Here is a 54,632-nt window from a genome sequence, read left to right as displayed (position 1 = left end):
ATTTTTTCATTTAACTATTGACATTTATTAGCTGGACTTCTATGTTATATACATACCGGCCCGGTCAGGGGACGGATAAATCATACACTTTTCTTTATTATACAATACTATTTGACATAACGTCAATGCGGGCGGCAGCTGTAGTGAACATTTCGTTATCCAGACTGTCCTCATTTAATAGGAAATCATAATCCAAAAGCTGTACCCCGTCCAGATTGATTTTACAGCTTCTGATAAAAATTTTTACGAGTAATCTATCTTTGTGAATTATGTCTAAAAAACGCAGTTCATTCTTGTCTGCATTTTACAAAATTAATTGTTATTGCCGGAAATGCTTGATTTTTACAGAGGGATTATATATAATGACAACGTAGGACAAAGGAAGTGAAAAAGACTATGAAAAAGGCAACAATTATTGATGTAGCTGAGGCAAGCGGGGTTTCGATCAAAACAGTTTCCAGAGTGATGAATAATAACCCTCATGTCAGTGAAGAGACAAAAGAAAAAGTTTATGCTGCCATGAAAAAGACAGGATATCAGGTTAATATGCTGGCTAAAGGACTTAAGGGGAACAGGACCAACATCATCGTAGTCTTTGCAGACCGACATCATGAAGAACATCTCAGCATATGGCATAACATTATATTAAAATATTTGTTCCAGTATGCAAAGCAGAAGAATATGAAGGTTGTCCTCTCACCGTCTAACAGTGAACGATTTGAGGAGGATGAGACAGACGGATTTTATCTCATCTCCAGTGGACTGGCTGACGGTGCAATACTTTTGGAGAACATTCTAAATGACCCCAGGGTTGAATACTTTGAGAAGCATAATATACCATATGTACTTTTCGGAGAATCAGAGAATCAGGATGTTCCATCAGTCAGCCTGGATAATTTCGATGTAGGCTATAACGGCGGGAAGTACCTGATTGAGCAGGGATACCGCAAGATCGCACTGTTTATAGGTGAAAAGAAGTTTTTGTCCACACAGCTGCGTATCGAAGGGTTTGAAAGAATCATGCAAAGCATGGATGCCGAATATCACATATTTGACGGACTTGACACGGTGGAGAAGGCTTACCATAAGTCGAAAGAAGTGTTGGAAACTTATGATATAGAGGCGTTCTTTGTATCTGGTGACGAACGTGCATTGGGCGTTTATCGCGGAATCTACGAAAAAGGACTGGAGATTCCGGGAGATGTGGCGGTTCTTGGGATTGATAACATTCCTCTGGGAGAGTTCTATTATCCGCCTATTTCTACAGTGGCACAGGATTTTGACATCCTTGCAAAGTGCTGTATGGATTATGTTGTAGAAGAGATTGAGAATGGGAAAGATTCTAATAAAAAGAAGAGGTTCAAGTTCCCGACGAAAATTATAGAAAGAAAATCTACCTGATAAGTAGATTTTTTTACCAAACTTTGACAACGTTGTCATATAAATGCTTATGGAAGCCTTTAGAATGGGAAAACGTTGGAAAAATACAGAGAACAGGAGAAATCAATGGAAGGAATTGAGAGACGGCTGAAGTTTATATATGGTACAGAGGAAAAGGCTGCCAGTGCAAAGCAGAAAATTGAAAAACAATTGGAAAAATATGAAAAGACCGGGTTAAAGGCACGAAAGTTATCACAGGCGGATACGATGCTGATTACATATGGCGATTCTATCGTGAATGGGGATGCCCCGGCATTGGAAGTCCTGAGTGAATTTCTGGATGCCTATGTAAAAGATGCAGTAGGCAATGTACATCTTCTGCCTATGTATCCTTACACATCAGATGATGGTTTTTCAGTGGTGGATTATAAAGAGATTAATCCGTCATTGGGAAACTGGGGGCATATTGGAATGCTGGCGAAGCGATACGGGTTAATGTTTGATGCAGTAATCAACCATATTTCTAAAAGCAGTGATTGGTTCCAAAAATATCTGGAGTGTGAACAGCCATACACAGACTACTTTATTACCTGCGATCCAGATGTCGACTACAGTAAGGTGACAAGGCCAAGGGCACTGCCGCTTCTGACAGAGTTTCAGACGGCAGAAGGAACAAAGTTTGTATGGACAACGTTCAGTGAGGACCAGATTGACCTGAATTTTAACAGTCCTGACGTTCTGGCGGAGGTTCTGGATCTTCTAGTAATGTACGGAAGGATGGGGGCAAAGTTCATCCGGCTGGATGCGATTGGTTTTATGTGGAAAGAGGCGGGGACAACATGTATGCATCTTCCGCAGACACATGAATTAATCAAGCTTATGAAGGATGTCCTGAGCGTATATTCCCCGGGAACCAAGCTGATTACAGAAACAAATGTACCCCACAAAGATAATATCAGCTATTTTGGGGACGGAAAAGATGAGGCTGATCTGGTGTATCAATTTCCGCTGCCTCCACTTGTTATGTACTCTCTTCTGACAGGGGATGCTTCCATACTAAGTCAATGGATGGCAGGGCTTGAGCTGCCGGGGGAGGATGTTACATTTTTTAACTTCCTGAGTTCTCATGATGGAATTGGAGTCAGACCCACGGAGGGGATTTTGGACGATGCACAAAGAGAATTTCTAGTGAAAGCAACGCTGGAACACGGCGGAAGGGTTTCCTATAAAGATAACGGGGATGGGACAAAAAGTCCATATGAATTAAATATCAACTATCAGGATGCACTGGCAGGTCCGGAAGATTCCGATGAAACAAGGATAGGGCGATTTCTGGCAGCAGAGACGATTTTATTGTCTATGCAGGGTGTCCCGGGGATTTATATACACAGTCTTTTAGGCTCCAGAAATGATTACTATGGAATGACAGTTTCCGGCATACCAAGGCGTATCAACCGGGAACAGCTGGATTACGGCTTTTTGAAAGAGCAGCTGGATGGAGATACAAACAGAAGCAGAATATTCAAAGAAATGATCAGGAGGCTGAATATCCGGAAGAAGGAGGAAGCGTTTGCACCTCAGGCTGTGCAGGAAGTGCTAAATGTTGACGGCAGGGTGCTTGCTGTCAGGAGGATTGCGAAAGAGTCGGGTGAATGTATTGAGGCATTCATCAATGTATCCGGTGAAACGGTGCCCATCGGGCGGGACGGGCTTTCAGGCACCAACCTTCTGAATGGAGAGGAAATAAAAGATAAGATAGTACTTGGGCCATACGAAGCGGCCTGGATAAAAAAACAGTAGATTGTTGCAAAGGGGAAGGACTCTTTGACACAAATAAAAAACAATTTATTAAGAAAAGGAGAAGAAGATTATGAAAAAGAAAGTATTAAGCGTGCTGTTAATTACAGCAATGGCAGCTACTCTTGCAGCAGGATGCGCAGGGAAAGAAAAAGATACTGAGGGCGGCTCTGATAAGGGAGGCACTGTCAAGATACAGTTCATGCATCAGCAGGTAGAGCAGGAGAGACAGGATGTGGTACAGGAACTGATAGACGGATTCGAGGCAGAGAATGAGGGGATTACAGTAGAATCTATTCCTGTGAACGAAGATGATTATGACTCTAAAATCGTAGCTCTTGGAGGAAGCGGGGAGCTTCCGGCGATTATTGAATACAGCCAGGACCAGGCGAAGACAAGTGTTGCGAATCAGTTTACCAGCTTAGATGCTGTTCAGGCAGTTGTGGATGAAGTTGGAGAAGATGCATTCTATGAAGGCGCGCTTGAAGTAACGAAGACAGAAGACGGAAGCGGCTATGTAGGTGTTCCGCTGTGCAGCTGGGTACAGGGAATCTGGGTGAACACTGCAATGCTGCAGGAAAAAGGATTTGATGTTCCTGAGAACTGGGATGATGTTCTTGAAATTGCAAAGGCATTCAATGACCCGGCTAATAAAAAATATGGTATTGCAATGCCGACATCTGAATCTGCGTTTACAGAGCAGGTATTCTCCCAGTTTGCGCTTTCAAACGGGGCCAATGTATTTGACAGTGACAAAAATGTTACCGTGAATACACCGGAGATGAAAGAGGCAGTGGAATATTATAAAGAGCTTGCGTCTTACTCTATGCCGGGATCTACAGAGGTTGCTGACGTAAAAGATGCTTTCGTAGGAAAGAATGCGCCGATGGCGATGTATTCCACTTACATTTTAGGTGCAGTGAATGAAGCCGGGTTTGCAGGTGATTTAGCACTTGTTCTGCCGAACCAGAAGGAACAGGTTGCATATGGAACAATTACCGTGCTTGGCATTGCAGAAGGTATGGATGAGGCACAGACAGATGCAGCTAAAAAATTTGTAAGCTACCTGTTGGAAAAAGATAATAACATTACGTGGCTGAATATGGCACCTGGCGGAATACAGCCGGTATTGAAGGCGGTCAGCGAAGACCCGGCTTTCACGGACATGGATGAGCGTAAGGTATACGAGAACCTGAATGATGATATTGCAGTAGCAGTTGAGAACCTGCAGCTTTTTGGAACAGTCGGCGGCAAGAACTTTACAGAAATGGGTGATGTCACCAACACTGGCGCTATCAGTAAGCTGATTAATAACGTTGTTGTACAGAATGCAGATGTGGACAAAGAACTTGAGACAGCACAGTCAGCAGTGGAAGGCCTGATAAAGTAGGAAGGCAGCTGCTTATTGGATCTGAGAGCACATTAACCTATAAGGACCGGCCAGCGAGGCGGCCGGTCCCGATTAAAAGAGAGAAAGGGGAAAGGAATGAAGCCGAAGAACAGAAAACTGGGTGGAAGTGATACGCGGTTTGCATATGCACTTTTGGCTCCCAGCCTGATTTTATTAGCGCTTTTAATTGGCTATCCGATGATTTATAACATCTTAATCAGTTTTCAGGATGTGCCGGTAAATCCCAAAATGGCCTCTGAGTTTGTAGGCCTTAGTAATTACATAGCGGTATTCCAGGACAAAGGGTTCTATCACTCCGTGTTCATCACCCTGGTATTTACTGTTCTGGTTACGGTAATCAGTACTGCGTTTGGTCTGGCGATTGCAGTTTTTATGAACAGGGATTTTGTCGGGAAAAAAATGGTGAATTCGATTATTATCCTGTCTTATGTTGTACCGGCAGTGTGTCTTATCTTTGCATGGCGGTATATGTTCAATAATATTTATGGAATCATCAACTATATTATTGTGGATGTCCTGCATCTTGCAAAAGAGGTTCCGCTTTGGTTTGACCAGCCGGCCAGTGCGTTTATATTAGTTACAATCTTTGCTATATGGAAATTTTTCCCGTATGCCTACATGTCATTTGTTGCAATTCTCCAGTCTATCGACAAGAGTCTGTACGAGGCGGCGGATATGGATGGGGCAAATAGCTGGCAGAAATTTATGACCGTTACTTATCCGGCCATAAAGCCAACCCTTGTTACGGTTGTGAGCCTGCGTACCATATGGGTATTCTACATTTACACAGAGGTTTACCTGCTGACGAAACAGGTCGATGTACTTGGCGTTTACCTGTATGACATGGCATTTGCGACACATGACTTTGGAAAGGCGGCAGCAATTTCCATCATACTGTTTGTTGTGATATTCAGTCTGGTTATGCTGATTAGAAAGAAGGTGCTGAGAGTTGAAGAAGATGAATAAAAAAACAGGGAAATTAGTATTTTTTTATGTAAGGGTTGTCCTGCTGGTATTGGTTCTGCTCTTCCCCTTTATTATCATGCTCAGCGTATCTTTGAAGGCGACATCGGAAGCAATCGCATTTCCCCCGACGATTATACCGAAGGCATGGACATTCCAGCATTTTATAGACATATTTAACCCGAAAATCTTTCCATTTATTAAATATTTTGGCAACAGCCTTTATATTGCCCTGACTGTTTCCGTTGTTGCAGTATTCCTTGGTATTCTGGGCGGATATGCACTTTCCAAACTGAAGTTCAAAGGGAAAAAGGGTATCAGCGAGATGTTTTTCCTCGTCTATATGTTCTCCGGAATCCTTCTGATTGTACCGTTATTCCGCATGCTGTCAGCAGTAGGGCTGAAAAACAGCAGGGAGGCAGTCATCATCTGTATGATTATACAAACACTGCCCACGGCGATTTATATGACAAGAAGTTATTTCGATACGATTCCCAAGGAACTGGAAGAAGCAGGAAGGGTAGACGGATTAAGTAAGATGGGGATTATTTTCAGGATTGTTGTTCCATTGTCCATATCGGGATTGATTTCCGTATTTGTATATGCATTTATGATTGCATGGAATGATGTACTGTTTGCTTCTATTTTCATAGATTCTCCGGATATGATGACGATTCCGATTGGCCTGAACTCGTTGTTTAATACACCGGACTATGTATGGGGCAGAATGATGGCGGCTTCACTGATTACATCATTACCTGTAATCATTATGTATGGATTTAGCCAGCGGCTCATTAAGAGCGGCAGCACAGACGGCGGCGTAAAAGGATAGACGACAGGAAAGGAAGGATTGGATAAAGATGAAAAAATTAGTAGCAGTTGCACCGAGGGAAGCAGCGTTAAAGGAATATGAAGACAGGGAAATATTAAGCAATGAAGTAAAAGTACAGGTGGAATTTGCGGCGCCAAAGCATGGCACGGAGCTTGCGGATTTCAGGGGTACCACTCCTTTTATTGATGGAAAATTTGATGAAGAATGGCGTGTGTTTGCCAAACGGGATGAAGAGGAACCGAGGGGGATTGAATTTGGAGACCTTCCTCTTGGAAATATGTTTGTCGGAACCATTACGGAAAAAGGGGCAGACGTTACGGAATATGAGATCGGAGACAGGGTATGTTCTTATGGACCGATTAAGGAGACACAGATTGTAAATGCAGTAGACAACTATAAATTGCGCAAAATGAGCAAAGATGCATCTGCTAAAAATGCAGTATGCTACGATCCGGCACAGTTCGCTTTAAGTGGAATCCGTGATGGAGGAGTACGCCCGGGAGACCGTGTAGTAGTCATTGGACTGGGTGCAATCGGACAGATAGCCCTCCAGTTTGCAGTAAAGATTGGTGCTGTAACAGTCATCGGAATTGACCCTATTGCAAAAAGGCGGGAAATTGCTGAGAAACATGGTGCCCATTATACGTTGGATTCCACTGCCTGTGATGCAGGGATGGAGATTAAAAGGCTGACAGGGAAGATGGGAGCCGATGTGATCATTGAAACAAGCGGGAATGTCCATGCGCTGCAGTCTTCTTTGAAGGGGCTTGGCTATAATGGGACTATCGCATATGTTGCATTTGCAAAGCCGTTTCCGGCAGGACTGTGGCTTGGACAGGAAGCCCATTTTAATTACGGGAAGATTATCTTCTCCCGTGCGTGCAGTGAGCCGAATCCGGAATATCCGAGATGGGACAGGCACCGCATTGAGGATGTGTGCTGGGAACTGCTGATGAACGGGTATCTGGACTGTGAGGATATTATTTATCCGGTGGTCCCATTCGAAGAGTGTGCGGAAGGTTTTTGTAATTATGTAGACCAGCATCCGGAAGAGAGTATCAAATTGGGAATCGATTTCATGGGGAGGGATTAAAATGCGTTTAGGAACTCAGGACAAAGAATTCTTTCCGCAGGATTTAGTGGAAAAGTTTAAATTTGTGAAAGCAATGGGATTTGAATGTTTTGAAATTGACGGAAAAGTGTTAACCGATCATGTTGATATGGTAAAAAAGGCGATTGAAGAGTCAGGACTGCCTGTATCGAGTGCGTGTGGCGGATATAGGGGATGGATTGGCGATTTTATTGAGGAGCGCAGAGAAAATGGCGTGGAAGACCTGAAGGAAATCATACGTGCGCTGAAAGAGGTAGGCGGAAAGGGTGTCGTAGTGCCTGCCGCATGGGGGATGTTTACATTCCGCCTTCCGCCTATGACACCACCGCGAAGCCATGAAGGAGATGTGAAAGCAATTCTGGCATCTTTAAAAGAACTGGATGCTGTGGCAGAGGAAAACGGCATATATCTGTATCTGGAACCACTCAACCGCTATCAGGACCATATGCTCAATACGCTTCAAGATGCAATGGATATCATAGAGATGGGACAGTTTAAGATGGTGAAAATCACCGCCGACTTCTATCACATGGCGATAGAAGAAGACGATATCTCAGAGTCGCTGATGAAGTTCCGGGATGCAGTCGGGCATGTCCACATTGCTGAAAACCACAGGTATCAGCCGGGTACAGGTTCCATTGACTGGAAACGCCATATACAGACATTGAAGGATATTGGATATGAAGGCGATGTTGTGAATGAAGGACGGATCCGCGGTGAGAATCCTCTGGAGGTTTATCAGAAGTCCGTTGATTTCATGAAACAGTTTTTGTAGGGACGGCAAAAGAAAATGCCCCGCAGCCCGTAACGCAGGCAGGTTAGATGCTTAGTGGCGTGCTGCGGGGCTTTGGAATATGAGGAGGTTGTAAGATGAAACGATTGAGAATGGCTGTCATTGGCGCCGGACAGATAGCCAAAGTGACCCATCTTCCGAACTTTAGAGAGATGGATCAGGCAGAAGTAGTCGGTATATGCGATGTGAATCTGGATGCCGCAAAAGCACTTGCAGAGCAGTTTGGAATACAGAATTTTTATCAGGACCATAAGAAGATGCTTTCAGAATTAAAGCCGGATGCAGTTACGATATGTGTGCCAAATAAGTTCCACTGCCGGATGACCCTGGATGCCTTGGAATGCGGCTGCCATGTACTCTGCGAAAAACCTCCGGCAATAACGGTCCGGGAGGCTTGGCAGATGGAAGAGGAAGCCCGAAAGAGGAATCTGGTCCTGTCCTATGGTTTTCATTTCCGTCACAGTGAACATGTGGCATTGATGAAGGAGAAGGTGCGTAATGGGGAATTCGGTACGATTTACCATGCGAAAGCGCAGTGGCATAGAAGAAGGGGAATTCCCGGCTGGGGAAATTTTACGAATAAAGAAATGCAGGGCGGCGGGCCATTGATTGATATTGGTGCACATATGCTGGATGCGGCATTATACCTGTTGGAATACCCGGAAATCACCTATGTATGCGCCACGTCCAGTGACAGGATCGGCAAAAGGGGCGGCTGTTCTCTGATGGGGAGCTGGAACCCGGACTGCTTTCAGGTAGAGGATGGCGTATTCGGGTTCCTTAGATTTGAGAATGGAACAAGCCTTTTGATTGAGACGTCTTTCGCCATCAACCAGAAGGAAAAAGACTTGAGGAATATTACGCTGTATGGAGAGAAACTTGGCGCAAGCCTTTTTCCTCTGGAGGTTTATGGGGAGAAGGATGGACAGCTCACAGACAGTACATACCCGTTCATGGAAATGAGGGACTGGCATATGGACAGTGACAAAAATTTTGTAAATGCCTGTCTGGGGCAGGAAGAACTTCTGGTGACAGCCGCACAGGGGACCTATGTCCAGAAAGTGATTGAGGCTCTATACAAGTCAGCAGACAGCGGAAGGCCGGTGATAATGGAATGATTTATTATGATATAGAAAAAAAGGAAGATGGAATCTGGCTCGCGCAGCGGGAATATCAACCACGGTTCCACTTGAAAACAGAATCTGTGTTTGCACAGTGCAATGGCTACTTTGGTGTAAGGGGGGCAGGGGGACTCCCATCACTGAATGGGAAAAGGGGGATGTTCGTTGCTGGTTTGTTTAACTGTGCCTACGAGGACGAAGTGACTGAACTGGTAAACTGTCCTGATGTAACTGAATTCAGACTGATTTTGGATGGGGAAGAGATATGCCCTGACCGTACAATGATAAAGGGGTACGAGCGGAAATTCAATATATATACAGGAGAATTAGTGATATCAGTCAGTTTCGAATTAAAGTCAGGTACAGAAATTGAAGTCGTTGAGCGGCGTTTTGCATCTATGGAAAACAGACATCTGTTTGTACAGAGCATTAGGATCTCTGTCTGCCGCGGTGCAGGCACCAGTGGAAAGCTGATTAGCGGCATTGACGGACAGCAGACGAACAGCGGTGTTTCACATTTCCAGAAGATTAACTGCAGGGTATATGACCGGAAAATAATGCAGATGAAAGGATATCTGACGGAGGATACATTAAGCATTCTGGCGGAGAGTTCTTGTGAAAGCGGGACCCCTGTCTTTACACTGAAAAGACGCAGTGTCGAGGCATCATACGATGTTACAGTACCGGAAGGCGGAAGCTGGGAGTTTGAAAAATATGTTTATATCCATAAGCAGGAAGATATGGCAGAGCTGGACAGACAGAAAGAGATTCTAAAGGATTGTATTTCCAAGGGATATGCTTCGGTAATTTCGGCCCATAAAGAGAAGATGTCTAAGCTTTGGCAGCAGGCTGCAATCAGGATAAAAGGGGCTACTCTGGAGGAAGAGGCATCTATCGCATTTGCTCAATATCATTTGATTGGTATGATGCCCTGGGGCAGTTCTTCAAGCAGTATTGCTGCAAAAGGGCTGACGGGAGAAGGATACAAAGGACATGTTTTTTGGGATACTGAGATTTTTGTACTTCCCTTTTTCTTATATAATTTTCCAGAAGCGGCAAGACAACTTTTAGAGTTCAGGTATAAAGGACTGGATGGTGCAAGGGAGAAGGCTGCGGCTTATGGCTATGAAGGTGCCATGTACCCCTGGGAGGCGGCGGTCAGCGGAAAGGAAGAGACACCTTTGTACGCTGCACTGAATATTTATACAGGCAAAGCCAATAAAGTTTGGTCAGGGATAAAAGAGCACCATGTGACGGCAGATATCGTCTATGCTGTCTGGCAATACTACAGCATGACCGGTGACGACAGGTTCATGGAAAAGTTTGGGTATGAAATCATATTTGAGGCAGCGTCTTTCTGGGTATCACGAGCAGAATGGGACGGGGTTAGGAAGGCTTATGTTATACGGGATATCATCGGACCGGATGAATATACAGAGCATATTGATAACAATGCTTATAGCAATTATATGGCGAGATACTGCGTATCGTTAGCCGCATCGCTGGCAGGAAAGGCAGAAAAAGTGACCCCTGGCCTTTACCATAGGCTCAAGGTAGGGAAAAGGAGAAAATCATGGGAGGAATTCTCAGAGAAGATTTATCTTCCGGAACCTAATGAACAGCAGATAATTCCTCAGGATGATACATTCCTTACAAAAAAATGTCTTACAGATATCGAAAAGTATAAAGAATCAGAAGTGAAACAGGCAGTGCTGCAGGACTATTCGAGAGATGAAATTGTAGATATGCAGGTGCTCAAACAGGCTGACACGGTAATGCTTCTAAATCTGTTTCCCCAGATGTTTTCTCCGGAAGTTGTCCGGAAGAATGTATTATATTATGAGTCGAGGACCATACACGATTCATCCCTAAGCTACTGTGCCCATGCCCAGGCATGTGCGGCAATAGGGGCGATGGATCTGGCATGGAAGTTTTTTGAGAAATGTATGGTGATTGATCTGGACGGGAATCCGAATGATACGACAGACGGAATTCATGCGGCTTCGCTTGGGGGGATCTGGACCTGCATTGTATTTGGATTTGCAGGGGTAAACTATGAAGGGGAAGTTCTGCACCTTACGCCCCGGCTTCCTGAACATTGGGAGGAAATACATTTTCACATAAAAGTGAGGGGGAAGGATATTGAACTAACTCTGAGCAATACGAAGGTCTGCTTAAAGGACACAGGGACCGGGAGAACGCCGCCGCCAAAAGAAAGCCCCCTTAAGGTAGCGGTTGGAGGAGAAGTATATGAACTGAAAGATTCCCTTCAAGTATTTATAATAGAAAGAAAAGAAGGAAAGAGTGCATGAAAGCAATCATTTTTGATTTAGACGGTGTTGTAGTAGATACTGCAAAATACCATTATCTGGCGTGGCGGAAGCTGGCAGAAGAACTGGGATTTGCATTTGAAGAGGAACATAATGAGAGGCTGAAGGGCGTAAGCAGGATGCGCTCGCTGGAAATTGTTCTGGAAGTCGGCGGGCTGACAGGGATGAGTGAGGTACAAAAACAGAAACTGGCGGAACGAAAAAATGGTTATTATCTGAATATGATTTCAGGTATTGACCAGTCAGAGATTCTTCCCGGTATCTCTCAATTTATAAGCAGGCAAAAAAGGGCCGGCTATAAGATTGCGCTGGGGTCTGCAAGCAAAAGTGGGCGGATGATATTAGAAAAACTAGGACTTGCGGACCAATTTGACGCGATTGTTGACGGGAATCTGGCAGAACGTGCAAAACCTGACCCGCAGGTATTTATAAAGGCGGCCGAACTGCTTGGTGTCCCATGCAGCGAATGTATTGTAATAGAAGACGCGGCCGCCGGAATTGATGCGGCATTAGCAGGCGGGATGAAATGTATCGGGGTCGGCGACAAAGCTATTTTAGGAAAAGCGGATATTGTTGTTCCCGATACGGAAGCATTGTCAGGCATAGAAATGTTATAGCCGGGGAGATGGACAATGAAAGAAAAATACATAGAACAGATTTATGCCGGCTGGCTGGCGAAGATAATCGGTATCCGTCTGGGAGCTCCCATTGAAGGCTGGACTTATGAAAAAATTAGAGAACTGTATGGAGAACCAGACGGGTATCTGATAGATTATCAGGATTTCGCAGCAGATGATGACAGTAATGGACCACTTTTTTTCCTGAGGGCATTGGAAGACAGCCGCAGCGGATATTCCATTCAGGCACAGGATGTTGCAGAAGCATTGCTTAACTATGCCCCCTATGAACACGGATTCTTCTGGTGGGGCGGGTATGGGACGGCCACAGAACACACTGCATATCTGAACCTCAGGAATTCAATCCCCGCACCGCTTAGCGGCAGCATTGCGCAGAATGGGAGTACGATGGCAGAGCAGATCGGAGGACAGATTTTTATTGACACATGGGGGCTTGTCACTCCGGGAAATCCGGATTTGGCAGCCCAATATGCACAGAAAGCAGCCAGTGTTACTCACGGGGGAAATGGGATCTATGGAGGGATATTCATTGCTGTATGTATCAGCTATGCTTTTGTAGAAAATGAGATAGAGAAAATCATTGAGAAAGGGTTGTCTTATATCCCGGAAGACTGTGAATATGCACGGGCGGTGCGCGCAGTTAAGCGGTTTTACCATGCCCATCCCGGTGACTGGAGAGTGTGTTTCCAATATGTACATGATAATTGGGGATACAGCAAATATCCCGGAAACTGCCATATCATCCCGAATGCGGCGGTGATTATTCTGGCATTACTTTATGGAGAAGGTGATTTTTCAGATACGTTAAATATTTGCAATATGTGTGGCTGGGATACGGATTGTAATGTGGGAAACCTTGCTACAATTATGGGAGTACGGGGCGGCCTGGCAGCAATAAACTATCAGAAATGGAGAAGACCGATTAACGATTTTCTGGCATGTTCCAGCGTAATTGGCTCTCTGAATATTCAGGATATCCCTTATGGAGCGTTATATATAGCAAAATTAGCATATGCCGTTGCGGGAGAAGAAATGCCGGAACCGTGGAAACATATAGCAGATGGGCGTATAGACAGCTGCCATTTTGAATTTCGGGGTTCCACCCATGCGATCCGTGTACGGAAAGAGAGACCCGGCAGCACTCACGTTGAGAATACGGATGAGACAGCTTTTGATGGCTTCAGAAGCCTTAAGATAGTCGGGAACCATGCCGGAACAGGTGAACATATATATGTGTATAAGAAAACATATTATTGTCCCGATGATTTTCATGACAGCCGCTATGACCCAAGTTTTTCACCAATTGTGTATCCGGGCCAGACGATACATGGAAGTGTATTTATACCGGAATATGGATGTAACACACAAGTCTGTCTTTATGCAAAAGAACAGAATACCGGAGAGATATTGCTTGGAGAAAGTGTAAATCCGGAAAAAGGGAAGTGGATAGAGATGGGCTGGAAAATCCCGGAGATGGAAGGAGGCCTGATAGCAGAAATTGGTTTTTGCTTCTGTATAAAAGAAGAAAATAGCTGGGATGGAAGCTTTGTAGGGATGATAGATGACCTCTACACGGAGGGCAGGGCAGACTATACGATTCTCTTTGAGGAAGAAGAGGAAGAAGTCTGGCCGGGGCTCCACCGCGAAGTCAGGCAGTTTACCAGACTGAAGGGAATGCTATATCTGGAAGGCGGTCAGATGCACCTGTCCTGTGCGGACTATGCGGAGGCGTACACCGGAAGATATGACTGGAGAGACTATACGGCTGCCTTTACGTGCACTCCTCTTAATACAGGAACACATATGCAGAATGTACGGGTTCAGGGGGCAGTGCGTTCTTATGCGGCAGGGTTCCTGCCGGGCGGCAAATTTGCAATTCTGAAAAATGAGAACGGTTACCGTGTACTTACAGAAGCAGAGTATCAATGGGAGCCCGGAAATGAGTATGTGATAAGCATCAAAGTCAGCGGAAACCGGATAGAAGCTAGTGTTCAGGATGGAGTGTCGCTGACAGCGGTGGATGAAGAACACCCCTATCTAATTGGCAGTATTGGAGTATCCGTATCGAAAGGCGGACATACGAAATATAAGAAGATTGAGGTCAAAACCAGCTAAAGTCGGGAACCTTATGGGTGCCGTATGGCAGGCATATGATATTGCAAAGGATATTTGATGAAAATGCCCCGGTTATGATACCGGGGCATTTTCACGTTCGGGGATACGGACTCTGTGTGCCTGACGGACCTTATTCCGGAATTTCGCCAGCAGTTCAGAACTGCCTTCCCATTTTTCCAGACATGCATTAGCAGACAATTTCTCTTCAAGCAGATGTGCCTGAATAACAAGATTATAATACAGCTGTGCATCTGCCGATACGGACTGGCATATTTTGGTCAGCAGCTCTGTGACGGTTATGTATCTCTTCCAGAGCTGTCTTGTCGCCTTGGCCCGGCTGTAGGGGAATATCAGGCAGTTAGCCAGATAACCGATAAGGGCCCCGGCCAGTACATAGCAGATACGGACTACGAACATACTGCCTACAGCCTGAAAACCAAAACTACTCATAAATACAGCCCCGCCCAGTGCGCCGATTGTGGAACATGCGAAGGTTTCCGTATAATCAGAAAAATAGAAGGAAATATAGCCGGACAGCATCATGGCGGCTGTACGTCCCGCAGGGGAGGGGATCAGGGAATATATGATGACGGAGATGGTGCCTCCGATCAAGGTTGCGAGGATACGTTTCTTTATTTTTACCGGAACATCATCTGCGTAAGGCAGGGATACAGAAGCAAGTGTAAACAGAAGCCATTTCCCGTGAGGGAGTCCAAGGAACTGGACAAGTGCTGTTGCGCAGGAGAGGAGCAGTGCGGTACGAACGGCGTAAACGGCTCGTACCGGGCTGTAGTCCAAAGCCGCGTAAAGCTGTGTTTTCAGGGAGAGGGCGGTCCTGCGGTAGTGGATTCTTCGTTTGGGATCGGTCATGTGCAGGAGCTTATTACGTGTATATGAAAGCGTCTGGTAAAATGTAAGGGCAGTTTTTGTATCTTCAGTATCCGCGGTGTCACAAGTAGATGATTCAGACAGCCCTTCCTGAGTCAGTTCCGGCATGGTTTTGTTTTCAGAACTGAGAAAGGCGCGGAAAATATCCAGCCAGGACTTCGTATGGATCAGGAGGGTTCTGTTCCCGGAAGAAAGTTCCTGGGGCATCTCACTGATGAGAAGGAGCAGGTTTTCCAGACCCCGCCCGGCATCAATCATGGAAAAGCTGGCATCGGAGACACAGAGTATCTTCTTCCTCCGATCATATACGGTCTGGCTCAGGCGGCACAGCCTTCGTCTGGTCTCGGAAAAATCCGGCTGCTCCCCGGACTGGTCCAGCCGGAATGAAATCATCATTCCGACATCGTCGATCATTTCATTTAGTACATCATTTGCAGTTTCGGCCACCCGTTTCCTTCCCATAAAGAGCTGATACAGGATGATAGACAGTGCCCCTGTCAGCATGCCGTAAAGCCGCATGGGCAGAAGGCTTAACTCAACCGGTGAGATAAATACAAGGAAGAGGTAGGATAAAATATACGGAAAATATAAATGACTGGAATATTCATATGTAAATGCATACAAAATGAGTGCTATTGTGATAAAATTGACAGCAAAACCCGGTATAGCAGGGAGAACAGTCACCAGACATGCTGCTATTGCCATCCAAACAAGAACCGCCGACTGGACAATAAAATGCCGAATCGGTGTGGCAGTGAGGTCCCGCACCATTGAGGCGGACATCATGATCGTGAAGATTACACCGACGATGGAGTTTTCAGGCCCGAAAACAAATTGAAAGATATTGACATAGGCAATGATAAAAAGGAAGCTAAGAGTACTGAAGCGGAAGTTATCCTTTATCACTGCTGGAATTTTGAATTTTTTGCTCATGAATGATTCACTCTCCTGTTTGAATTAATTTTGAAAGAAGATCAGGCTTTCTATGGATTAAATAGAGGCGCGCTTGAATTTTAGTGGTTTCTATTATATAATCAGTAAAAGTTAACCTACAATGATAGTCATATTTTATTTATTAATTAAAAAGCATAACACTTCCCCACATGTTTGTCAAGATACCGAAATGGTAACAAAAGGAGAGCTTATGAAAACGAAGAAATTGTCTGAAGAACTTGTCCGGAGTCTTCTGAGAGTATTTCCGGCTTGGAATTCGAAACTGGTACGGCCGTTCAGGGAGTCACTGAATAAGGAGATGAGTCTGGAAACCTACTACTGTCTGGAGACTGTCAGAAAGTATGAGAGCACCACAATGACAGAACTTGCACAGCAGTTAAAGGTTCCCAAACAGCAGGTGACGAAGCTGATCGATAAGTTGTGTGATCATCAGTTTGTGGAACGTGTCCATGACGAGAAAGACCGCAGATCCGTCCGGATATGCCTGACACCACAGGCAGTGGAATATCTGGATGAATATTACCTAAAAAATACAGGATTTATCCAAAAGCTCGAGGAAAAACTGACAGAGGAAGAACTGCGGAGATTGAACGAGGCAATGAAAGTGCTGGAAGAAATACTGCCCGGGCTGGATTAGGCCGGGAACAGTCAGGGAAAAATGTAAAAGATGGAGTCTGGAAAAACATGGATGGAGGTGCTATACTGGACAGTGCGTGAAATTGTATTACATAAGAGTAAAGGATGGAATGAGAGATGAACTCGAAATTAAAAAATGATGCACTGTTAGTATTGACCGCATTGATCTGGGGAAGTGCGTTTGTGGCTCAGAGTGTTGGAATGGATTATATGGGGCCGTTTACATTTAATTCCCTGAGATGTCTGATGGGAGGTCTGGTACTCCTGCCTGTTATATGGATCATGGGAAGAAAGGACCCCAAAGACCCGGCATACCGGCCGGATTCACGAAGTATAGAGGAAGGCCAGAAGAAGCGTGGAGATAAGAAGATACTCTTAACCGGCGGCCTTTGCTGTGGTATTGCCCTTGCAGCTGCAAGCTCCCTTCAGCAGATCGGGCTTGTCTATACCAGTGCGGGAAAGGCCGGGTTTATTACGGCGTTATATATTCTGATCGTGCCTGTGCTCGGGCTGTTTCTTGGAAAAAAGGTCGGGCTTAAGACATGGATCGGCGTGGGACTGGCCATTATCGGGATGTACTTTTTATGTATAAAGGAAGGGTTTTTTATTTCTTATGGGGACTTTCTGGTTATGATCTGTGCATTCATTTTTTCATTACATATTTTAATTATTGATTACTTCTCGCCAAAGGTGGACGGTGTGAAGCTTTCCTGTATTCAGTTCTGGGTAGCCGGAATTTTGTGCGCTGTGCCCATGATTATAAGTGAGAAACCGACTTTTGAGGCAGTGGCGGCTGCATGGCTTCCTCTGCTCTATGCGGGGGTTCTCTCCTGCGGGGTTGCCTATACGCTGCAGATTATTGCACAAAAAAATACGGACCCCACGGTGGCTTCTCTGATCTTAAGCATGGAATCCGTATTTGCGGCGCTTGCCGGCTGGGTACTGATAAATGAAACTTTGTCACCGAAGGAAATTTTCGGCTGTGTGCTTGTATTTACGGCGATTATTCTGGCACAGCTCCCTCAAAAGCGGCCTGCATAGTGCCGTCATTCCGGTATATTGTACAGCAGTTTTTCCCGCTGTGTTTTGACTCATAAAGGGCCTGCCCTGCGTGGGTGAATAATTCACTGTAGGAGGTACCGTCCTTCGGATAAGCCGCCGCCCCGATACTGATGGTATATTCCGTCCCCTGATAACACTGCTTTAGGGCAATGGAAAGCATGCGGCAGTACATTAGCATAAATTCTTCAGATACGACCTCATGCAGGTATACCATGAATTCGTTGCCGCCTACACGGGCGGCAATATCCATTTTACGGATATTATTTTCGGCCAGTCTGGCTACATGTTTCAAAATCTGATCCCCGAACAGATGTCCGTTATTTTCATTCAGCTCCCTGAAATTATCCAGATCGAATAAAATCATTAAGCCCGGCGCCTGATTTCGGGTCTCCAGAATATGGCCGACAACTTTTTGGGCAGCATCTCTGTTAAAGAGATTCGTCAGCGAATCTTTCTGTGCCAGTTCTTCGAGGCGTCTGCCTTCGATTGTCTGCCGGTGTATATTTGCAATTCTGCCTACACAGCTGTACAACTGTTCATTCTGATCGTCATTGGACCATAAAGTCCGCCCGACGATTTCATACCACTCTTCGGAACCGTCCGATGTCGTCATGATAAGCTGTGTGTGGAAGGTCGGGGATGCAGGACTTGCTGAATAAACAAGTTCTGTGAGTTTCTGGAAATCTTCCTCACTAATGATTCCACGCAGATTGTTGTGAGAAAATAATTCGGTGACAATAGTCGGAATATTAAATTCGTCCCGGCACCTGTCTGAAAAAGTTATGGTGTCTGTACTGAAGTCATATTCAAATAATACTTCATCCGTAATGGAGGTAAGAAACTGATATTTTGTCCGTTCCTGTTCTAACAGGAAAAGTGTCCGGTCGGACAGCTTGACACCTTTTTTCTGAACAATTTCCCGTGAGAGCTGGTTAACATCGAAAAGATGGCCGGGGTCCTTGCTCCTGAGCTTAACTGCCTGCTCCAGATGGCCGCTGACTTCTTTCAGGCATGCGATAAGCTTTGGGTTGAACATGCCGCATTCACCGTTCAGAATCATCTGTATCGCCTGCTCATGTGTATAAGGCGGCTTATAGACACGCTCACTCACGAGGGCATCGTACACATCTGCAAGGGAAACAATCTGGGCCGCGATAGGGATATCATCTCCTTTGAGATGGTCCGGATAGCCGTTGCCATCCCAGCGCTCATGGTGCCAGCGGCAGATCTGCCGTGCATATTTCACGAGTTCTTCATCGTTGCCGAACCTTAAGTTTTCAAGCATTTCCGCACCGCATGCAGAATGCGTCTTCATAATCTCGAATTCTTCATATGTCAGTTTTCCGGGCTTGTTAAGGATTTCTTCTGGAATCTCGATTTTACCGATATCGTGCAGGGCAGCTGCATTGGAAATCAGGGCGATATGGGATTCATCCATACTATATTCCTGATAACGTTTCCTGAGTGCCTCCATCAGAATCTCTGTGATGATCCGGATCCTGATGACGTGCAGGCCGGATTCACCGTTTCGGAATTCAACGATCGTACTTAAAATATTGATCATGAGGGCATTATTCCGCTCTTTTTCGATGACCTGCTCCTTAATCAGCGACTCCAGTTCCTTCTGTTTTGAATACAGGATAATTGTATTCTTCACACGCTGGGTTACAATACTTGGGTCGAAGGGTCTGCTAATGTAGTCCACGACACCATATTCGTAGCTTTTTTCTATATATTCAGCAGAATTTTCAGAAGAAATAATCACGACAGGGATTGTTTCATGCCAGTGGTTTTTCTGCATGAGGGCAAGGACATCGAACCCGGTCATTTCAGGCATGATCAGATCCAGCAGGATCAGGGATATGGATGCATCATTATGCTTTAGAATCTCAATAGCTTCTTTCCCGTTACATGCTTCGACGATATTGTAATCGTCCTGGAGTATATCTGACAGTAAACAGCGGTTGAGTTCTGCATCATCTACGATTAGAATCGTTTTCTTTTGTACAGTGCTTTTCATTGACGCGCTCCTTTAAGATATCAGATTTTTGATGGTTTCGTATTCGGTCTTAACTTTCTCGTATTTTTTTTCCACTTCATCAGGGTCTAGTGCCTCAGCAGTCAGGGGTCTTAGATAGTCGGACAATTCTGCGGCAGCTTCTGCAAGAGGGGTCAGCTCCAAATTCAAAGAGAGTCCTTTGAGCGTGTGGGCAGCTTTGAAGGCTTCCTCATAATCTCGTGCTTCCAGTGCTTTTCCCAGGCGGTCAAAATTGTTATCCTTTAAGAATAAGTGCAGATATTTATCAATCAAATGTTCACGCAGAAGTCTTCTAAGTACAAGATTATAATCAACACCGATTGTTTCATAAAATTTTTGAATGTCCATATTCAGATGCCTCATGTTTCTTTCATAAATTTTTCAATTACATATAAAATTCCGTCTTCATCATTCGAGCGAGTGATAAAATCGGCGCTGTCTTTTACGATCGGCTGTGCATTTTCCATAGCAACTCCGAGTCCCGCATATTCGATCATGGACAGGTCATTGTAGCCGTCCCCGCAGCAGATCATCTGGTCCGCAGTCAGGCCCAGACTGCTTAAGAGTTTCTGGAGAGAGTAGGCTTTATCTATGTTCTGTGGCATAATTTCAAGGAAATAAGGCTCAGAACGGTAGATATTCAGCAGCTTGTGAAAACGTTTTTTCAAATCTTCCATTGCTTCTTCTATCACGGCCGGGTTGCCGGTGATCAAGAGTTTATTTACAGGAAAGGTAAGGTGTCCTGTGAAATCATCCATATGTACGACAGGCATCTTATTTATATAAGATTCCTTTTCGGTATACTCGTTGCAGGCAATGCCTGAAATGATATCAGGCCCTTCATAGGTGATGATATCCAGTCCGGGATAGGAACAGGTAATGTCATAAACCGGTTTCAGTACATCCCGGGGCAGTGTGCGGTTATAGAGGAGCTGGCCGTCGGAACATCTGGTGATACGTGCCCCGTTAAAGGACAGGATGTAGCTTCCGTACTTTTTAAGCTCCAGTTCTTCGGCGAGCGGCAGCACACCGTTGATGGGGCGTCCGCTTGCCAGTACTACTTTTTTTCCTTCTTCCTGAATCTCGATCAGAGCTTTTTGGGTAGGCGGTGTGATTTTCTTTTCAGAGTTGGTCAGCGTGCCGTCCAGATCCAGTACCAGCATTTGATATTCCATAATTACCTCGTTTTAAGCGCTTCTACCAGCTCGGGAAATTCCATCCCATGAGAAGCTTTTATCAGAATTGTATCGTTATCTTTGATGACAGAATCCATGCTGTTCAGGAATTCTGCTTTGGTGTCATAGTGGTAAATCTCTATATTATCTGTTTCCAGAGAAGCGGCGCCGCGGGCGATCTCCCGGGCCAGATCACCGATACAGACAAGCATGTGGATTCCGGCTTTTGCAGCATATTGGCCGATCTCATTGTGCATCTCACATTCTTTCGGCCCCAACTCGAACATATCGCCAAGTATGGCAACAGTCCGTCCGTCTGCCTTTGAAAGGACATCAAGGGAAGCCTTCATAGAAGCTGGATTTGCATTGTAGCAGTCATCAATGATCATCAGGTGTCCGGTTTCAATCAGGTTGCTGCGTCCGGCCAGAGGGACTAAAGCCTCAATGCCTTTTTTAATTCCGGCATCATCCATTCCCAGAACCCGTCCGACTGCAATCGCGGCGAGTGCATTGTATACCATATGTGAGCCGGGGATGGAAATATGTGCGGTAAACTCGGAATCCGGAGTGCAGAACAAGGCTGTGGTTCCTTTTAAACCGAGATTTTCAATGTTTTCTGCATAGTATCTGCATCCGGGGTCCAGGCCAAAGAAGATCGGGTCGATCCGGTTGGCAGGAGTTACGGTGGAAAGCATATCATCGTCACCGTTTAAGATAATACTTCCGTTTGGATTCATATACAGGAACATTTCAGTCTTGGCCTTTAGTATTCCTTCACGGGACTTCAATTGTTCAAGGTGTGCGCATCCAATATTCGTAATTACACAGATATCAGGACGGGCAATCTTGGCGAGCCGTTCCATTTCACCGAAATCGCTGATTCCCATTTCTAAGACAGCCACCTCATGATCCTCGCGAATCTTGAAAACGGTCAGCGGCAGCCCGATTTCATTATTAAAGTTGCCCTCTGTTTTCAGGACTTTAAATTTCTGGCCGAGAACAGATGCAATCATTTCCTTTGTGCTCGTCTTTCCCACACTTCCGGATATTCCTATGACCTTGACATGAAGAGAACGGCGGTAATGTTCCGCAATGTCTTTCAAAGCCTGCACGCAGGAATTTACCATAATATAAGGATATGAGGCACCCTCGATCCGTTTTTCAGACAGGGCACACAGGGCTCCGTCACGGATGGACTGGGGGATAAACATATGGCCGTCAACGCGTGCACCTCTGATGGCAACGAACAGACAATCCTTTTCAATCTTACGGCTGTCGATGGTGACACTGCTGACTTCCTTATAATAGCAGTCTTCATCTCCGTAATAAATTCCGCCGCATGCAACGGCGATTTCTTTTAACGTCATATTTTTCATAGCGTACTCCTATTTCTGGTATCTTTCTTCCAAAGACTTCTGGATGATCAGTTCGCACAGATCACCATATTCAATCCCCATTGCTTTTGCTTCTTTCGGCAGGAGGCTTGCCGCTGTCATTCCCGGAAGGGTATTCATCTCCAGACAGTAGAGGTTACCTGCATCATCAAGCAGGAAATCCGCCCTGCTGTAGACATTTAGTTTCAAAGCATGATAAGCCTTTACAGTAAGTTCCATCATCCGGTCAGAGATGTCGCTGCTGATGTCGGCGGGACAGACCTCGTTGGTTGCACCATCCTGGTATTTATTAGCATAATCGAAGAAACCGGTCTTCGGGATAATCTCAATAGGAAGAAGCGCTTTGCCGCCGATCACCCCACAGGCGAACTCGCGCCCTTTGATATACTCCTCGATTACGACTTCATCTTCATATTTAAAAGACTTCTTCAGGGCATCCTCATATTCTTCTTCGGAATTCACAATATAAACGCCGATGCTGGACCCTCCTGAACAAGGTTTCACAACAACCGGCAGGGTAAGTCCGAGCGCTTCAAGGGAGTTTTCCTTCACCTTCTTATGAAGGCTGACGCCTGCCGGTGTATCAATTCCTGTCTGCAGGAACACCTGCTTCGTAAAGCCCTTATCCATAGCCACGGCGCAGCCGAGAGAATCCGGTCCCGTATACTTAATGCCAAGCAGGTCAAAAGTAGCCTGAAGCTTGCCGTTCTCGCCTTCACCTCCGTGGAGCCCGAGAAACGTAATATCAGCCATACGGCAGAGCTCGATCACATTCGGCCCGAGGAAACAGTCCGACTGGTCCGGGCGCGAAGCCTTAACAGCTTCAATATCTGGCTCCGTAGTACCTACATTTTTCGCAATCTCAAGACCGTGTCCCGGAAGCGTAAACACCTCTTCCAGTTTATCCACATCATACGGGAAACCAAGAAACACATCCAGCAGAAAAACATCATGCCCCTTTGCCAGCAGCGTCTTGCAGATCTCCGCGCTGGAAGAAAGAGACACATCACGTTCCGTGCTGAGTCCTCCGGCTAAAACTATAATCTTCATAAATAAATCTCCTTTTTCATAGGGGGCTGACCCCTTTGCTCTCCGTTTTCAGAATATTCTAATGTTATTAATCGTATGTTAAATTCACGCAATTCACAGGGCCGGTTTACCGGCTCAGGTCATCTAGCAATGCTGCTTTTGTGTCATACAGTTTTTGTGATAAATCAACATATACGCGGTGCGGGTAGAAGAGACGTTTTGTCTCGTCCCACAATGTTTCCTTTTCGTGTCTGCAGTACTCTGCAATTTCCATGACAGACGGGGAGGTGTAAATGCATTCTCCGTGTATAAATATTGGCTTTAATATCTCACGCATCGTGTAAGTCCCGCCCGCAAGCCGTGTCTTCTTCCAGGTTGCATTCGGATCGAACAGCAGCAGTTCTTTGGATGTGTCATATGTCTCATCCGCGAAACAGATTAAGTCGGCGCGGATTTTGCCAGTCTCTTTATCATATACACGGTAGATTGTCTTGTTGCCCGGATTCGTGATCTTTTCTGTATTTTCAGAAATCTTGATCTTAGGTATGAATTCACCCTCTGCGTTCTGGATGGCAGCCAGCTTGTACACCCCGCCGAAAGACGGGCAGTCTTTCGAAGTGATCAGGTTCGTGCCAACGCCCCAGGAAGTGATGGCTGCGCCCTGCATCTTCAGATCGTGGATCAGCATTTCATCCAGATCGTTTGAAGCTGCGATGACTGCATCCGTAAATCCGGCCTCATCCAGCATCCTGCGGGCCTGCTTGGACAGATAGGCAAGGTCCCCGCTGTCCAGACGGATACCGTAATGCTTGGAAATAATTCCTTCTTCCCTCATCTCCCGGAAAACCCGGATCGCATTCGGCACACCGGACTTCAGTGTGTCGTAAGTGTCCACAAGAAGAGTACATGCATCAGGATATAACTTTGCGTATTCCTTAAATGCGGTATATTCGTCTTTAAAACTCATGATCCAGCTGTGCGCATGGGTTCCCATAACCGGAACGTCAAAAAGCTTCCCGGCCAGAACGTTGGAGGTGCCGACACATCCGCCAATCATGGCAGCCCTCGCACCGTAAAGTCCCGCGTCCGGTCCCTGAGCGCGCCGAAGCCCGAATTCCATGATGCCGTCCCCCTGTGCTGCAAACACAACGCGGGAAGTCTTGGTTGCGATCAGGCTCTGGTGGTTAATGATATTTAAAATCGCAGTTTCGACAAGCTGTGCTTCCATAATAGGTGCAATCACTTTCACAAGCGGTTCCTTCGGGAAAATCACAGTCCCCTCAGGAATTGCATAAATACTTCCACTGAAATGGAAGCCGCTTAAGTAGTGCAGGAAGTCTTCACTGAAAATGCCAAGGCCTCTCAAATAGTCTACGTCTTCATATGAAAAATGGAGGTTCTTGATGTAGTCGATTACCTGTTCTACCCCTGCCATAATGGAGTATCCGCTCTTATTCGGATTCTCGCGGAAAAACACATCGAATACAACCGTTTCATTCTCCTGAGTTTCAAAGTAGCCCTGCATCATCGTCAGCTCATACAGGTCTGTCAGCAATGTAAGATTCTGCGTACTCATAATATTCTCCTTTTTACCTTATTCTGCAGCAAACGCCGCAGATTCATCCACCTGCGCGGCAAATATTGCAGGATGCCGGAGGGGAAATGTGCAGTATATGCACGGGAACAGTATACCATGAACACTAGATTCGAAAGAACCTCATCAAGTGTTCAGGTATGCATTTTCACTAAGCTCGATAAAACCTCGCTAAGTGTAAATAGTATACCACAAATACAAAAATCGTGAAAGTGCAAATACTTTGGTTACTGTTGTGGTTTACGCTCCCAATTTATATAAAGCAAGTGACTTTATCTGTTCATAGTGATAAAATGTGAATAACAAGATGCCCATGTTTGCAGGAAGAAAAGGAGGACGAGGATGATTACAGTATTTAACCGCAAAGAATTGGTAAGTACATACAATATGGAGGAACAGTCGGAAATACGAAACATTTTGTCGCAAAATAAGATTGACTATGATATTAAGACTATAAACAGAAAAAGCCCCTCCCCGATGGCGGCAGGCTCAAGGGCTCATACGGGGACGTTTGGTGAGAAGCTGGAATTGGAGTATGAGTACACGATTTATGTAAAGAAAGAGGATTATGATGAGGCATCATATTTAATAAGAGATGTAAAACCACGCTAAAGGCGGCAAATAAGGAGGGAGATACGAGATATGATTCAAAATGAAAATATAGATCACGGTAAGGCTTTCGATTGGGGGCGCACGTCATCTGATTATGCAAAATACAGGGACATCTATCCTCAGGAGTTTTATCAGAATCTGGTCGACATGGGCTTGTGCGTGAAAGGCCAGAAGGTACTGGATATTGGAACGGGAACAGGGGTGATTCCGCGCAACATGTATCGGTATGGAGCCGATTTTACAGGAATCGATATCTCGGAAAATCAGATCAGCCAGGCTGCGGCTCTTGCGAAAGAATGCGGCATGGACATAGAGTTTCACTGTACGCCTGCCGAAAAATGTGGTTTTCCGGATGGGACGTTTGATGTGATCACTGCCTGTCAGTGTTTTACTTATTTCAATCATGAAGAACTTGCTCCCCTCATCTGGAGAATGCTGAAATCCGGCGGAAGGTTCGTTGTTCTGTACATGGCGTGGCTTCCATTTGAAGACATGATTGCCGGGGAAAGTGAGGACCTGATTTTAAAATACAACCCCGCGTGGACGGGGTGCAAAGAGCGGAGGCATCCAATTTCCATACCAGATGTATACGGAACATATTTTACAATGGAAAGTGAGAAGGTTTTTGATATACAGGTGCCTTTCACAAGGGAAAGCTGGAACGGGCGGATGAAGGCGTGCCGCGGCATCGGGGCCTCTTTGTCAGAAGAAGAGGTTGAGAGCTTCGAAACGGAGCACAGGGCCCTGCTAAAGGAAATTGCACCTGAGGAGTTTAATATCCTTCATTACACGGCAATGACTGTTTTAAAGAAAAACGTCTAGTATTTCCAAAGTGGGGCTCTGGCGATGAAGGACAACTTATATGATTGTGCACCGTGCACAAAAAGAGCACTGAGATTTGTCAGTCATGAATAAGGACTTTCGCTATTTAAAATGATATACTGAACCTAAGGCGCCAATGCAGGGCATTACCGGATGTGGGGAAACGACCGCACATTCCGGTGGCCTGCATTGGCTTTTTGTTTTAACGGAATTCTAAATTTTAGAAGAGATGAAAAAGGAGGAACAGGAAATGTTAATGAAACAGATTATCGATGCGTATGAGGTATTGGACAGCAGCTTTGTAACGGGAAAAAAGGTGGAGGAATATCTCCGTGCTATCCAGCCGGATGCGGACATTACCGTTTACGAGCTAAAAGGACCGAAAGGAACTACAGACATGCTGAAGGTGAGAATCCCCGGCAGCAATGGCAAGGCAAAGGGGGGGACGGCTCCGACGATCGGACTTCTCGGTAGGCTTGGCGGAATTGGTGCACGCCCGGAAAGGATCGGATTCGTATCCGACGGGGACGGCGCACTGGCAGCTGTAGCGCTGGCGGCAAAGCTTCTGGATATGCAGAACAAGGGGGACGTACTGGAAGGAGATGTATTTATCTCTACACATATCTGTCCGCATGCACCGACGGCGCCGCATGATCCAGTACCGTTCATGGGATCTCCTGTAGAGATGTCCCAGGTAAATAAAGAGGAAGTTTCCGATGACCTTGATGCAATCCTTTCCGTGGATACGACCAAAGGAAACCGCGTTATCAACACGAGGGGATTCGCGATTTCCCCGACTGTAAAAGAAGGATACATCCTGCGCACATCCGATGACCTGCTGGACCTGATGCAGATAACGACAGGAAAACTGCCATATGTATTCCCACTGGCAATTCAGGATATCACTCCATATGGAAATGACCTGCACCACTTAAACAGTGTGCTCCAGCCATGTACGGCAACCAATGCGCCTGTAGTCGGTGTTGCAATTACGGCAGAAACAATGGTGCCGGGATGTGCAACCGGGGCAAGCCATGCGGCAGACATAGAGGAAGCGGCACGCTTCATGCTGGAAGTTGCAAAAGCATTTGGCAGGGGGCAGTGCAGGTTCTATGATGAAGAGGAATTTGAAAGAATGCAGAAACTTTATGGAACAATGAAACATTTCCAGACACTTGGAAAAGAATAATGTTTCAGTATGAAGAACCCAAAGTGATAAAATGCAGGAGGGATTCGGTATGAAGATAGGTGCAATTACAATCGGGCAGTCACCCCGGGTGGATGTGACTGCAGATATTATGGATATATTTGGCGGCAGGATCGAACTTGTTCAGGCAGGCGGGTTGGATGGCCTGACAAGGGAACAGATTGCCAGGTTTGCTCCAGGGGAAGGGGACTATGTGCTTGTATCAAGGCTGAATGACGGGAGTTCCGTGACATTTGCCGAGCGCCATATCCTCCCGCGCCTTCAGGAAGCGATCGACAGGATGGAGGAGGACGGATGCCGGCTGATCATGGTGTTCTGCACCGGCAGCTTTCCAGAGACACTATCGGCAAAGAACATCCCGCTTATCTATCCGTGCGAAATACTGGACCGGCTTGTTCCGCTGATGAGCAAGAAATCCAATATCATCTGTATGACCCCGTCCCCGCTTCAACTGGAGCAGACAGAGAATAAATGGAAAAATTATGTCAAGCAGGTAAAATCCATAGCCGCCTCCCCGTACGGAGACTGGGAGACTTTGGAGAAAGCGGCAGATGAGGCAAAAGAAATGGATGCCGATCTGATCGTTTTGGATTGTATTGGGTATACTCAAAAGATGAAGGATATGTTCGCAGAGAAGACAGGGAAAATGGTTGTCCTGCCGAGGACGCTTCTTGCGAGAGTTGTATCTGAACTGACGGATGTGAAATAACATGAAAGAGGAGTTAGACATGAATGAACTGGTAAATATTGCAGAAGGCATCCTGAAATCGTGTCTGGATGCGAAAGAGGGGGAATCTGTGCTTGTTGTAACAGACGACAGCAGGAGGGAAATCGGCGAAGCATTTTACGATGCCTCGAAGAATCTTGGATGTGAAGGCATGATCCTGATTATGAAAGAGAGGACCGTGAATGGCGAAGAGCCTCCTAAGGCCGTTGCGGAAGCGATGAAGGGCGCCGACATCGTGATAGCGCCTTCAGCAAAGTCGCTGACCCATACAAATGCAAGAATACAGGCGGCTGCGGCCGGGGCAAGGGTGGCAACCATGCCGGGGATCACGAAGGAAATGTTCAGCCAGGGCGCAATGACGGCCGATTATAATGAAGTGGAAAAACTCACGGACAGGATCACTGCAATGCTGACGACAGCAGAGACGGCACGTATTGAAAAAGCAGGGAAGGCGTTGAATCTTTCCTTAAAAGGCCGGAACGGGGTGCCGAGTCCCGGAGTTTACAAGTGTCCCGGAAAATGCGGCAACCTTCCGTCGGGAGAAGCGTATATTGCCCCGCTGGAAGACGGCTCGGATGGGGAAATGATCATAGACGGTTCTATGGTCGGCATCGGAAAACTGGATACCCCGCTGGAGGTAGTGGTTTCCGGGGGAAAGTTAAGGTCTGTGACAGGCAAAAAGAGTGAGAATCTGGACATACTGCTGAAATCGGAAGAAAACGCCACACTCTGCGAACTGGGAATCGGAACGAATGAAGCTGCTGTCTTAAACGGCATTATTCTGGAAGACGAAAAAGTATATGGGACCGTCCATATAGCATTTGGGACAAACACTTCATTTGGAGGGACCAACAAGGCAGAGTGCCACATGGATGGGATCATTTTGGAACCGACACTCTATCTGGATGATATTCTTGTTATAAAAGACGGAAAGTTCATGGTATAGCAAAAGCAGGAGTTACTGTGCACACCAGAAGGGTGTGCACAGTAACAGGGCCGGAAACATAATACGGCCGGGAGGGAATATATGGAGACATTTAAAGTAGGGTTAATCCGGGTACTGACAACGGATGATCAGGAAGTACTTCTGGCACACGGGAAAACGATTATGGAAACATTTCCCGGAATTGGGGTAGAGACGAAATGTATACCTGATCAGTATGAGGGAATACACAGCGAAGAACTGTGCCGGACAGCCATTCCTAAAATTGTTGAGACGGCAAAGACATTTCAGGATGCAGATATGCTGATCGTGAGCTGCGCGGATGACCCCGGTGTAGAAGAAATCAGAAAAGAGATACCGGGCATTCCGGTAACGGGCGGCGGAGAGACAACGGCCGCACTGGCGCTTAAGTACGGAGAAAAAATCGGGGTTCTGGGAATTACGGACTATGCCCCTGCCGCATACAGGCGTCTGCTTCATGGGAGAATGATCTTAGGGAAGCCGGAAGGGGTAGACAGTACTCTGGACCTGCTGACCCCGGAGGGAAGAGCCAGTACACTAAAGAAAGGCATGGAGCTGAAAGATCAGGGCGCGCAGGTAATCGCACTGGCCTGCACGGGACTGGGGACGATCGGAATTGCCGGCGAACTGGAAGAAACAACGGGGCTGCCTGTCATTGATCCGGTTATAGCAGAAGGCTTATTCGCGTATTTCGAAAAGGTACGCAGGACTTCACATCGCAGCGGCCAGCGTCAGTAATGGCTACTGAGAGGGAATAGTCACTGAACAGAAACGGGGGCAGTGAACAGGCGGTACATTGCCTCCAGACAGATTCTTGAGTGCTTTAAGTAATGCCCCAGTTCGATATGTTCATTGGGACCATGTGCATTGCTGGGCGGCTCGTCCGGAAAGACAGGCCCGAATGCGGCAACGGTATTGCGGGCATGTCTTGCATAGGTTCCGCCGCCAGTGGAATAGATATTACAGTTTTCTCCGGTAACGGCCCTATAGGCGTCAGACATTGCCGAAATCATGAAGGATTCCGCGGGGATATGAAGCGGTGCCATATGCTTTATTTCTGTAACGGTTACCTGATATGCAGTGGCATTTTGCCTAAGCTGATTTATAATCATTTCTTTTGAAGCAGTGACGGGATAGCGGATATCAGCTGATATAAGCTCCGTGCCATCCTGCACAGCAACTATCCCGGCATTTAAAGTCAGGGGGCCGGATTCCTTGTCGGCCATTCGGATTCCCAGTGAGGAACCATCATATTCCACCCCAATTTTTTCAGCGGCAAATGTCAGTAACAGTCCTAATTCATCCCGCGTAAATACCTCATATAACAGATGTATGAGTTTCGATGCTGCATTTTCTCCCAGTTCAGGTTCTGCACCGTGTGCGGCTTTCCCGACAGCGTTAAGGAAGGCGATATTTCCCTCTTTTCGGATGGAAAAACCGGAATTTCCCTGAATGGCGGCCTTTAACTTGTCATACTGTATATTAGAACAAAAAATTTCTGCATGTGCCCTGTCCGGAACTGCATTTACAGCAAGTCCTGCATGGAAAGACTTGACAACGCTGCATCTGCTGTGTGGGACAGAGAAGTCTGCACACAGGATTCCTTTCTCGCTGCCGCAGATTCCATAAGAACAGTCCGGAGTAAATCCCATTACGGGATATCCACGTTTGCGGTAATACACATCCAAATCGTTGCTTCCAATCTCTTCACCACAGCCAAATACCGTGCGGAGGCAGTAATTGCCTGTAACATGTGCGTCCTTCAGTGCCTTGAGTGCATAGAGAGAAGCTATGGCGGCACCTTTGTCATCTGCCGTACCCCGTCCATATAAAAAGCTTCCTTTTTTCACCATTTCATAGGGGTCTGTATTCCATCCGTCCCCCGCGGGAACGACATCGACGTGGGTTAAAATATCTATGTATGAATTTCCGGTACCATAGCTTGCCTCTCCTGCATAATAATTCACATTTGCAGTCGTAAGCCCAAGCCTCCCGGCCAGATTCAGAATGTAATCGAGTGCCTCCCTGCATGGCTGGCCAAATGGTTTTTGCCTGGAGGAGGTATCACATACAGAAGGGATAGAAACTAATGCGCCAAGGTCTGCCAGCATATCGTCAAAATATTGATCTATCTTATGACCAAATAACATCTGATTTTTCATAAAAAAATTCCTTTTGTCAAAATGAAAAAATGTTTAATAGTACCGTTGTAATAGAAACTTAAAAAAATGTTGACAAAATAGCAAACAATGTTCATGATTAGTACAAAACAATATAAAAATATAGTATCATAGGGAAGAAACTCGTGCAATTCATAATTTTGTATAATGAGATTCTAAAAAAGGATGTCTAAGTGCTGAATTGGCAGTAGGAAGAAAAGTAAGTGGGAGAAGAGTACAATGGCGGTAACATTACAGCAGATTGCCGATAAAGCGGGTGTGTCCCGGGGGACTGTAGACCGTGCTTTGAAAGAGCGCGGGCGGATCAATCCGGAGGTGGCTGCAAAGATCAGGAAAATTGCAGATGAGATGGGATACCAGCCGAACAGAGCGGGAAGAGCGCTGGCGATGGCAAAGCACTCGATCAAGATCGGGATCATCATACAGTCTATGGAAACCCCGTTTATGCAGGGGGTGCTGGAAGGGGCAAAGGACGCGAAGCAGGAAGTTGAGCGCCTCGGTGCCACGGTAACTATCAGGAAGATATCAGAGCTTGATTCTGACAAGGTTATAGCGGCAATGCATAAGATGAAGGGGGCCGGTTACAACGGGATCGGCCTCGTCGCGTCAGATGAAGAAAAGCTGGCCGATACGATCGACCAGTTTACAGAAGAGGGGATCTCTGTTGTTACATTCAACTCCGATGCAGCAGGAACAAAGCGAATGTGTTTCATCGGGCAGAATGCGGGACAGAGCGGAAGAACGGCGGCCGGCCTTATGGCGGAAATTTTGCCGGATAATGCAGTTGTCCAGGTGATTTCAGGCTATGCGTCCAATCAGTCCCACAAGGAGCGTGCGGAGGGGTTTATCAATGAACTGAACCATTGCAGGCCGGATGTTAAGCTGCTTGGAATCCGGTATGCTTATGATAATGACAGGGCGGCGGCAGAGATTACACAGGAAGTTCTAAAAGAACATAAAGAATTAAACGGAATCTATCTGGCAGCCTCCGGTGCGAAGGGCGTCTGCCAGGTGATTGTGGAGAAGGGACTTAAAGGAAGTGTAAAAGTGATTTCCAATGACATCACGGATTCCAACATCGAGTCACTTAAGAACGGGACGATTCAGTTTATTCTGGGACAGGATGCTCACTCACAGGGCTACAGGCCGGTCATGGTGCTGTTTGACAAACTGTTTGACGGAAAGGACCCGGAGGAAGAATACCAGTATACAGAGATTGTGATAAAAACAAAATATAATATATAAATCTCCCTGAGGGGATCTGGTTAAATTTAACAAAGAAATGTGCAAAAAGCATTTTTTCAGCAGTGGAAAAAGTCATTTTGCACATTTTTTTTGTTTATTAATTGTCAAATAGTGAAGTTGAATAAAAATGGAGATTAAAATTTGTGCAATTAAACTATTGCGTACACGTGCCCGCAATGATATTATACAATCACAGAAACAAAAACAAGAACACATCATAAAACAAACAAGATGAAAGGTGGAAACAAAAATGTTAAATGTAGGAGTAATCGGATGCGGCGGAATGGGAAGAGATCATATCCAGAGAATCACAGAGAGAATTCAGGGGGCACAGGTAACTGCTGTATCAGATGTATTTGAGGAAGGTGCAAAGAAAGCTGCCGGGATTGCAGGCGGGGCAAAGATTTACACAGACGGGAAGGCGCTGATTCACGATCCGGATGTAGATGCAGTATTAATTGTATCGCCGGGATTTGCACATGTGGATGACCTTCTGGAGGCGATTAAAGCCGGAAAAAGAGTATTCTGCGAGAAGCCGCTGTGTACAACGGCAGATGACTGCAGAAAGGTTATGGATGCAGAGGTACAGTCAGGAAAGCATCTGATCCAGCTCGGGTTCATGCGCCGTTACCACAAGGGGTACAACCAGATCAAGGACGCGATTGCGACAGGAGAGTATGGTGAGCCGCTGATCATGCACTGCACACACAGGAATCCAGAGGTTGGAACAAACTATAACACACCAATGGCAGTACACGACACCGTGATCCATGAGATCGACCTTTGCCACTGGCTTGTAGATGACGACTATGACAGCGTTCAGGTGATCATGCCAAAGGTAACGAAGTACTCACACTCCGAACTGAAAGATCCACAGATTATGCTTATGCGTACAAAGAGCGGTATCTGCATTGATGTGGAATGTTTTGTAAACTGTAAGTTCGGGTATGATATCAACTGTGAAGTTGTCTGCGAGGACGGCGCACTAAAGATGGGAACACCGATGGCTCCTTCTGTCAGAAAGAATGCACAGTGTTCTACAGAAATCACAACAGACTGCTTCGTACTCTTCAAAGACGCATATGATGCAGAGATCCAGAACTGGGTTGACTGTGCGGCAGCAGGAGTAATTGAAGGGCCAAGTACATGGGACGGCTACCTTGCGGCTGTTACGGCAGATGCACTCGTAAAGGCTCAGGAAAGCGGGGAGATTGAAAAAGTTGTAACCGTTGAAAAACCAGAATTCTATAAATAATTTTTTTGAATAACGCGTGCACGTGTACGCTAAAATAATTAGGATATTAAAATAAATCAATATAGTAGTCTCGGGAATAGAACTCGTTGACAGGAGGATATGAAAATGAAAATAGGATTTAATGAAGCAACAGCACTGGAGTGTAAAGGACAGTCTTTAATGGCAGATTTGGAAGCATGTGAAAAATATGGTTTTGATTACATAGAGATTCGTTTTGACTGCATCAAGGATTACCTGAAGGACCACACACTGGAAGAACTCGCTGACTGGTTTCAGAACCACCATCTGAAACCGTGGGCTTACAACACCCTGATCTACTTCAACCAGAGAGATGAGGAGGGTGTAAAAGAGATCGATGAGGAAACGGATTTCATTATTAAGGTCTGCAATGCAATTGATATGAAAATGCTGATTACCGTACCTCAGTTTGACGTAAAAGACAAGAGTGTTTCAGAGATCAAGGAAGAGGCTGTACAGAGACTCCGTTATCTTTCCGACAAGGTCGGCTCCGGCATCAACATCTCCTTGGAATTCTGTGGTGCTCCAAACTGCTCTATTAATCAGTTCGGAACAGCCTATGATGTCGTAAAGGCTGTAGACAGAGACAATGTAGGTATTACGGTAGATACTTTCCACTTCCACGAAATGTGCTCAAAGCTCGAGGACCTTCAGAATGCAGACGGAAAGAAGATTTTTGCATACCACCTGAATGACTGTGAAGACCTGCCGCTTGGTTCCTGCGGGGATGACAAGCGTCTCTGGCCGGAAGAGGGTGTTGTGGACCATGCAGGGATTGCAGCTGCATTGAAATCAATTGGATTTGAAGGCGTATGCACGATCGAAGAATTCCGTCCGGAATATTATGAGATGTCATTAGATGAAAATGTGAAGAAGGCAGCAGAGGTAACAAAGGCGTTTGTGCAGAAATATTTTGGATAGGACATTATAAAAAAGGAGTATTATCATGCTGGATAAAAATAAAGTATCTCTTGGAATTGCCCCGATCGGCTGGACGAACGATGACATGCCCGATCTGGGAAAGGAAAATACATTTGAGCAGACAATAAGCGAGATGGCCCTGGCCGGATTCAGGGGCTCGGAAGTGGGCAGCCATTATCCGGCTGATCCAAAAGTATTGAAAAAAGCCCTTGACCTGAGGGACATGACAATCTGCAACCAATGGTTTTCCTCGTTTCTGATCAGCAGGCCGTATGAGGAGACAGAAGCTGCCTTTATCAAACAGTGCCAGTTCCTAACGCAGGTGGGGGCGAAATGCATCGGTGTTTCCGAGCAGAGCTACAGCATTCAGGGAATGCTGGACCATCCCATTCAGGAAGGCAAGTATGTGATGAATGACGAAGAGTGGGAGAAGCTGGCGACAGGCCTGAACAAGCTCGGCAGGATTGCGAAAGACCAGGGCATGGTGCTCACTTTCCACCACCACATGGGTACGGTTGTGCAGACGGAAGAGGAGATTGACCGTTTTATGGAATCTGTGAACCCGGAACTGGTCTTCCTGCTGTTTGACAGCGGCCACCTGTCATTTGCCGGCATTGACCCGGAAAAGATTTTGAAGAAATATGTGGACAGGGTCCGCCACGTCCATTTGAAAGACTTAAGAAAAGAAGTTGTAAAGCAGTCGAGGGACGAGAAATGGAGTTTCTTAAAAGGCGTGCGTGCGGGGACATTTACCGTACCGGGAGACGGGGATGTGGATTTTGCACCGATTTTCCGGATTCTGGAGGAAGCAGATTACCAAGGCTGGGTGGTCGTAGAGGCAGAACAGGACCCGGCGAAAGCGAATCCATTCGAATATGCACTAAAGGCGAGAAAATATATTGCAGAAAAAACTGGTTTGTAAGAAAATGAGAGGAGAGTCTGATTATGAAGATCGCATTTGACGTTGATGTCCTCGCAAAACAGATGGGGATCAGCGATATGGTACATCAGGTTGCGGACTGGGGATATAAATATATCGAACAGTCACCGCATCCGAGGATCAATCCGTTTTACAAGCACCCGCTTTTCTCCAGAGAGTGTGAGGCAGAGTACCGCAGGGCCCTGAGGGAAACGGGCGTGGAGATTTCCTCTTTCATTGTGGTATACCGGTGGTCGGGGCCGACGGAGGAGCAGCGCAGGATTGCGGTGGAGAACTGGAAGCGTATCGTGGAGATCGCCGTGGATATGGGCGTACAGGTAATCAACACGGAGCTTTCCGGCGACCCGAACCAGCAGGAGATCTGCAATGGTATGTGGTTCCGCTCGATGGATGAGCTGCTTCCGCTTTTTGAGAAGGAAGGAATACGTGTAGAGATCCAGTCACATCCGTGGGATTTTTGCGAGCTGAATAATGAAACCTGCGACCTTGTGAAGAGTTATCGTTCTGATAACCTGAAATATGTGTACTCTGCACCCCACGGTTTCTTCTATGACCAGGGAAAAGGGGACGTCCGTTCCATGCTGGAATATGCGGGAGACGATCTGAGTCATGTACTTTTCGCAGATACCTTCAACCAGACGAAGGACTGCCGGTATATCCTGAATCCACCGTGGCTGAACCAGAGGGGGAAAGAAGATGTTTCCATCCACCAGCATAATCCGATGGGAGAGGGCGATGTGGATTTTGAAGGAATTTTTGAAACTTTGCGTAAAATGGATTTTGCAAATAAGACATTTAAGGTTGGCGGAGACGCAATATCCTGTGTATCCATATTTGGATACCCGGAACGCATGGATGTAGAAGCACCGCGTGCAAGAGAGAGGATAGAGAAAGAACTCTTGAGATAGGCTCTTACGCAGATAAGAACCGGGAGGAATCTGTATTATGAAATCACCAGCCGAATTATTGAATTTTAAGCAGCATGGGAAGGACATGAACGAATTTGTAAAAGTGCCGGTATCGGAGAAGCTCGCGTATTGTTTCGGCGATCCGGCGCTGACACTGATGTATACAATGACAACCACCCTTCTCATTTATTTCTATACAAATGTTGTGGGAATCTCAGCAGGGGCAGTCGGAATGATCATGCTTGTATCCCGTGTGTTTGACGGTTTCTCAGACGTCCTGATGGGGACCATTATAGACCGGACGCATTCGAAATACGGAAAATCCAGAATCTGGATCCTGCGTCTGGCCGTCCCGTATGCACTGGCTGCCGTAGTACTATTTACGATGCCGGGGCTGGGGCCCACAGGGAAAATCATATACGCTTTCGTCACTTATAATATTATGAATACGGTCGTCTATACGGCGATCAGCCAGCCGTTCCATGCGCTAGGTTCCCTGATGAGCCGTGACCGCAGGGAAAGAGATGTTATTTGCAATGTCCGTATGGTTCTGTCCATCACGGCCAGCATGGTCATCACGGCATTTACCCTGCCGCTGATTAACAAAGTAGCCGGGATGATACACAACGAACAGGCGGCGTGGATCATCGTGACGAGTGTATATGCGGTTATCTCCGTGTTTGTACTTCTGAATACATACGCAACCTGCACGGAACGCGTGCAGACTGCACAGAAAAGCAAAGAAAATATTCCGTTCTGGACTGCCTTAAAGGCGACGGTGACAAATCCTTATTTCCTGATTGCACTGGGACTGATGCTGTTTTATACGGTGTACCAGATTATTATCGGAACGGACCTGACCTATTACTGCCAGTATATTTTAGGCAATGTGGATTTGGTTATGCCTCTGTCTGCATCTGAAAAAATTGCAACCATTATAGGTATTGCATTGCTGCCGAAGTTACTGCCGAAATTCGGGAAAAGGAACCTGATTTGTGCAGGGTGCCTGCTCGGGATTGCGGGGCAGCTGCTGTTTCTCCTTAATAGTACAAGCGTGACCCTTGGTATTGCGACCTGCATCATGAGGGGGATCGGAATCGCCCCGTTCTATGGAGTCCAGTATTCACTGCCTAGCGATGCGATCGAGTACGGACAGTGGAAAACCGGGCTGCGGATCGAAGGGCTGATGTTTTCTTCTATGAGTATGGGACAGAAAGCTGGTTCAGGCTTCACATCTGCAATCATGGGTGCTGTTCTTTCTATGGCGGCATTTGACGGGCTGAAAGCCACTGCGGCAGAGCAGACGGCAGAGGCGATCTCCGTGATCAGGACATTTTACCTTTATGTACCGATCGCAATCTGGATCATTATGTTCCTGATTGCCCTTTGCTATAAACTCGATAAAAAGTATGACCGCATGATGCGTGAGCTGATTGCAAGAGAGGGCAAAGATGCAGCCGGATCCGGAGATACAGTGGATATCCCACAGTCAGTAAACGGAAACAAAATCAATATTGCCATCGGACGTGTCTATGGCGCAAGCGGAAGAAGGATCGCAGAAGGCCTTGCAAAAGAGCTTGAGTGCAGGGTTTATGACAGGCAGATTATCTGTCTGCTGGCAGAGAAGCTGGGGCTGGAAGACGCACAGATGGGAGATGTGCAGAAATATCTGGACTCATACAATGAAAATGAACCTCTTACTTTCTCACCGTATACATATCCGGCAGCGGGAGTTGCGGAGGATATGACAGATGTGAGCATGTTTACGGAGCAGAGCAGAGTGATTCTGGAGCTTGCAAGTAAGTCTCCGGGAGTATTCCTCGGCCGCTGTGCAAACTTTGTACTGGCAAAGCAGCCTCATACATATTCGTTCTTCCTGTATGCGGATGATGAGTACCGTGAGCGGGAGGGCGCCGAGTATTATGAGGGTCAGAGCCTGAAGGAACTCAAAGAGAGGGATGAACAGCGTAATGAGTATTACCGGAAATTCACAGGTGCCAGAAGGGATGACCCGAAACATTACGATATGGTAGTAAATGTCGGAAAAACCGGAGTGGAAGGTGCGGTGCGCATGATACTCGATTATGTTGAGAAGAAAGAGAAACAGAAGGGTTGATGATTCTTTTAAAATGAGTTTTCCTTATAAATAAAAAGCCCGGGCGGACTGAACCACCCGGGCTTTTTCCCATCACTTATGAACGCTGGAAACTGCCCCGAAACTATACAAGGTCTGCATTCTTGCGTATCGTTTCCTGAATGATATTCTGTACATAACTTCCGATATGCTTCTTGTCTTCTTTATCCAGATCGTTTGGATAAATCGGTTCCCCGTATTCAATGACAACATGCACCTTTTTAATTCTTGGAAATTGTTTTTCAAATATGGCACACGTGTTATTCATAGAAACAGGAATGATCGCACAGTTTGTCTTAGTAGCGATTTTAAATGCGCCGTCTTTGAACGGGAGCATACTTAATTCCTCGCCTTTGTTGCGGGTCCCCTCCGGGAAAATACAGATGGAGATCCCGTTCTTGACATAATCGATTGCCTGTAAAATCGTCTTGAGCCCTTCCTTTGGATTCTCTCTGTCAAGGAACAGGCAGTAGAGATAACGCATCCACGTGGAGAGCAGCGGGATGTGCTCCATCTCCTTCTTTGCAACATAGCCGGTCAGCCGGCGGCAGCGGGAGTATGTAAGCAGGATATCGAAAAAGCTGCGGTGGTTCCCGATAAAAAGAACCGGCTCGTCCGGTACATGCTCTTCTCCGATCACGGTTGTCTTAACACTTGTAAACTTCAGGATGACTTTGAATGCCCACTGCACAATGCGCAGGGAGCTGTAGTCCCTTTTTTGGCGATTAAACTTTCCGATGATCCATTCGACCAGAAAAATCGGGATCGAGAGTATCAGAAACGTCACCAGAAAAATTACGACACAAATAAATCTGAACATAAGGAAAATCCTCTTTTCTTAATAAATAAAATATACCAGAAGGGAACCCCCCTTGATATTTGCTTTTCAATTATACTAAAGCACACAGCAAATAACAAGTAATGAGAAGGATATTTGCGGCATTTTTTTCTGTTTTACAGCTATCTTAACCTGTTTCTATGTCAAAGGGCAAAGGAGTTTGACGGTTACTGTGCACAGTAATGTTTGGTGGTATATTTATCTGCCCCGCATAATAAGATAATAGAGAGAATATACCGCGGGGAATGGATATGAAGAAACTGTATTCCAGGATATTATTTCTGTCGGTTCTTTTGTTAGCGCTGACACTGACGGGCTGCATCTCGCGTCCGCAGAAAACGGAAAAACTGCGGGATCTGGATTTTACCGTCATGGATAAGGAAAAGGTGCCGGATGAGTTAAAGGCGGCGATTCAGGAGAACAGGGATATGCCTTTCAAGCTGACCTATGCCGATCAGGGATACCTGTATATTGCGGAGGGGTACGGGCCGCAGAAGAAAAGTGGGTACAGCGTGGAAGTGACAGGGCTTTATGAAACAGAAAATGCTGTTTATATACATACGAATCTGCTGGGACCTGAGAAGGGCGAGAAAACACAAGATGTGGTCACATACCCTTATGTGGTGGTGAAACTGGAATATATTGACAAAAATGTCGTGTTTGATTAGAGGAGGACGCATATGGAATTGATTAAAAAACAGGTACATTACACACAGGAAGGGAAACGGACATTTGACCAGTTCTATCTGGACGAGGATTACAATGTTCCTGACGCAAAGGAAGACGTCCAGCAGATTATCCAGGGCAGCGGGACGGTAAAAATAGAGGACATTAAGCTGGTAGAGAATTACATACGCATCTCCGGAAAATTATATTTTCAGATTCTTTATGTGACAGCGACAGGCGATCCACAGCCGGCGGTTCTGGACGGGAAGATTCCTTTTGAAGAAATGGTGTACACTGACGGCGGGGAGATGGAGAGCTATTTTATTCAGAATATCCGCGTAGAATTTACTTCCACACTCGTGCACTCCCGCAAGCTGAGCATCCGCGCGATGGTAGAAATGGAAATCGGCAGGGAAAAGCTGGAGGACGAGGAAACGACCGTGGATATCGACAGTTCCGTTCCCATTTACAAGAAAATGAAACGTGTAAACCTTCTTGAACTGCATACGACCAAAAAAGATACTTACCGGATCAAGGAAGAAATCACCCTTCCCGGCACGAAAGAAAGTATAGGGCAGCTATTGCTGACCGACGTCAGCAGCAGAAAACTGGAGATACGGCTCGGTCAGGATGAAATGCAGCTGAAAGGCGAAATGCTCGTATTTTGTATGTATTTATCCGAGGACGGGAAGACAGACTGGCTGGAGCAGACCGTTCCTTATGAGGGCCGGATTGAGTGCGGCGGTGTGGAAGAGGGCATGTATTACTATGTACACAGCAGTCTGGAAGACACACTCGTGGATATCCGTATGGATGAGGACGGAGAAATGCGTTTGCTGGGTATCGAAGGGACGCTGAATCTAAGAATGAATATTTATGTGGAGGAAGAGGTTGAACTTCTGGAGGATTTATACTCCCTTGAACAGAATTGTGGATTTGAGACAAGGGAAGCGGTTTATGAGGAGCTGCTAGTCCAGAATTATTCGAAATGCAAGGTATCCGAAAGACTGTCCCTTCCAGAACTTAAGGATGACGTCCTGCAGATATGCCACAGTGAGGGCAGTGTCCAGATTGAGCATATGGAGCAGACGGATGCCGGTATTCAGATAGAGGGAATCCTGCATCTTAATTTCCTGTACCTGAGAGCGGATGATGCCATGCCGTTCGGCGGCTGGCAGGGAATGGTGCCTTTCTCCTACCTTTTAGAGTGTCCGGGAATGACGGAAGACGTGCGCTACAATATTTCTTACCATGTAGAGCAGCTTTCTGTGAATCTGGCCGGCAGTGAAGCGGTAGAAGTCAAGGCAGTCCTCGCGTTCGATATCTTCATGCGAAAACCGGTTCCAATGCAGGTAATTACCGATGTGGAGCTGACCCCGGTATCTATGGAAGAAATGGAGAAACGTCCGGGCATTGTCGGATATGTCGTGAAAGACGGAGATGAGCTGTGGAATCTGGCAAAGAATTATATGACAACGATAGAGGGCATTAAGGAAGTCAACGAACTGGAGGGCGATTCGATCAAGCCGGGGGATAAACTGCTGATCTTCAAAGAGAATATGAGCATTTTGTAAAAAAACAGACTGCCGGGCAGGGCTGTCTTAGAAAAAAGGGAACGGAAGGATATGCCGCGGATGATGCGTCCGCGGTTTATATCTGTAAAGGAAACTTTATTCTGGGGCAGCCCTGTCTGCTTTTTTTACCACGAGAAGCGGGCCAGGCGGACAAACCTGTTTGATGTATCCTCTTGACAAAGAGACAATAATGGTTTAAACTGACTATAATGACTAAAAATAATAAAAACGGTCAATATAAAGGAAAAGCCAATATGCCCAAGATTGTTTCAGAGGAAGAGCGCGGTCTGGTTAAGGATGCAATGTATGATGCCACGATCGGGCTTATCCGGAAAAAAGGAGTACGCAAAGTAACCGTGGATGATATTACAGAAGCCGTAGGAATCAGCAAGGGAGCATTTTATATGTATTATCCATCAAAAGAAGTATGCATCTATGAAGTGCTTAAGCAGAATGAGAAAGCATTATTTGCGCGCATGGAAGAGATTATGCAGCAGGATCTGCGTGACAGGGAACGGTGCGCAGCACTGATCAGGGAAGTGATGCTGTCACAGGACAGCCTGATATTATTTTTATCCCCGGCCGACCTGGAGATCCTTCTGAGAAAACTGCCTGCCGAATACAGGGAGCGTGAGGCGAAGAAGTCTGATGATTATTTTAAGAGGAGCCTCGAACTGCTGAAAGTGGGAAATGACAAGATGGAAGCGGTCGCAATGCTGACGGACTGTTTAAGTGTCGTTGCCTCTAATGAAATGTTCAGCGAGCGTGGAAAACAGGAGGCTCTGGATGTACTTGTGATGGCAATGGCGGATTATATTTCAAAGGAGGAGAGCGTATGAGGACAGTAATCGTCAGTGAGAGGGAAGATACCCCGGCTGCGGAAAAAGGAACCTTTATACTGGATTTGTCATCGAGGGAAGTCCGGGACTGCACCGGCTGCTGGAGCTGCTGGCAGAGAACCCCGGGGCGGTGTGCATCCCATGATCTGGATGATTTTTACAGGGCGTTTATGCAGGCCGATAAGGTCATCTTTTATATTGGCGAATCCTGTGATTTCGTAAGCGGGAAGCTGAAAACACTATTTGACAGGATGATCCCCCATTTTCTGCCCTATACGACTTACAAGACAGGGGAATCCATGCATGTGACGCGGTATGATCATTATCCGGAGATTGAGGTTTATTACAAAGGAGATTTCAGCAGCCGTGAGGCACGGATACTATATGAAGAATATCTGGGCCGTGTCTTTTATCATTTCCATATTCCAAAAGTATTGATTCACTCTGAAAATGAGAAGAAAGAGAGAACAGCATGAGTACTCTGATTATAAATGGCTCCCCTCGGGGAAAGAATGGAAATACGGAAATCTTTATCCGGCAGTTTTTATCTGGTGCGGGTGAGGAATATCCGGTCAGATATGCAGTAAAAGAAGCCCCGGAAACCCTTGCGGAAATGCTCCGGCAGTATGATACGTTACTCATTTTTATGCCGCTGTATGTCCATGCAATGCCCGGGATTGTGATGAAGCTGTTCGAACAGATGCGCCCGTGCGGGGAAGGGCAGAAGATTGGGTTTGTCGTGCAGGCAGGCTTTATAGAAGGGGCGCAGGCAAGATTTTTAGTGCGTTATTTAGACCAGTTTGCGGGACGCTTAGGGTATGAGAACCTTGGCACCGTGACCAATGGCGATGCGGCGGGGACATCGATGCTTCCTGAATTTATGAACAGAAAGCGTTTCAAACATCTGAACGCGCTGGGGGCAGGCTTCGCCGGAGAGGGACAGTTTGACCGGGAAGCAGCGGCCCTGCTGGCGGGGATTTATGAACTGACGCCGCGGAAAGTGAAGATGTTAGAGGCAATGAATAAAATCGGGGTAAGCCATATCATGTGGAAGAAATTCTGGCGGGATAACGGGCAGCTCGAACATGGACTGGACCGGCCATTTCTCCCAGATTCTTTTGGGTAATATGTATAAAAAGAAAACGAAAAGTTTGTGAAAGATTACGAAATGAGCAAAAACTGTTGACAAATCAGGGAACAGATAGTATATTTGATTTAGGGAATGGGAACGTTCCCTAAATGATAAACATATATACATCAGTATATTTTATATTAATAAAGCACCAGTACTTATTTTTTTACACTTTTATGGGAACGTTCCCTAACAACTTTTATGGTAATGAAGCGGACATTCTTGTATAATGAAATACAAAGCACATGAAAGGAAGTTCGCATATGAGTACAATATTTGATGTCGCAAAAGCGGCAGGAGTATCAAAGTCAACCGTATCCAGAGTGTTGAATGGAGAAGACGGGGTAAAAGAAGAGACAAGGATAGCTGTGGAGAAGGCGATTAAGGAGCTGAAGTATTCCCCAAGTTATTTTGCACAGGGAATCCGTACAGGGCGGACGAAGACAATCGCGATGATGGTTCCCGAATATACGAATATATTTTACAGTGAGATGTTCCGCGGGGTGGAGGATGTTGCCCTGGAATATGGTTATATGGTACTCGTCTGTAATACGGAGCGCCATGCCAACGCGGAGATTGAATATACAAAGGAACTGCTGAAGAGGAAAGTAGACGGGATTATTTATAATACATATTCTAATAGTGAAGCCATGCTGAATTACTTAAAAGAATTATCGAGGCAGCTCCCGGTTGTGTTTACGAATAAGATTTTTTCAGAGAATGATGATGTAGCCTATGTTTATACAGATGGATTTAAGGGAAACCGCAGGGCGGTCCATTATCTGCACGAACATGGCAGGCACAAGATCGGATATATCAGGAATACCAGCGATATCAGTGTGATTGAGGAACGGTACGAAGGGTATCTTCAGGGGCTGAAGGACTGCGGGCTGCCGTACCGCGAGGAGTTTGTTTACCGGATTACCCAGAAGAAGGAGCCTGACTATATCAAATTAGGGCATGAGGCCGCCGAGTATTTTATAGGGCTCGAAGAAAGGCCGGATGCCATACTGGCTGCGATTGATACACTTGCAATTGGATGTGTGCAGCACCTTCAGAAGAAGGGGGTCAGAATCCCCGAGGATATGAATATCATTGGGTTTGATAATATTTCTTTAAGCGAGATGATTGAACCTCCGCTGACGACGATCAGCCAGCCGATCCGAAGGATGGGCCAGAAGGCTGCTGAGATTGTGATTGCCAAAATTGAGGGCAGAGAGACGGAGGACCATATTGTATTTGATGGAGAACTCATTGTGAGAGAAACGACGAATTGATATTTCCCTTTTCCTGAGGCCTGGCCGGCATACCTTCTGGAAAAGGTGAATATAAAGCCAAGCGAACAGGGAGGAAATACAATGAAGAAAAGAATATTAAGTGTGATTTTATGTACCGTCATGGCAGTAAGTCTGGCGGCTGGATGCAGCAGCAAAGGCGGGGAGGACAGTCCTGCTTCTGATTCGGGCAAGGAGGACAATGCAAAGGATGACGGGTACAAGCTCGGGATTTCCGTTCTTACGATGTCTGGACAGTTTTTCATCGATATGGTGGATTCTGCACAGGCAGCAGTGGATGAGACTGGCGGGGAGCTGATCGTCAATGATGCGGACAACTCTTCCGAGACGCAGGTAGCGGCGCTGGAGAACTTTATCTCGGCTGGTGTTGACGGCATTATTGTGACGGCGGTTGATACGGAAGCAGTAGCGCCGGTTATTAAAGAGGCAAAAGAAGCCGGAATCGCGGTTGTCTGCCATACTTCCAAGGTAGATGGTTATGATGCTTATATCGGGGCTGATGAGTATCAGTTAGGATACACACAGGGACTTGCTGTCGGCAAGTGGATCGCTGATAACTGGGGGACAGATGAGAAGATTGAAGCGGCGACCTTGAACTATGACCTTTTGGAATCCGTAATCCAGAGGAAGGTCGGAATCATGGAAGGTGTAGCGGAGAACGCACCGAATGTAGAATTCGTTGCAGACGCGACAGCAGCGGATCAGGCGGAAGGTATGACTGCCACGGAGAACTTCCTGCAGGCGAACCCGGATTTAAGGATTGTGTGCGGAGTCAGCGATGGCGCGGCTCTCGGGGCATATGAGGCATTTAAGGCAAACGGCATGACCGATCCGAAGAAATACATTATCGCAGGTGTTGATGCGACAGAAGAAGCTTTGAACAAGATTTCTGAGGGGACAATCTACCAGTTTACCGTCGACCAGAATCCGACAGCTACAGGGAAACAGCTTGTGGAGACCTGTGTGAAGGTGATCAAAGGTGAGGATGTCGAGAAGGACTTTAATCAGGAACTGGTTGCAGTGACACCGGACAATATCAAAGATTATGTAAAATAAAATTGTGAAACGGGATATTATATTCTGTTTGAAATCAAAAACGGCATCGTTTTTTCTGGAGATTATTGCCTCAGTGAAAAGGCGATGCCCTTTTTGCACCATTTTTTAGAGGAGGAAAGGTATGCAGGCAGTACTGGAACTTAAAAACATTACGAAGGAATATCCCGGCGTAAAAGCGCTGGACCATATTAGTATCCAGTTTTATCCCGGAGAAGTCCATGCATTGATGGGCGAGAACGGTGCCGGGAAGTCAACCCTGATCAAGACGATATCCGGTGCCGTCAGGCCGAATGCCGGCAGTATATATTTTGAAGGCACGGAATATGGGAATATGACACCGGCACTATCACAAAAGCTGGGAATCGGGGTGATTTATCAGGAATTTAACCTGGTTCCCGAACTTTCGATCGCGGAAAATATATTTCTGGGACAGAAATTGAAGAAGGGACTCACTATAGACAGGAGGCTTATGAACCAGAAGGCGGAAGAGATCATGAAGGAGTTCGGAATTGAGATTGATGTAACCGCCCCTGTAAAAAGCCTGACAGTCGCCTACCAGCAGCTGGTAGAAATCGCAAAGACGATTACGGGGGATGTGAAGGTCCTGATTATGGACGAACCTTCTGCCCCGCTTACGACGAGAGAAATCGAGGCCATGTTTGGCATTGTGAATAAATTGAAGGAAAAAGGCGTGTCAGTCATCTATATTTCCCACAGGATGGAGGAAATCTTCCGCATTTCAGACCGGATCACGATTATGAGGGATGGCCAGTATATCGGTACAAAGCTTACAAAGGAGACGAACCGTCCGGAACTGATCAATATGATGGTAGGCAGGACTCTGGAGGAACAATTCCCGAAAGCTGACAGGGAGATCGGGGAGGTCGCGTTAGAGGTGAGGCACCTGTATACACATGCGCTGCTTAAGGATATCTCTTTTTATGTCAGGAAGGGGGAGATCCTCGGACTGGCCGGGCTTGTGGGGGCAGGAAGGACGGAAACGGCAAGGGCAATTTTCGGGGCTGACCCTATAGCGCAGGGTGAGATCTGGATTGATGGAAAGAGGGCGGATATCTCGAGCCCGAAGGACGGTATTAAGGAGGGGATTGCCCTGATTCCGGAGGACAGGAAGAAGCATGGTGCACTTCTGGAGATGTCGATCCGTGAAAATATCTCTTTTATTTCGATCAAGGGTATCTCGAAAGGATCTATTGTCAATCGAAAGAAGGATAAAGACTTATCGAAACAGTTTATCGAGCGTCTGAGAATCAAGACGCCTTCTATGGAACAGCTGACAAAGAATCTGTCAGGCGGGAACCAGCAGAAGGTCGTGCTTGCAAAATCGCTGGCAGGAAAATCTGATATTATCATCTTCGATGAGCCGACAAGGGGAATCGATGTGGGAGCAAAACAGGAAATCTATGTCCTGATGAACGAGCTTGCACGGGAGGGGATGGCAATTATTATGATTTCATCGGAAATGCCGGAGCTGCTAGGCATGTCAGACAGGATCGTGGTTATGCATGAGGGCGAAGTGACGGGAGAACTTTCAAAAGAAGAGGCGACCCAGGCTAAAATTCTGGATCTGGCTTCAGGAAAATAATGCGGGAGGATATCAGATGAAGAACAAAAATATATTAAAGCAGTTCAGCACAGTGATTATTTTGGTCGTGCTGATTGCATTTTTCTCAATCATGACAGATTCATTTTTAGCGGCGAAAAACATTTTCAATATACTCAGGCAGGTCGCGGTGCTCAGTATTTTATCCGTAGGAATGACTTTTGTAATTATTTCCGGCGGAATGGACCTTACGGTAGGGTCCCTTCTTGGGCTGACGGGCGTAATCTGTGCAAAACTTCTGGTGGAAGTAAGGATTGCCCCTGTGCTGGCGATCCTTGTTACACTTCTGGCCGGAGCGGTTTTCGGGACCGTCACGGGTTTTCTGATCGTGCGGCTGAAAGTATCGGCAATCGTCATTACACTCGGTATGATGACAGTTGCGAGGGGGCTTGCTTATATCATTTCGAGCGGACTTCCTATTTATAAAATACCGGAATCTGTCGTAACACTGGGGCAGGGCTACGTGGGCGGAATCCCGGTTCCGGTCATCATTATGCTGGTCATCGTACTCTTCGCAGGCTTTATCCTGAACCGCTCCTATTTTGGACGGTATATTTACGCGATAGGGGGAAATATAGAGGCCGCGCGGCTGGCGGGTGTATCTGTCGATAAGATTACCGTTTCCCTCTATTCGATCAGCGGTTTCCTTGCAGGAATCGCAGGTACCATCCTGATGGCGAGGATCAGCTCCGGCGCCCCGGCTTCTGGTACAGGCATGGAGATAGAGGTCGTGACAGCTGTTGTAATCGGCGGTGTCAGCGTAAACGGCGGAAAAGGGAAGATATCAGGTGCATTCCTCGGAGCCTTAATCATCGGAGTGCTTGGCACAGGACTGACGATTATGAATATCGGTGAGTACTACCAGCAGGTTGTGAAAGGGCTGGTACTAATCCTTGCAGTTGCCTTTGATGCATTTTCCAATCGTGAAAAAGTGAAAAAGCTGAAAGCCGATTAAGGAAGGTGGCCGAGGGTTTATTTTTAGAATATGTAAAAGAAAGAGGAGTAGCATGAGAACAATATTATGTTTCGGAGATTCCAATACATATGGACTGAAATCAGATTTACTGACGCGATATCCAAGAGACGTAAGATGGACGGGAGTCCTGCAAAAGAAATTAGGCGAAGATTATTACGTCATAGAAGAAGGCTTGGGCGGCAGGACGACTGTGTGGGATGACCCGGTAGAAGAATATAAAAACGGGAAGAAATACCTGCTTCCCTGTCTGGACAGCCACAAACCGCTGGACCTTGTCATTGTCATGCTGGGAACGAATGATTTAAAGATACGTTTTTCGGTATCGGCATTTGATGTATCGGTATCTATGGAAAATCTGATACGGACCATCATAAAATCTGACGCAGGAATCGATTTTAAGGCACCGGAGATCCTGCTTGTCACCCCGGTACCCATCCACAGTGTAAACAATCCGGATCTGGACCAAATGCTGGCTGGTGCGGAGGAGAAAAGCAGGATGCTGGCCCACTACTATGAAGAAATTGCGGGAAAGTACGAGATACATTACCTGAATCCGGATGGGCGGATCGAGATCAACGACACAGACGGTATTCATTATACGGAAAAGGGACACAGGCAGATGGCTGATATAATAGAAGAAAAAATCAGGGAAATCTTTCCGGAAAATTGAGCCGCTGTGACGGGGGATGCCGGGAGAGGGGAACGCCCTCTCCCGCTATGTTTCATTTACAATTTGACTCTAGTGTTCCATCCGGCAAGTAATTATCCTTCTGCTGTGCCTGCTCCGTGCCATTGCGTCGTTAAAATTCCTAGACGATGGCACCCCATCGCCGTCGGAGTTTTGCCTGCTCTGCACTTATCTTGCCAGCATCTGTCAGTATCTCATTACCGTTGAATTCCAAAAATCCATCCAACCTTTTGGCCCAAACCTCCATACTCATAAACGGACAGCTTTGTCGTTGTTGACCATAAAACCAACGGCGATGATTGCCTGTAAATTATAGTATTTTGAGTTATATTTTTTCCATCAGCTGCAGTTATTAAGTATTTCTTAATAACTGAATGGTCTCTCATATCCCCGTCTAGCTCTTTATTCAACTGCAAAATATGAAACTTCCTCCCTCAATATCCACAACATATGAAGGAATCGTGATGAATAAACAAAAAAATTAACTAACAGGCTGTAAACTAAGCAGATAAATAATTGATTTTTGGGGAAAATATGAGTATACTGTAGGTATAATGTATACAAGATACAAAGGAGGACGAAGGATGAAACGGATACCTGACCGTGCGGTACAGCCCGCACAGCCTTCTGATGGGCAGGCGCTTAGAGGAACCCGGAAGAGGATAGAATTAAAGGCACTTGCGAAGATCAATCTGGGACTGGATGTTCTCGGGAGAAGGGAGAATGGTTACCATGATGTGCGTATGGTGATGCAGTCCATTTACCTGTATGATGATGTGAAAATTGAGCGGACGAAGAACCCGGGTGTTGAAGTGAGTACGAACCTGTATTTTCTTCCTACGGATGAGAATAATATTGCATACAAGGCAGCTAAAATGTTGATTGAGGAATTTCAGATAAACGAAGGTGTTGTCATTACTCTGGATAAGCATATCCCGGTGGCAGCCGGTATGGCCGGGGGAAGCTCCAATGCGGCAGCGGTACTGTTTGGGATGAATAAGATGTTCGGGCTTGGACTGTCCCAGAAGGAACTGATGGAGAGAGGAGTGAAGCTGGGGGCGGATGTACCGTACTGCATCATGCGCGGGACCGTACTGGCGGAAGGAATCGGGGAAGAACTGACCGTTCTGCCCGCGATGCCGAAATGCACCGTTCTTGTTGCGAAGCCCGCAATCAGTGTTTCTACAAAAGTGGTCTATGAAGCGTTGGATTCAAAAGAGATTGTGGAGCATCCGGACATCGATGCCCTGATTTCCGGTCTGGAGAAGGGCAGCCTGCATGAAGTGGCGGCAGCGATGGGGAATGTTCTGGAGGATGTGACGATCCCCATGTACCCGGTCATCGAAGAGATCAAGAACGAAATGAAGGCACAGGGTGCCCTGAACGCGATGATGAGCGGGAGCGGACCGACCGTTTTCGGGTTGTTTGAGAACAAGGCGCAGGCAAGGAAAGCACAGGATAAGATTAGAGAAAAAGCACTGGCAAAGCAGGTGTATGTGACGAACATACATGGTGCAAGGAGGAACGAATATGGAGCCTAAATTCGAAGTAAATATCAATGAATACCTCCCGCTTCGGGATGTTGTTTTCAATACGCTGAGACAGGCTATCCTGCGGGGAGAACTTAAGCCCGGAGAACGTCTGATGGAGATTCAGCTTGCCAACAAGCTGGGGGTGAGCCGGACACCAATCCGTGAGGCAATCCGCAAGCTGGAGCTGGAAGGCCTCGTCCTGATGATCCCGAGGAAAGGGGCCGAAGTCGCGGAGATTACGGAAAAGAACTTAAGAGATGTTCTGGAGGTCAGGGGGGCGTTGGAAGAACTGGCGATTCGCCTCGCCTGTGACCGGATTGATAAAGAAGGAATCGAGAACCTGAAGCAGGCGGCCAAAGATTTCGAGGGAGTATTGGACAGTGAGGACATTACGCGGATTGCCGAGGCCGATGTGGCATTTCATGACATCATATATCTCGCAACGGACAATGAGAGACTAATCCAGCTGCTGAATAACCTGCGTGAGCAGATGTACCGCTACCGAGTCGAATATCTGAAACAAAAGGAATGCCACTCAAAGCTTCTGGCAGAACATCAGGACATGATATGTGCAATCGAGCAGGGGGACAGTGACCGTGCAGCCGACATCACAAGCCAGCACATCGAGAACCAGGTAGAGGCAGTAATCGACATCCTGAGGAACAAGAACGAATAAAAAATGAGAATATTCTGAAAACGGAGCGCAAAGGGGTCAGACCCCTTTGAAATTCTCCGCTAAAATATGTTTATATCAATGTATAATTGTATGAGTTCTGTTAATACTTCCTATATCAATCAGATATCAATTAGATGGAGGGAGTTACATATGGACAGAACTTATTATATAGACAGACGCGCAAACAGGATTATTTTAATCCTTGCGGTTATAGTGGCAACATTGATTATGGGATTTATTACATGGCGCATGCAGCTGACGGCCCGGGCGGAGACGCAGGAGCATCTTGCCTCGGAGGTGCTTCGGTTCCACATTCTGGCGAACAGCGACAGTGATGAGGATCAGGCGCTTAAGATGGAGGTCAAGGAACAGGTGCTTGCGTATTTGAAGGATGCGGTGCCCGAAGGCCTTGATGTGGATGAAACGAAGGAATGGATGCGCAGGCATACGGATGATCTGGAGCACATTGCGGCTCTGACAATTGAAAATGAAGGGAAGGACTACACGGTAAGTGCGGCGGTGACGACCTGCTATTTCCCAGATAAGACATATGGGGACGTGACTTTTCCGGCAGGTAATTATGAGGCTCTGCGAATAGAAATCGGCGCTGCCAAAGGGCATAACTGGTGGTGTGTCCTGTATCCGAACCTTTGTTTTTTAGATGCGGCAAATGCGGTCGTACCGGATGAAGGAAAAGAAGAACTGAAGAATGTGCTGACAGAGGATGAGTATTCGCAGGTGACGGCACAATCGGACTTTAAGATAAAATGGTATTTTCTGGAGAGCTTAAAATAGGACTCCGGTAACCATACGGAGGGGAAAATGACTGAGTTTTTAGTAAAACGTTTTGTAAAAGATTATGAGAATGTGGAAAAGGTGTCCGTGCGTACAGCTTATGGTGTATTATCCAGTATCGTGGGCATCTTTTGTAATGTTTTTTTATTTGTAGTTAAATTTGTCATCGGGCTTGTCCTGCACAGTGTTGCCGTCACGGCGGATGCATTCAATAACCTGTCGGACGCGGGCTCCTCGGTAATCAGTTTTATTGGTGTGAAAATGGCCGGAAAACCGGCTGATGAGGACCACCCGTTCGGGCATGGCAGGGTGGAGTACATAGCAGCACTTGTAGTTGCATTTCTTGTGCTGGAAGTTGGTTTTACCTTTTTAAAAGATTCATTGTCAAAAATACGGACGCCGGAGATGCTGAATTTCCAGCTTGTATCTGTAATTATCCTGCTGCTTTCGATCGGTGTGAAACTGTGGCTGGGCGTTTTCAACAGGAAATTGGGGCAGAAAATAGATTCCAAAGTGATGATGGCTGTCTTTACTGATTCTATGGGAGATGTTATCACAACAGGGGCAACAATTGTTTCTGTCGTATTTTTTGCGCTGACCGGAATCAACATCGATGGATTTGTCGGAGTCGGAGTCGCCCTTGTCGTGATGTGGGCAGGCGTCGGTATCGCGAAGGATACGCTGGAGCCTTTAATCGGTGAGGCGGTAGACCCGGACCTTTATACAAAAATTAAGAGGTTTGTTGAAAAGTATGAAGGGATTGAAGGTACGCACGACCTGATCGTACATAATTATGGACCTAACCGGAGCATGGCGTCCATCCATGCGGAAGTTCCGAATAATGTGAATATCGAGATATCACATGAGATCATAGACCGGATAGAAAGAGATGCAATCGACCAGCTGGGGATATTCCTCGTTGTACATATGGACCCGATTGAGACGCAGGACGAAGAGGTACTGAAAATCCGCAGGCAGGTGGAGGGAGCGCTGAACGGACTGGACGCGAACTGCACCATCCATGATTTCAGGCTGGTTGAAGGGCAGGAGCAGATCAATCTGATCTTTGACATGGTTGTTCCGATTACCTACAGCGACAGCCAGAAAAGAGAACTCCATGAAAAACTTGCTGCAAGGCTTAGGGAGACGGACTACCGGTATCGCTGCGTAATTACAATGGAGCACACTTTTGTGTCCGGGAAAAACGAAGACTGATGGTTACTGTTTACAGGCATGCCTGTGAACAGTAACGACTGATGAACAGGAAAGAAGGAGAAAGATATGTATTCATTTGACAGCAGAGTAAGATACAGTGAAATAGACCACCGCGGGACACTGACCCTTCCCGGACTCATCAATTATTTTCAGGACTGCAGTACCTTCCAGTCAGAGGACATTGGTCTGGGGCTTGGCGTATTGAAAGAGAGGAAAAAGGCATGGATCCTTTCCTACTGGCAGGTGATCGTGGAGCGTTTCCCGAAGATGGGGGAACAGATCACGGTCGGAACATTTGCCACCGGATTCAAAGGCCTGTATGGTGACCGTAATTTCATCATGAAGGATGAAGCCGGAAACAGAATCGCCTATGCCAACTCTGTCTGGGTGTTTATGGATACTGAGAAGGGACGTCCGGCAAAACCGGGGGAAGAGGATATCGTGCCTTACGGGATGGAGCCGCCGCTTGATATGGAATATGAAGGACGGAAGATTAAACTGCCGGAGACAAGCGAAAGCCTGCCCTCATTTCCAG

At 46.4% G+C, this 54,632-nt stretch carries 49 protein-coding genes (1 of these 49 cut by a window edge); 40 read left to right on the top strand and 9 right to left on the bottom strand.

The window, feature by feature from the left end:
- Positions 1-396: 396 nt before the first annotated feature.
- The 11 genes from DWX43_RS15945 (at position 397) to DWX43_RS15895 (ending at position 14,491) form a co-directional block, all read left to right on the top strand.
- Positions 397-1,401, top strand: a complete 1,005-nt coding sequence (locus tag DWX43_RS15945) for a LacI family DNA-binding transcriptional regulator (RefSeq protein ID WP_109729943.1) — start codon at positions 397-399, stop codon at positions 1,399-1,401.
- A gap of 105 nt (positions 1,402-1,506) precedes the next feature.
- On the top strand, positions 1,507-3,180 hold the full coding sequence (locus DWX43_RS15940; protein ID WP_118620978.1) for a sugar phosphorylase: 1,674 nt from the start codon (positions 1,507-1,509) through the stop codon (positions 3,178-3,180).
- Positions 3,181-3,250: 70 nt separating this feature from the next.
- On the top strand, positions 3,251-4,567 hold the full coding sequence (locus DWX43_RS15935) for an extracellular solute-binding protein (protein ID WP_109729945.1): 1,317 nt from the start codon (positions 3,251-3,253) through the stop codon (positions 4,565-4,567).
- A gap of 96 nt (positions 4,568-4,663) precedes the next feature.
- On the top strand, positions 4,664-5,554 hold the full coding sequence (locus DWX43_RS15930; protein ID WP_109729946.1) for a sugar ABC transporter permease: 891 nt from the start codon (positions 4,664-4,666) through the stop codon (positions 5,552-5,554).
- Positions 5,547-6,383: a carbohydrate ABC transporter permease gene (locus tag DWX43_RS15925; RefSeq protein WP_181368577.1), complete on the top strand. Its 837-nt coding sequence runs from the start codon at positions 5,547-5,549 to the stop codon at positions 6,381-6,383. Before DWX43_RS15930 ends, DWX43_RS15925 begins: the two co-directional genes overlap by 8 nt.
- A gap of 28 nt (positions 6,384-6,411) precedes the next feature.
- A complete protein-coding gene (locus tag DWX43_RS15920; RefSeq protein WP_109729948.1) occupies positions 6,412-7,476 on the top strand; it encodes a zinc-binding alcohol dehydrogenase in 1,065 nt (354 codons plus the stop codon).
- A gap of 1 nt (position 7,477) precedes the next feature.
- Entirely contained in the window at positions 7,478-8,269 is a 792-nt protein-coding gene (locus DWX43_RS15915; RefSeq protein ID WP_118620977.1) for a sugar phosphate isomerase/epimerase, read from the top strand.
- A gap of 95 nt (positions 8,270-8,364) precedes the next feature.
- Positions 8,365-9,405 carry a Gfo/Idh/MocA family oxidoreductase gene (locus DWX43_RS15910; RefSeq protein ID WP_109729950.1) on the top strand — a complete coding sequence of 347 codons (1,041 nt, stop codon included), beginning with the start codon at positions 8,365-8,367 and terminating at the stop codon, positions 9,403-9,405.
- On the top strand, positions 9,402-11,720 hold the full coding sequence (locus DWX43_RS15905; protein ID WP_118620976.1) for a glycosyl hydrolase family 65 protein: 2,319 nt from the start codon (positions 9,402-9,404) through the stop codon (positions 11,718-11,720). The genes DWX43_RS15910 and DWX43_RS15905 overlap by 4 nt, the downstream gene beginning before the upstream one ends.
- Entirely contained in the window at positions 11,717-12,355 is a 639-nt protein-coding gene (gene pgmB, locus DWX43_RS15900; protein ID WP_118620975.1) for a beta-phosphoglucomutase, read from the top strand. The genes DWX43_RS15905 and pgmB overlap by 4 nt, the downstream gene beginning before the upstream one ends.
- Before the next feature lie 15 nt (positions 12,356-12,370).
- Positions 12,371-14,491: an ADP-ribosylglycohydrolase family protein gene (locus DWX43_RS15895; protein ID WP_118620974.1), complete on the top strand. Its 2,121-nt coding sequence runs from the start codon at positions 12,371-12,373 to the stop codon at positions 14,489-14,491.
- Positions 14,492-14,563: 72 nt separating this feature from the next.
- Here the strand turns inward: DWX43_RS15895 and DWX43_RS15890 are convergent, their stop codons facing one another.
- Entirely contained in the window at positions 14,564-16,312 is a 1,749-nt protein-coding gene (locus tag DWX43_RS15890; RefSeq protein ID WP_118620973.1) for an FUSC family protein, read from the bottom strand.
- A 211-nt stretch (positions 16,313-16,523) separates the two neighbouring features.
- On the opposite strand from DWX43_RS15890, the gene DWX43_RS15885 reads away from it, so the two are divergent.
- Both DWX43_RS15885 and DWX43_RS15880 read left to right on the top strand, forming a co-directional pair.
- On the top strand, positions 16,524-16,970 hold the full coding sequence (locus DWX43_RS15885) for a MarR family transcriptional regulator (RefSeq protein WP_109729963.1): 447 nt from the start codon (positions 16,524-16,526) through the stop codon (positions 16,968-16,970).
- A gap of 116 nt (positions 16,971-17,086) precedes the next feature.
- Positions 17,087-18,010 (top strand): DMT family transporter, encoded by a 924-nt coding sequence (locus DWX43_RS15880; RefSeq protein ID WP_109729964.1) that lies wholly within the window; start codon positions 17,087-17,089, stop codon positions 18,008-18,010.
- Here the strand turns inward: DWX43_RS15880 and DWX43_RS15875 are convergent.
- From DWX43_RS15875 to DWX43_RS15850, 6 genes are all read right to left on the bottom strand, one after another.
- Complete coding sequence (locus DWX43_RS15875) at positions 17,973-20,051, bottom strand: diguanylate cyclase (protein ID WP_118620972.1); 2,079 nt, start codon at positions 20,049-20,051, stop codon at positions 17,973-17,975. The two genes, DWX43_RS15880 and DWX43_RS15875, sit on opposite strands and share 38 nt — an antisense overlap.
- Positions 20,052-20,063: 12 nt before the next feature.
- Positions 20,064-20,417, bottom strand: a complete 354-nt coding sequence (locus tag DWX43_RS15870) for an Hpt domain-containing protein (RefSeq protein WP_182440726.1) — start codon at positions 20,415-20,417, stop codon at positions 20,064-20,066.
- An 11-nt stretch (positions 20,418-20,428) separates the two neighbouring features.
- A complete protein-coding gene (locus tag DWX43_RS15865; protein WP_118620970.1) occupies positions 20,429-21,244 on the bottom strand; it encodes a Cof-type HAD-IIB family hydrolase in 816 nt (271 codons plus the stop codon).
- Between the two features lie 2 nt (positions 21,245-21,246).
- Entirely contained in the window at positions 21,247-22,620 is a 1,374-nt protein-coding gene (gene murF, locus DWX43_RS15860; protein WP_118620969.1) for a UDP-N-acetylmuramoyl-tripeptide--D-alanyl-D-alanine ligase, read from the bottom strand.
- Positions 22,621-22,629: 9 nt separating this feature from the next.
- A complete protein-coding gene (locus DWX43_RS15855; RefSeq protein ID WP_118620968.1) occupies positions 22,630-23,688 on the bottom strand; it encodes a D-alanine--D-alanine ligase in 1,059 nt (352 codons plus the stop codon).
- 106 nt (positions 23,689-23,794) lie between these two features.
- Positions 23,795-25,243, bottom strand: coding sequence for a nicotinate phosphoribosyltransferase (locus DWX43_RS15850; RefSeq protein WP_118620967.1), 1,449 nt, complete (start codon positions 25,241-25,243; stop codon positions 23,795-23,797).
- Positions 25,244-25,603: 360 nt separating this feature from the next.
- Here DWX43_RS15850 and DWX43_RS15845 point away from each other — a divergent pair, with 360 nt between their 5' ends.
- The 6 genes from DWX43_RS15845 (at position 25,604) to DWX43_RS15820 (ending at position 30,331) form a co-directional block, all read left to right on the top strand.
- Positions 25,604-25,873, top strand: a complete 270-nt coding sequence (locus DWX43_RS15845) for a hypothetical protein (protein ID WP_118620966.1) — start codon at positions 25,604-25,606, stop codon at positions 25,871-25,873.
- 30 nt (positions 25,874-25,903) lie between these two features.
- On the top strand, positions 25,904-26,695 hold the full coding sequence (locus DWX43_RS15840) for a class I SAM-dependent methyltransferase (RefSeq protein WP_118620965.1): 792 nt from the start codon (positions 25,904-25,906) through the stop codon (positions 26,693-26,695).
- A 250-nt stretch (positions 26,696-26,945) separates the two neighbouring features.
- Positions 26,946-27,884 carry a DUF1177 domain-containing protein gene (locus DWX43_RS15835; protein WP_118620964.1) on the top strand — a complete coding sequence of 313 codons (939 nt, stop codon included), beginning with the start codon at positions 26,946-26,948 and terminating at the stop codon, positions 27,882-27,884.
- Positions 27,885-27,933: 49 nt separating this feature from the next.
- Positions 27,934-28,611, top strand: coding sequence for an AroM family protein (locus tag DWX43_RS15830; protein ID WP_118620963.1), 678 nt, complete (start codon positions 27,934-27,936; stop codon positions 28,609-28,611).
- Between the two features lie 19 nt (positions 28,612-28,630).
- Positions 28,631-29,575 carry an aminopeptidase gene (locus DWX43_RS15825; RefSeq protein ID WP_118620962.1) on the top strand — a complete coding sequence of 315 codons (945 nt, stop codon included), beginning with the start codon at positions 28,631-28,633 and terminating at the stop codon, positions 29,573-29,575.
- Positions 29,576-29,656: 81 nt separating this feature from the next.
- Positions 29,657-30,331, top strand: a complete 675-nt coding sequence (locus DWX43_RS15820; RefSeq protein ID WP_118620961.1) for an aspartate/glutamate racemase family protein — start codon at positions 29,657-29,659, stop codon at positions 30,329-30,331.
- A gap of 20 nt (positions 30,332-30,351) precedes the next feature.
- Here the strand turns inward: DWX43_RS15820 and DWX43_RS15815 are convergent, their stop codons facing one another.
- A complete protein-coding gene (locus DWX43_RS15815; protein WP_118620960.1) occupies positions 30,352-31,755 on the bottom strand; it encodes a Sapep family Mn(2+)-dependent dipeptidase in 1,404 nt (467 codons plus the stop codon).
- 237 nt (positions 31,756-31,992) lie between these two features.
- Here DWX43_RS15815 and DWX43_RS15810 point away from each other — a divergent pair, with 237 nt between their 5' ends.
- The 6 genes from DWX43_RS15810 (at position 31,993) to DWX43_RS15785 (ending at position 39,176) form a co-directional block, all read left to right on the top strand.
- Positions 31,993-33,018: a LacI family DNA-binding transcriptional regulator gene (locus DWX43_RS15810; protein ID WP_118620959.1), complete on the top strand. Its 1,026-nt coding sequence runs from the start codon at positions 31,993-31,995 to the stop codon at positions 33,016-33,018.
- Between the two features lie 250 nt (positions 33,019-33,268).
- Complete coding sequence (locus DWX43_RS15805; RefSeq protein ID WP_109729978.1) at positions 33,269-34,273, top strand: Gfo/Idh/MocA family oxidoreductase; 1,005 nt, start codon at positions 33,269-33,271, stop codon at positions 34,271-34,273.
- Positions 34,274-34,378: 105 nt separating this feature from the next.
- Entirely contained in the window at positions 34,379-35,212 is an 834-nt protein-coding gene (locus DWX43_RS15800; RefSeq protein WP_118620958.1) for a sugar phosphate isomerase/epimerase, read from the top strand.
- Positions 35,213-35,237: 25 nt separating this feature from the next.
- Complete coding sequence (iolE, locus tag DWX43_RS15795; protein WP_118620957.1) at positions 35,238-36,134, top strand: myo-inosose-2 dehydratase; 897 nt, start codon at positions 35,238-35,240, stop codon at positions 36,132-36,134.
- Between the two features lie 23 nt (positions 36,135-36,157).
- Positions 36,158-37,060: a sugar phosphate isomerase/epimerase gene (locus DWX43_RS15790; protein ID WP_118620956.1), complete on the top strand. Its 903-nt coding sequence runs from the start codon at positions 36,158-36,160 to the stop codon at positions 37,058-37,060.
- A 37-nt stretch (positions 37,061-37,097) separates the two neighbouring features.
- Positions 37,098-39,176 carry a cytidylate kinase family protein gene (locus DWX43_RS15785; RefSeq protein ID WP_118620955.1) on the top strand — a complete coding sequence of 693 codons (2,079 nt, stop codon included), beginning with the start codon at positions 37,098-37,100 and terminating at the stop codon, positions 39,174-39,176.
- Positions 39,177-39,279: 103 nt separating this feature from the next.
- Here the strand turns inward: DWX43_RS15785 and DWX43_RS15780 are convergent, their stop codons facing one another.
- Positions 39,280-40,014: a lysophospholipid acyltransferase family protein gene (locus DWX43_RS15780; protein WP_118620954.1), complete on the bottom strand. Its 735-nt coding sequence runs from the start codon at positions 40,012-40,014 to the stop codon at positions 39,280-39,282.
- Positions 40,015-40,283: 269 nt separating this feature from the next.
- Here DWX43_RS15780 and DWX43_RS15775 point away from each other — a divergent pair, with 269 nt between their 5' ends.
- The 15 genes from DWX43_RS15775 to DWX43_RS15695 all read left to right on the top strand — a co-directional run.
- A complete protein-coding gene (locus DWX43_RS15775) occupies positions 40,284-40,700 on the top strand; it encodes a protease complex subunit PrcB family protein (protein ID WP_109729989.1) in 417 nt (138 codons plus the stop codon).
- 12 nt (positions 40,701-40,712) lie between these two features.
- The gene (locus DWX43_RS15770; RefSeq protein ID WP_109729990.1) at positions 40,713-42,272 is read left to right on the top strand and encodes an SPOCS domain-containing protein; all 1,560 of its coding nucleotides are present in this window, start codon (positions 40,713-40,715) and stop codon (positions 42,270-42,272) included.
- A gap of 254 nt (positions 42,273-42,526) precedes the next feature.
- The gene (locus DWX43_RS15765) at positions 42,527-43,111 is read left to right on the top strand and encodes a TetR/AcrR family transcriptional regulator (RefSeq protein ID WP_181368581.1); all 585 of its coding nucleotides are present in this window, start codon (positions 42,527-42,529) and stop codon (positions 43,109-43,111) included.
- Complete coding sequence (locus DWX43_RS15760; protein ID WP_118620952.1) at positions 43,108-43,587, top strand: flavodoxin family protein; 480 nt, start codon at positions 43,108-43,110, stop codon at positions 43,585-43,587. Before DWX43_RS15765 ends, DWX43_RS15760 begins: the two co-directional genes overlap by 4 nt.
- Positions 43,584-44,237, top strand: coding sequence for an NAD(P)H dehydrogenase (locus DWX43_RS15755; RefSeq protein ID WP_118620951.1), 654 nt, complete (start codon positions 43,584-43,586; stop codon positions 44,235-44,237). Before DWX43_RS15760 ends, DWX43_RS15755 begins: the two co-directional genes overlap by 4 nt.
- A gap of 269 nt (positions 44,238-44,506) precedes the next feature.
- The gene (locus DWX43_RS15750; protein WP_182440725.1) at positions 44,507-45,520 is read left to right on the top strand and encodes a LacI family DNA-binding transcriptional regulator; all 1,014 of its coding nucleotides are present in this window, start codon (positions 44,507-44,509) and stop codon (positions 45,518-45,520) included.
- Positions 45,521-45,601: 81 nt separating this feature from the next.
- Positions 45,602-46,594 (top strand): sugar ABC transporter substrate-binding protein, encoded by a 993-nt coding sequence (locus DWX43_RS15745; RefSeq protein WP_109729995.1) that lies wholly within the window; start codon positions 45,602-45,604, stop codon positions 46,592-46,594.
- Between the two features lie 121 nt (positions 46,595-46,715).
- The gene (locus DWX43_RS15740; RefSeq protein WP_118620949.1) at positions 46,716-48,197 is read left to right on the top strand and encodes a sugar ABC transporter ATP-binding protein; all 1,482 of its coding nucleotides are present in this window, start codon (positions 46,716-46,718) and stop codon (positions 48,195-48,197) included.
- A gap of 16 nt (positions 48,198-48,213) precedes the next feature.
- Positions 48,214-49,170, top strand: a complete 957-nt coding sequence (locus DWX43_RS15735) for an ABC transporter permease (RefSeq protein ID WP_109729997.1) — start codon at positions 48,214-48,216, stop codon at positions 49,168-49,170.
- Between the two features lie 52 nt (positions 49,171-49,222).
- Positions 49,223-49,861 carry an SGNH/GDSL hydrolase family protein gene (locus DWX43_RS15730; RefSeq protein ID WP_118620948.1) on the top strand — a complete coding sequence of 213 codons (639 nt, stop codon included), beginning with the start codon at positions 49,223-49,225 and terminating at the stop codon, positions 49,859-49,861.
- Positions 49,862-50,463: 602 nt separating this feature from the next.
- Positions 50,464-51,420 (top strand): 4-(cytidine 5'-diphospho)-2-C-methyl-D-erythritol kinase, encoded by a 957-nt coding sequence (ispE, locus tag DWX43_RS15715; RefSeq protein WP_242995948.1) that lies wholly within the window; start codon positions 50,464-50,466, stop codon positions 51,418-51,420.
- A complete protein-coding gene (locus tag DWX43_RS15710; RefSeq protein ID WP_109730000.1) occupies positions 51,410-52,087 on the top strand; it encodes a GntR family transcriptional regulator in 678 nt (225 codons plus the stop codon). Before ispE ends, DWX43_RS15710 begins: the two co-directional genes overlap by 11 nt.
- 150 nt (positions 52,088-52,237) lie before the next feature.
- Positions 52,238-52,882 carry a stage II sporulation protein R gene (spoIIR, locus tag DWX43_RS15705; protein ID WP_242995949.1) on the top strand — a complete coding sequence of 215 codons (645 nt, stop codon included), beginning with the start codon at positions 52,238-52,240 and terminating at the stop codon, positions 52,880-52,882.
- Positions 52,883-52,909: 27 nt separating this feature from the next.
- On the top strand, positions 52,910-54,097 hold the full coding sequence (locus DWX43_RS15700) for a cation diffusion facilitator family transporter (RefSeq protein WP_118620947.1): 1,188 nt from the start codon (positions 52,910-52,912) through the stop codon (positions 54,095-54,097).
- A 66-nt stretch (positions 54,098-54,163) separates the two neighbouring features.
- On the top strand, positions 54,164-54,632 hold the 5' portion of the coding sequence (locus DWX43_RS15695; RefSeq protein ID WP_109730002.1) for an acyl-ACP thioesterase domain-containing protein. It continues 233 nt past the right edge of the window; only the first 469 of its 702 coding nucleotides appear in the window; it begins with the start codon at positions 54,164-54,166; its stop codon lies off the right edge, out of view.

This window comes from Clostridium sp. AF19-22AC (genome assembly GCF_003479085.1).
In the GTDB taxonomy this organism is placed as follows: Bacteria; Bacillota; Clostridia; order Lachnospirales; family Lachnospiraceae; genus Faecalicatena_A; species Faecalicatena_A orotica.
This window is presented reverse-complemented; position numbering and strand designations above follow the sequence as displayed.

What these genes read in the sequence shown, in the direction of transcription:
- DWX43_RS15945 (WP_109729943.1), top strand. Translation starts at nt 397, where the DNA reads ATGAAAAAGGCAACAATTATTGATGTAGCTGAGGCAAGCGGGGTTTCG.
- DWX43_RS15940 (WP_118620978.1), top strand. Translation starts at nt 1,507, where the DNA reads ATGGAAGGAATTGAGAGACGGCTGAAGTTTATATATGGTACAGAGGAA.
- DWX43_RS15935 (WP_109729945.1), top strand. Translation starts at nt 3,251, where the DNA reads ATGAAAAAGAAAGTATTAAGCGTGCTGTTAATTACAGCAATGGCAGCT.
- DWX43_RS15930 (WP_109729946.1), top strand. Translation starts at nt 4,664, where the DNA reads ATGAAGCCGAAGAACAGAAAACTGGGTGGAAGTGATACGCGGTTTGCA.
- DWX43_RS15925 (WP_181368577.1), top strand. Translation starts at nt 5,547, where the DNA reads ATGAATAAAAAAACAGGGAAATTAGTATTTTTTTATGTAAGGGTTGTC.
- DWX43_RS15920 (WP_109729948.1), top strand. Translation starts at nt 6,412, where the DNA reads ATGAAAAAATTAGTAGCAGTTGCACCGAGGGAAGCAGCGTTAAAGGAA.
- DWX43_RS15915 (WP_118620977.1), top strand. Translation starts at nt 7,478, where the DNA reads ATGCGTTTAGGAACTCAGGACAAAGAATTCTTTCCGCAGGATTTAGTG.
- DWX43_RS15910 (WP_109729950.1), top strand. Translation starts at nt 8,365, where the DNA reads ATGAAACGATTGAGAATGGCTGTCATTGGCGCCGGACAGATAGCCAAA.
- DWX43_RS15905 (WP_118620976.1), top strand. Translation starts at nt 9,402, where the DNA reads ATGATTTATTATGATATAGAAAAAAAGGAAGATGGAATCTGGCTCGCG.
- pgmB (WP_118620975.1), top strand. Translation starts at nt 11,717, where the DNA reads ATGAAAGCAATCATTTTTGATTTAGACGGTGTTGTAGTAGATACTGCA.
- DWX43_RS15895 (WP_118620974.1), top strand. Translation starts at nt 12,371, where the DNA reads ATGAAAGAAAAATACATAGAACAGATTTATGCCGGCTGGCTGGCGAAG.
- DWX43_RS15890 (WP_118620973.1), bottom strand. Translation starts at nt 16,312, where the DNA reads ATGAGCAAAAAATTCAAAATTCCAGCAGTGATAAAGGATAACTTCCGC.
- DWX43_RS15885 (WP_109729963.1), top strand. Translation starts at nt 16,524, where the DNA reads ATGAAAACGAAGAAATTGTCTGAAGAACTTGTCCGGAGTCTTCTGAGA.
- DWX43_RS15880 (WP_109729964.1), top strand. Translation starts at nt 17,087, where the DNA reads ATGAACTCGAAATTAAAAAATGATGCACTGTTAGTATTGACCGCATTG.
- DWX43_RS15875 (WP_118620972.1), bottom strand. Translation starts at nt 20,051, where the DNA reads ATGAAAAGCACTGTACAAAAGAAAACGATTCTAATCGTAGATGATGCA.
- DWX43_RS15870 (WP_182440726.1), bottom strand. Translation starts at nt 20,417, where the DNA reads ATGGACATTCAAAAATTTTATGAAACAATCGGTGTTGATTATAATCTT.
- DWX43_RS15865 (WP_118620970.1), bottom strand. Translation starts at nt 21,244, where the DNA reads ATGGAATATCAAATGCTGGTACTGGATCTGGACGGCACGCTGACCAAC.
- murF (WP_118620969.1), bottom strand. Translation starts at nt 22,620, where the DNA reads ATGAAAAATATGACGTTAAAAGAAATCGCCGTTGCATGCGGCGGAATT.
- DWX43_RS15855 (WP_118620968.1), bottom strand. Translation starts at nt 23,688, where the DNA reads ATGAAGATTATAGTTTTAGCCGGAGGACTCAGCACGGAACGTGATGTG.
- DWX43_RS15850 (WP_118620967.1), bottom strand. Translation starts at nt 25,243, where the DNA reads ATGAGTACGCAGAATCTTACATTGCTGACAGACCTGTATGAGCTGACG.
- DWX43_RS15845 (WP_118620966.1), top strand. Translation starts at nt 25,604, where the DNA reads ATGATTACAGTATTTAACCGCAAAGAATTGGTAAGTACATACAATATG.
- DWX43_RS15840 (WP_118620965.1), top strand. Translation starts at nt 25,904, where the DNA reads ATGATTCAAAATGAAAATATAGATCACGGTAAGGCTTTCGATTGGGGG.
- DWX43_RS15835 (WP_118620964.1), top strand. Translation starts at nt 26,946, where the DNA reads ATGTTAATGAAACAGATTATCGATGCGTATGAGGTATTGGACAGCAGC.
- DWX43_RS15830 (WP_118620963.1), top strand. Translation starts at nt 27,934, where the DNA reads ATGAAGATAGGTGCAATTACAATCGGGCAGTCACCCCGGGTGGATGTG.
- DWX43_RS15825 (WP_118620962.1), top strand. Translation starts at nt 28,631, where the DNA reads ATGAATGAACTGGTAAATATTGCAGAAGGCATCCTGAAATCGTGTCTG.
- DWX43_RS15820 (WP_118620961.1), top strand. Translation starts at nt 29,657, where the DNA reads ATGGAGACATTTAAAGTAGGGTTAATCCGGGTACTGACAACGGATGAT.
- DWX43_RS15815 (WP_118620960.1), bottom strand. Translation starts at nt 31,755, where the DNA reads ATGAAAAATCAGATGTTATTTGGTCATAAGATAGATCAATATTTTGAC.
- DWX43_RS15810 (WP_118620959.1), top strand. Translation starts at nt 31,993, where the DNA reads ATGGCGGTAACATTACAGCAGATTGCCGATAAAGCGGGTGTGTCCCGG.
- DWX43_RS15805 (WP_109729978.1), top strand. Translation starts at nt 33,269, where the DNA reads ATGTTAAATGTAGGAGTAATCGGATGCGGCGGAATGGGAAGAGATCAT.
- DWX43_RS15800 (WP_118620958.1), top strand. Translation starts at nt 34,379, where the DNA reads ATGAAAATAGGATTTAATGAAGCAACAGCACTGGAGTGTAAAGGACAG.
- iolE (WP_118620957.1), top strand. Translation starts at nt 35,238, where the DNA reads ATGCTGGATAAAAATAAAGTATCTCTTGGAATTGCCCCGATCGGCTGG.
- DWX43_RS15790 (WP_118620956.1), top strand. Translation starts at nt 36,158, where the DNA reads ATGAAGATCGCATTTGACGTTGATGTCCTCGCAAAACAGATGGGGATC.
- DWX43_RS15785 (WP_118620955.1), top strand. Translation starts at nt 37,098, where the DNA reads ATGAAATCACCAGCCGAATTATTGAATTTTAAGCAGCATGGGAAGGAC.
- DWX43_RS15780 (WP_118620954.1), bottom strand. Translation starts at nt 40,014, where the DNA reads ATGTTCAGATTTATTTGTGTCGTAATTTTTCTGGTGACGTTTCTGATA.
- DWX43_RS15775 (WP_109729989.1), top strand. Translation starts at nt 40,284, where the DNA reads ATGAAGAAACTGTATTCCAGGATATTATTTCTGTCGGTTCTTTTGTTA.
- DWX43_RS15770 (WP_109729990.1), top strand. Translation starts at nt 40,713, where the DNA reads ATGGAATTGATTAAAAAACAGGTACATTACACACAGGAAGGGAAACGG.
- DWX43_RS15765 (WP_181368581.1), top strand. Translation starts at nt 42,527, where the DNA reads ATGCCCAAGATTGTTTCAGAGGAAGAGCGCGGTCTGGTTAAGGATGCA.
- DWX43_RS15760 (WP_118620952.1), top strand. Translation starts at nt 43,108, where the DNA reads ATGAGGACAGTAATCGTCAGTGAGAGGGAAGATACCCCGGCTGCGGAA.
- DWX43_RS15755 (WP_118620951.1), top strand. Translation starts at nt 43,584, where the DNA reads ATGAGTACTCTGATTATAAATGGCTCCCCTCGGGGAAAGAATGGAAAT.
- DWX43_RS15750 (WP_182440725.1), top strand. Translation starts at nt 44,507, where the DNA reads ATGAGTACAATATTTGATGTCGCAAAAGCGGCAGGAGTATCAAAGTCA.
- DWX43_RS15745 (WP_109729995.1), top strand. Translation starts at nt 45,602, where the DNA reads ATGAAGAAAAGAATATTAAGTGTGATTTTATGTACCGTCATGGCAGTA.
- DWX43_RS15740 (WP_118620949.1), top strand. Translation starts at nt 46,716, where the DNA reads ATGCAGGCAGTACTGGAACTTAAAAACATTACGAAGGAATATCCCGGC.
- DWX43_RS15735 (WP_109729997.1), top strand. Translation starts at nt 48,214, where the DNA reads ATGAAGAACAAAAATATATTAAAGCAGTTCAGCACAGTGATTATTTTG.
- DWX43_RS15730 (WP_118620948.1), top strand. Translation starts at nt 49,223, where the DNA reads ATGAGAACAATATTATGTTTCGGAGATTCCAATACATATGGACTGAAA.
- ispE (WP_242995948.1), top strand. Translation starts at nt 50,464, where the DNA reads ATGAAACGGATACCTGACCGTGCGGTACAGCCCGCACAGCCTTCTGAT.
- DWX43_RS15710 (WP_109730000.1), top strand. Translation starts at nt 51,410, where the DNA reads ATGGAGCCTAAATTCGAAGTAAATATCAATGAATACCTCCCGCTTCGG.
- spoIIR (WP_242995949.1), top strand. Translation starts at nt 52,238, where the DNA reads ATGGACAGAACTTATTATATAGACAGACGCGCAAACAGGATTATTTTA.
- DWX43_RS15700 (WP_118620947.1), top strand. Translation starts at nt 52,910, where the DNA reads ATGACTGAGTTTTTAGTAAAACGTTTTGTAAAAGATTATGAGAATGTG.